52 protein-coding genes, 1 tRNA gene and 2 pseudogenes (1 of these 55 running past the window's edge) are annotated in these 57,671 nt (G+C 52.0%); 30 read left to right on the forward strand and 25 right to left on the reverse strand.

The genetic code is table 11. The features are described 5' to 3' along the window. Positions 1–98: 98 nt before the first annotated feature. Positions 99–284: a hypothetical protein gene (locus EYC87_RS08385; RefSeq protein ID WP_279252483.1), complete on the forward strand. Its 186-nt coding sequence runs from the start codon at positions 99–101 to the stop codon at positions 282–284. A gap of 1,000 nt (positions 285–1,284) precedes the next feature. Here EYC87_RS08385 and EYC87_RS08390 read toward each other — a convergent pair. The 3 genes from EYC87_RS08390 to EYC87_RS08400 all read right to left on the reverse strand — a co-directional run bounded on the left by EYC87_RS08390 (position 1,285) and on the right by EYC87_RS08400 (position 4,309). Further along, a complete protein-coding gene (locus EYC87_RS08390; RefSeq protein ID WP_279252484.1) occupies positions 1,285–2,157 on the reverse strand; it encodes a Stf0 family sulfotransferase in 873 nt (290 codons plus the stop codon). A 155-nt stretch (positions 2,158–2,312) separates the two neighbouring features. Further along, a complete protein-coding gene (locus tag EYC87_RS08395; RefSeq protein ID WP_279252485.1) occupies positions 2,313–3,038 on the reverse strand; it encodes a hypothetical protein in 726 nt (241 codons plus the stop codon). Then, positions 3,035–4,309, reverse strand: coding sequence for a glycosyltransferase (locus EYC87_RS08400; protein ID WP_279252486.1), 1,275 nt, complete (start codon positions 4,307–4,309; stop codon positions 3,035–3,037). Before EYC87_RS08400 ends, EYC87_RS08395 begins: the two co-directional genes overlap by 4 nt. Before the next feature lie 550 nt (positions 4,310–4,859). Between EYC87_RS08400 and EYC87_RS08405 the strand changes: the two genes are divergently transcribed. Continuing rightward, complete coding sequence (locus EYC87_RS08405; RefSeq protein WP_279252483.1) at positions 4,860–5,045, forward strand: hypothetical protein; 186 nt, start codon at positions 4,860–4,862, stop codon at positions 5,043–5,045. Between the two features lie 342 nt (positions 5,046–5,387). Here the strand turns inward: EYC87_RS08405 and EYC87_RS08410 are convergent, their stop codons facing one another. Beyond that, positions 5,388–6,719 carry a phenylacetate--CoA ligase family protein gene (locus EYC87_RS08410; RefSeq protein ID WP_279252487.1) on the reverse strand — a complete coding sequence of 444 codons (1,332 nt, stop codon included), beginning with the start codon at positions 6,717–6,719 and terminating at the stop codon, positions 5,388–5,390. A gap of 467 nt (positions 6,720–7,186) precedes the next feature. On the opposite strand from EYC87_RS08410, the gene EYC87_RS08415 reads away from it, so the two are divergent. Together EYC87_RS08415 and EYC87_RS08425 are read left to right on the forward strand one after the other, a co-directional pair. After that, on the forward strand, positions 7,187–8,062 hold the full coding sequence (locus EYC87_RS08415; RefSeq protein ID WP_279252488.1) for a TIGR03619 family F420-dependent LLM class oxidoreductase: 876 nt from the start codon (positions 7,187–7,189) through the stop codon (positions 8,060–8,062). Between the two features lie 162 nt (positions 8,063–8,224). Continuing rightward, positions 8,225–8,908, forward strand: a pseudogene (locus tag EYC87_RS08425) (IS6 family transposase). Positions 8,909–9,017: 109 nt separating this feature from the next. Here EYC87_RS08425 and EYC87_RS08430 read toward each other — a convergent pair. From EYC87_RS08430 to EYC87_RS08440, 3 genes and pseudogenes are all read right to left on the reverse strand, one after another. Beyond that, the gene (locus EYC87_RS08430; RefSeq protein ID WP_279252489.1) at positions 9,018–10,979 is read right to left on the reverse strand and encodes a hypothetical protein; all 1,962 of its coding nucleotides are present in this window, start codon (positions 10,977–10,979) and stop codon (positions 9,018–9,020) included. A 91-nt stretch (positions 10,980–11,070) separates the two neighbouring features. Beyond that, positions 11,071–11,622: pseudogene (locus EYC87_RS08435) on the reverse strand (IS6 family transposase); the annotation flags it as partial. A gap of 65 nt (positions 11,623–11,687) precedes the next feature. Further along, positions 11,688–11,897, reverse strand: a complete 210-nt coding sequence (locus EYC87_RS08440) for a hypothetical protein (protein WP_279252491.1) — start codon at positions 11,895–11,897, stop codon at positions 11,688–11,690. A gap of 90 nt (positions 11,898–11,987) precedes the next feature. Between EYC87_RS08440 and EYC87_RS08445 the strand changes: the two genes are divergently transcribed. Further along, positions 11,988–12,587, forward strand: a complete 600-nt coding sequence (locus tag EYC87_RS08445) for a PIN domain-containing protein (protein WP_007227489.1) — start codon at positions 11,988–11,990, stop codon at positions 12,585–12,587. A 286-nt stretch (positions 12,588–12,873) separates the two neighbouring features. Here EYC87_RS08445 and EYC87_RS08450 read toward each other — a convergent pair. The 7 genes from EYC87_RS08450 to bioB form a co-directional block, all read right to left on the reverse strand. Beyond that, positions 12,874–12,950: transfer RNA gene (locus EYC87_RS08450), tRNA-Pro, on the reverse strand. Positions 12,951–13,004: 54 nt separating this feature from the next. Beyond that, a complete protein-coding gene (locus EYC87_RS08455) occupies positions 13,005–13,217 on the reverse strand; it encodes a DUF3094 family protein (RefSeq protein ID WP_007230238.1) in 213 nt (70 codons plus the stop codon). Between the two features lie 98 nt (positions 13,218–13,315). Continuing rightward, on the reverse strand, positions 13,316–15,106 hold the full coding sequence (locus EYC87_RS08460) for an acyl-CoA dehydrogenase C-terminal domain-containing protein (protein ID WP_279252492.1): 1,791 nt from the start codon (positions 15,104–15,106) through the stop codon (positions 13,316–13,318). Positions 15,107–15,308: 202 nt separating this feature from the next. Continuing rightward, the gene (bioD, locus tag EYC87_RS08465) at positions 15,309–15,983 is read right to left on the reverse strand and encodes a dethiobiotin synthase (protein WP_279252493.1); all 675 of its coding nucleotides are present in this window, start codon (positions 15,981–15,983) and stop codon (positions 15,309–15,311) included. Beyond that, positions 15,980–17,578, reverse strand: coding sequence for a malonyl-ACP O-methyltransferase BioC (gene bioC, locus EYC87_RS08470; protein ID WP_279252494.1), 1,599 nt, complete (start codon positions 17,576–17,578; stop codon positions 15,980–15,982). Before bioC ends, bioD begins: the two co-directional genes overlap by 4 nt. Continuing rightward, the gene (gene bioF / locus EYC87_RS08475; RefSeq protein WP_279252495.1) at positions 17,557–18,726 is read right to left on the reverse strand and encodes an 8-amino-7-oxononanoate synthase; all 1,170 of its coding nucleotides are present in this window, start codon (positions 18,724–18,726) and stop codon (positions 17,557–17,559) included. The genes bioC and bioF overlap by 22 nt, the downstream gene beginning before the upstream one ends. An 8-nt stretch (positions 18,727–18,734) precedes the next feature. Continuing rightward, the gene (bioB, locus tag EYC87_RS08480; RefSeq protein ID WP_423243969.1) at positions 18,735–19,775 is read right to left on the reverse strand and encodes a biotin synthase BioB; all 1,041 of its coding nucleotides are present in this window, start codon (positions 19,773–19,775) and stop codon (positions 18,735–18,737) included. 78 nt (positions 19,776–19,853) lie between these two features. Between bioB and EYC87_RS08485 the strand changes: the two genes are divergently transcribed. From EYC87_RS08485 to EYC87_RS08505, 5 genes are read left to right on the forward strand one after another with little or no spacing between them, the layout of a single operon-like run. Then, positions 19,854–20,576 (forward strand): ComF family protein, encoded by a 723-nt coding sequence (locus EYC87_RS08485; RefSeq protein WP_279252496.1) that lies wholly within the window; start codon positions 19,854–19,856, stop codon positions 20,574–20,576. After that, entirely contained in the window at positions 20,573–21,259 is a 687-nt protein-coding gene (modA, locus tag EYC87_RS08490) for a molybdate ABC transporter substrate-binding protein (protein ID WP_279252497.1), read from the forward strand. The genes EYC87_RS08485 and modA overlap by 4 nt, the downstream gene beginning before the upstream one ends. Further along, complete coding sequence (gene modB, locus EYC87_RS08495) at positions 21,250–21,936, forward strand: molybdate ABC transporter permease subunit (protein ID WP_279252498.1); 687 nt, start codon at positions 21,250–21,252, stop codon at positions 21,934–21,936. The genes modA and modB overlap by 10 nt, the downstream gene beginning before the upstream one ends. Further along, entirely contained in the window at positions 21,933–23,018 is a 1,086-nt protein-coding gene (modC, locus tag EYC87_RS08500; RefSeq protein ID WP_279252499.1) for a molybdenum ABC transporter ATP-binding protein, read from the forward strand. The genes modB and modC overlap by 4 nt, the downstream gene beginning before the upstream one ends. Continuing rightward, positions 23,015–23,992, forward strand: a complete 978-nt coding sequence (locus tag EYC87_RS08505; RefSeq protein WP_279252500.1) for a serine/threonine protein kinase — start codon at positions 23,015–23,017, stop codon at positions 23,990–23,992. The genes modC and EYC87_RS08505 overlap by 4 nt, the downstream gene beginning before the upstream one ends. Before the next feature lie 19 nt (positions 23,993–24,011). Here EYC87_RS08505 and EYC87_RS08510 read toward each other — a convergent pair whose 3' ends face one another. After that, positions 24,012–25,430, reverse strand: a complete 1,419-nt coding sequence (locus EYC87_RS08510) for an FAD-binding oxidoreductase (RefSeq protein ID WP_279252501.1) — start codon at positions 25,428–25,430, stop codon at positions 24,012–24,014. 103 nt (positions 25,431–25,533) lie between these two features. On the opposite strand from EYC87_RS08510, the gene serA reads away from it, so the two are divergent. The 4 genes from serA to EYC87_RS08530 all read left to right on the forward strand — a co-directional run bounded on the left by serA (position 25,534) and on the right by EYC87_RS08530 (position 31,584). Beyond that, positions 25,534–26,763, forward strand: coding sequence for a phosphoglycerate dehydrogenase (serA, locus tag EYC87_RS08515; protein WP_279252502.1), 1,230 nt, complete (start codon positions 25,534–25,536; stop codon positions 26,761–26,763). Positions 26,764–26,818: 55 nt separating this feature from the next. Next, positions 26,819–27,364 carry an RNA polymerase sigma factor gene (locus EYC87_RS08520; protein WP_279252503.1) on the forward strand — a complete coding sequence of 182 codons (546 nt, stop codon included), beginning with the start codon at positions 26,819–26,821 and terminating at the stop codon, positions 27,362–27,364. Between the two features lie 142 nt (positions 27,365–27,506). Beyond that, positions 27,507–28,475, forward strand: a complete 969-nt coding sequence (locus tag EYC87_RS08525) for a FecR family protein (RefSeq protein WP_279252504.1) — start codon at positions 27,507–27,509, stop codon at positions 28,473–28,475. Between the two features lie 136 nt (positions 28,476–28,611). Next, positions 28,612–31,584, forward strand: coding sequence for a TonB-dependent receptor (locus EYC87_RS08530; RefSeq protein WP_279252505.1), 2,973 nt, complete (start codon positions 28,612–28,614; stop codon positions 31,582–31,584). A 145-nt stretch (positions 31,585–31,729) separates the two neighbouring features. Here the strand turns inward: EYC87_RS08530 and EYC87_RS08535 are convergent, their stop codons facing one another. Next, positions 31,730–32,083 (reverse strand): UrcA family protein, encoded by a 354-nt coding sequence (locus EYC87_RS08535; RefSeq protein ID WP_279252506.1) that lies wholly within the window; start codon positions 32,081–32,083, stop codon positions 31,730–31,732. 343 nt (positions 32,084–32,426) lie between these two features. Here EYC87_RS08535 and EYC87_RS08540 point away from each other — a divergent pair, with 343 nt between their 5' ends. From EYC87_RS08540 to EYC87_RS08560, 5 genes are all read left to right on the forward strand, one after another. Further along, positions 32,427–32,945: a hypothetical protein gene (locus EYC87_RS08540; protein WP_279252507.1), complete on the forward strand. Its 519-nt coding sequence runs from the start codon at positions 32,427–32,429 to the stop codon at positions 32,943–32,945. 204 nt (positions 32,946–33,149) lie between these two features. Next, positions 33,150–34,331 carry an aspartyl/asparaginyl beta-hydroxylase domain-containing protein gene (locus EYC87_RS08545; RefSeq protein ID WP_279252508.1) on the forward strand — a complete coding sequence of 394 codons (1,182 nt, stop codon included), beginning with the start codon at positions 33,150–33,152 and terminating at the stop codon, positions 34,329–34,331. A gap of 36 nt (positions 34,332–34,367) precedes the next feature. After that, on the forward strand, positions 34,368–35,072 hold the full coding sequence (locus tag EYC87_RS08550; protein ID WP_279252509.1) for a 2OG-Fe(II) oxygenase: 705 nt from the start codon (positions 34,368–34,370) through the stop codon (positions 35,070–35,072). 348 nt (positions 35,073–35,420) lie between these two features. Further along, a complete protein-coding gene (locus tag EYC87_RS08555; protein ID WP_279252510.1) occupies positions 35,421–38,270 on the forward strand; it encodes a TonB-dependent receptor plug domain-containing protein in 2,850 nt (949 codons plus the stop codon). Between the two features lie 71 nt (positions 38,271–38,341). Then, positions 38,342–40,174, forward strand: coding sequence for a tetratricopeptide repeat protein (locus EYC87_RS08560; protein ID WP_279252511.1), 1,833 nt, complete (start codon positions 38,342–38,344; stop codon positions 40,172–40,174). Here EYC87_RS08560 and EYC87_RS08565 read toward each other — a convergent pair whose 3' ends face one another. Beyond that, entirely contained in the window at positions 40,175–40,891 is a 717-nt protein-coding gene (locus tag EYC87_RS08565) for a 2OG-Fe(II) oxygenase (RefSeq protein ID WP_279252512.1), read from the reverse strand. Positions 40,892–40,955: 64 nt separating this feature from the next. Here EYC87_RS08565 and EYC87_RS08570 point away from each other — a divergent pair, with 64 nt between their 5' ends. Next, complete coding sequence (locus EYC87_RS08570; protein ID WP_279252513.1) at positions 40,956–42,815, forward strand: tetratricopeptide repeat-containing sulfotransferase family protein; 1,860 nt, start codon at positions 40,956–40,958, stop codon at positions 42,813–42,815. 55 nt (positions 42,816–42,870) lie between these two features. Here EYC87_RS08570 and EYC87_RS08575 read toward each other — a convergent pair whose 3' ends face one another. Further along, a complete protein-coding gene (locus EYC87_RS08575; RefSeq protein ID WP_007230471.1) occupies positions 42,871–43,659 on the reverse strand; it encodes a SapC family protein in 789 nt (262 codons plus the stop codon). Positions 43,660–43,746: 87 nt separating this feature from the next. Continuing rightward, the gene (locus EYC87_RS08580) at positions 43,747–44,652 is read right to left on the reverse strand and encodes a class I SAM-dependent methyltransferase (protein ID WP_279252514.1); all 906 of its coding nucleotides are present in this window, start codon (positions 44,650–44,652) and stop codon (positions 43,747–43,749) included. A 333-nt stretch (positions 44,653–44,985) separates the two neighbouring features. Here EYC87_RS08580 and EYC87_RS08585 point away from each other — a divergent pair, with 333 nt between their 5' ends. Next, on the forward strand, positions 44,986–45,591 hold the full coding sequence (locus EYC87_RS08585) for a YhgN family NAAT transporter (RefSeq protein WP_279252515.1): 606 nt from the start codon (positions 44,986–44,988) through the stop codon (positions 45,589–45,591). 145 nt (positions 45,592–45,736) lie between these two features. On the opposite strand, the gene EYC87_RS08590 is transcribed toward EYC87_RS08585, so the two are convergent. Beyond that, a complete protein-coding gene (locus EYC87_RS08590) occupies positions 45,737–46,324 on the reverse strand; it encodes a YceI family protein (RefSeq protein ID WP_279252516.1) in 588 nt (195 codons plus the stop codon). Between the two features lie 165 nt (positions 46,325–46,489). On the opposite strand from EYC87_RS08590, the gene EYC87_RS08595 reads away from it, so the two are divergent. The 3 genes from EYC87_RS08595 to arsB are packed head-to-tail and all read left to right on the forward strand — an operon-like array spanning position 46,490 to position 48,332. Further along, positions 46,490–46,846 carry a metalloregulator ArsR/SmtB family transcription factor gene (locus tag EYC87_RS08595; RefSeq protein ID WP_279252517.1) on the forward strand — a complete coding sequence of 119 codons (357 nt, stop codon included), beginning with the start codon at positions 46,490–46,492 and terminating at the stop codon, positions 46,844–46,846. Further along, positions 46,843–47,313: an arsenate reductase ArsC gene (locus EYC87_RS08600; protein WP_279252518.1), complete on the forward strand. Its 471-nt coding sequence runs from the start codon at positions 46,843–46,845 to the stop codon at positions 47,311–47,313. The genes EYC87_RS08595 and EYC87_RS08600 overlap by 4 nt, the downstream gene beginning before the upstream one ends. After that, a complete protein-coding gene (gene arsB / locus EYC87_RS08605; protein ID WP_279252519.1) occupies positions 47,313–48,332 on the forward strand; it encodes an ACR3 family arsenite efflux transporter in 1,020 nt (339 codons plus the stop codon). Before EYC87_RS08600 ends, arsB begins: the two co-directional genes overlap by 1 nt. 359 nt (positions 48,333–48,691) lie before the next feature. Here arsB and EYC87_RS08615 read toward each other — a convergent pair whose 3' ends face one another. Continuing rightward, positions 48,692–49,243 carry a DUF1415 domain-containing protein gene (locus EYC87_RS08615; protein WP_279252520.1) on the reverse strand — a complete coding sequence of 184 codons (552 nt, stop codon included), beginning with the start codon at positions 49,241–49,243 and terminating at the stop codon, positions 48,692–48,694. A 10-nt stretch (positions 49,244–49,253) separates the two neighbouring features. Then, complete coding sequence (locus EYC87_RS08620) at positions 49,254–50,624, reverse strand: FAD-dependent oxidoreductase (RefSeq protein ID WP_279252521.1); 1,371 nt, start codon at positions 50,622–50,624, stop codon at positions 49,254–49,256. Positions 50,625–50,827: 203 nt separating this feature from the next. Here EYC87_RS08620 and EYC87_RS08625 point away from each other — a divergent pair, with 203 nt between their 5' ends. Genes EYC87_RS08625 through EYC87_RS08635 form a run of 3 tightly spaced genes read left to right on the forward strand, consistent with a single transcriptional unit; the run spans position 50,828 to position 53,530 of the window. Next, positions 50,828–51,484, forward strand: coding sequence for a chorismate--pyruvate lyase family protein (locus EYC87_RS08625; protein WP_279252522.1), 657 nt, complete (start codon positions 50,828–50,830; stop codon positions 51,482–51,484). A gap of 32 nt (positions 51,485–51,516) precedes the next feature. After that, positions 51,517–52,377, forward strand: a complete 861-nt coding sequence (ubiA, locus tag EYC87_RS08630) for a 4-hydroxybenzoate octaprenyltransferase (protein ID WP_279252523.1) — start codon at positions 51,517–51,519, stop codon at positions 52,375–52,377. A gap of 13 nt (positions 52,378–52,390) precedes the next feature. Next, complete coding sequence (locus tag EYC87_RS08635) at positions 52,391–53,530, forward strand: GNAT family N-acetyltransferase (RefSeq protein ID WP_279252524.1); 1,140 nt, start codon at positions 52,391–52,393, stop codon at positions 53,528–53,530. 7 nt (positions 53,531–53,537) lie between these two features. Here EYC87_RS08635 and EYC87_RS08640 read toward each other — a convergent pair whose 3' ends face one another. Together EYC87_RS08640 and yaaA are read right to left on the reverse strand one after the other, a co-directional pair. Next, positions 53,538–54,137 carry a DUF938 domain-containing protein gene (locus EYC87_RS08640; protein ID WP_279252525.1) on the reverse strand — a complete coding sequence of 200 codons (600 nt, stop codon included), beginning with the start codon at positions 54,135–54,137 and terminating at the stop codon, positions 53,538–53,540. Positions 54,138–54,144: 7 nt separating this feature from the next. Further along, positions 54,145–54,930 carry a peroxide stress protein YaaA gene (gene yaaA, locus EYC87_RS08645; protein WP_007230479.1) on the reverse strand — a complete coding sequence of 262 codons (786 nt, stop codon included), beginning with the start codon at positions 54,928–54,930 and terminating at the stop codon, positions 54,145–54,147. 100 nt (positions 54,931–55,030) lie between these two features. On the opposite strand from yaaA, the gene EYC87_RS08650 reads away from it, so the two are divergent. Genes EYC87_RS08650 through EYC87_RS08660 form a run of 3 tightly spaced genes read left to right on the forward strand, consistent with a single transcriptional unit; the run spans position 55,031 to position 57,334 of the window. Next, on the forward strand, positions 55,031–55,543 hold the full coding sequence (locus EYC87_RS08650) for a TRAP transporter small permease subunit (protein WP_040542483.1): 513 nt from the start codon (positions 55,031–55,033) through the stop codon (positions 55,541–55,543). Positions 55,544–55,545: 2 nt separating this feature from the next. Further along, positions 55,546–56,907 carry a TRAP transporter large permease gene (locus EYC87_RS08655; RefSeq protein ID WP_279252526.1) on the forward strand — a complete coding sequence of 454 codons (1,362 nt, stop codon included), beginning with the start codon at positions 55,546–55,548 and terminating at the stop codon, positions 56,905–56,907. Positions 56,908–56,941: 34 nt separating this feature from the next. Then, on the forward strand, positions 56,942–57,334 hold the full coding sequence (locus EYC87_RS08660) for an acyl-CoA thioesterase (protein WP_007230458.1): 393 nt from the start codon (positions 56,942–56,944) through the stop codon (positions 57,332–57,334). Here EYC87_RS08660 and EYC87_RS08665 read toward each other — a convergent pair. Beyond that, positions 57,331–57,671, reverse strand: partial view of a TRAP transporter substrate-binding protein gene (locus EYC87_RS08665; RefSeq protein WP_007230462.1) — the 3' portion only. Its footprint extends 826 nt past the window's final position; the window shows 341 of its 1,167 coding nt (coding positions 827–1,167); its start codon lies beyond the right edge, outside the window — the gene reads right to left on this strand; the stop codon is at positions 57,331–57,333. The genes EYC87_RS08660 and EYC87_RS08665 overlap by 4 nt on opposite strands.

Raw genomic sequence — 57,671 nt, forward strand, 5'->3', positions numbered from 1 at the left:
GCAGGTCTCTAGGCATTGCGGAGCTAGGGAACTTGTGTGTAGTTGTGATTTCACGCCCGAAGATCGAGAGTTAAAAAAATATGAAAGAAGAATGCTTCATGAAAGCCGAGGTTGCTGCGGAAAAGTACCTGAAATTCGCGGAAAACGATTACGTAAATGCATTAGTTGCGCTTTTGCTCATCTTCACAGTATGGCAGGATGTTTTAGCCAGCTTCGGTCAAGGGCTTGAGGGCTTGAGGGCTTCAAAATCAAAGCCGAGCACGGGCTACTGTTTCTCTATTTGAACCTCTTACTTCTCTCGATTGCTCGGATCTGCAAGGCGTACGTTAGCCAGAGAAGAAAACGGTGAGGCAAGCAACCCTTGATGAAGGATTGGCATGCCAAACACAGTGAACAAGGTTTTGGGATCAATCAGCGCGAACTTCTCCAGATCAGCAACCCCAGTCAACAGAATCAGCGAGGGTGTCCGCTCTCAACAGGGCCTTTATACTTCCTATACTTAACCGCCGCTTATTTCAGGTAATTCGTAATGAAACAGGAGAACCAGCAAGATCGAAATCGCTCGAATTCCATCGATGTGAGGAAGGTAGCTTTTGATTCTTTGTTCAGTTGTGACGATGTTTCGTTGCATTGATGCCCTTTTCTTCTCCGCTTGGGTAAGTGCCCGTCAATAGAAATCATTTTAGTCGTGACATAATTCTCCCGCCCGAGCCCAGGGTGGGTCAGAAGGTCATAAATGGAGAATATGCCGAATATAGCCCTACTATCGAACGATAGTTGTTATTTTCTTTTGTATTTTGGTCTAGTGCAAGGCAGATATGGCTCCCATAATGATTTCCTGTACCCATAATAGTTACATGGGAGGGAGTTATAAGGAGCAGCGGGTCGGGGATTCCACCAAAATTGCCGGATACCTGCGTATTGTCGTCAAGGCAAGGCGTTGATTTCTTCTCAATCGAGTCCAACCGCCTGAAGGTCAAACATGAATTGCTCAACCAGAGGGAGTAATGCAGATTGGCTGTTTGACAAGCTTTTTTTCGCCTCTGCGCACCAGGGTAACAGGTAACGACTTCTCAGTTCCTCGACTAATATCGGCTCCGCCTGGTCTATGGCACAGGCATAGATTTCACAGGCGGCCCCGAGTTGATCGGGGGGCAGGTGGACATCGTCCCAACACAGCCTGGTCCGCGATAAGTGGTTGCCAGTGGGACGTTGCTTATAATGGATTGACCGAAAAGATAGCGTTAATCCCGCTTATACTTATAGCTATCCCTAAAAAAACGATCAATTAATAAGGATCGCATTCGATTCCAAAAAAGCCTTAGCATCATCATCCTGCTTTAGCTCGTTGAGAAACAATTCTCGCCAGATTGTATTCGTTTGATCTGAAGTGGTCGAGTATTTCGTGGCTCCCTCCGAAAAATTATTCGTCGTTGAGGGTATATCCCAAAATTCCAAAATTTTTTGAACTGACCCGCGGCTATTTTCAACAACGTCTTCGTAAGTCACCAGCAGGTGTGGCAAGTTGAATTCCTTATAAATCGCCAAAAAAATCGAATTCACCCTGCAGATATTCTTTATTATCGTAAGGATTCGGCTATAGCTATAGGCGCCTGATAGGTCCCTAGAGTTTCTCGCTATCCTTTCGGCCCCGTGCTCATTAGTCTTGAGGTGCCATATTTTTGTATGTTCAGCTTTCAGGAGAGATATTGCTTGCGCAACTTTGTCACGACGTATCACCTGGACCATTTTCAAGTTTTCTCTATGCGCCGTGAAAAGACCAGTTTTTGCTAAAAACAACATTGGCATTATCGCGCCTTTGGTCAGATAGGTCCCTTCATATGAGTTATCTTGCAACACTTGGGTGAGGGCACCGTTAATGTTGTTTCGTGCTCGCTCCTTGAAAGGCAAAAAATTTGGTGGATTAATATTTTCAAATTTTTGGGCGGTTAATATGCTATTGCTAGTCAGTAGTTCGAGCAAAAATGTACTGCCGGTGCGCGAGGTGAAATTCACTATGCACATCTTATCAACTACAGCACTGTCAAAAGGGCGATAGTTATCGACGTTATCGAAGTATATTTTAAGCATTTTGCTCCATGCCGCTGTACCTGCGATTGCTGTCAACCTATTAACGTCATCTTCATAAGAATTCATCAAATTAGCGATGTTCAACTCCCTCTAATTTCGGACTACTAAAATCTTAGCAGTTAAGCAGTTAAGCAGTTAAGCAGTTAAGCAGTTAAGCAGTTAAGCAGTTAAGCAGTTAAGCAAATTTTTATTCGCATCAGGGTTTTATAAATCAAGGGCCTTCATTTCGCCAAAAGCTGGGATTGATAGTCAACTGGTAAGCGATCTAGAACTTCAGAGAAATTAATAATTTCATTCTGGAGATCATTGGCAGTAGCTTTTATTGAATTTATCTTGTATTCACGGGCGGGGATTTTAAGATAATCAGTAATTCTTCGAATCGCAGTCGGGATGTCGGGGGCCAGTTCCTCATAGTTAATATTTAGTCCCGGGCACAAAGATTGAAGTCTGCGTTGATTTGCTCGATGCCGCTCGAGACGCTGGATGGAATTCACAAGCTGCTCCGGATCCACGTAAAATTCTTTTAATGGCTCCCTGCCTACAGGGATCTCCCAGCTTGGTTTGCCATACATTTTCTCTGAGTGCCGAGAATACTGCTGAGCCTTTATAGAAGACACAGCCGTCTTTACCACATTTATTCGATCCAAATAAATCACTTTTGCCGTACTTTCTTCAACGCAGGAGATGAACCAGTTGACTTCTTCAATTGAAGCAATGCTTACGTTTGCGGCAATCGCACTATTCTCCTCGCACTCCGCGGCAAATGTTTCCCACCAACGTGCCTGAGCAACAGCAATTGCCTGGGCGCCCTGACCTCTATTTCGCGTTTGAAGACCCGTAGTAGGCTCATTGTAAACACAACCATTTATGGGCTTTAGATGCTGACTTAGAATACTATTGATGAGGTTACTTCCAACGCGCCCCCATGGCATTATGATTAAAATCACTCAAATCGCCTTTGCTTAAGCCCACGCCACAGCCAGTGTATTTTCTTCGTGACACGAATGGCAAGTCGTCGATTCATAACCTCACGCTCTTCGTGTAAACAATGAATTGTTTCCCGCAAGCGCTGATTTGCCTTTTTACGTGCCTGCAGTTCGCTCTCCAAATCATCGGTGTGCATCCTTTCCTTCACCCATGACTTCAAAATGGCTTCTTTGTAACTGCGTCTTGCCATATTCCTCTCCTGAGCGGAATCCCACAAAAATAGCCATGAAGTCATCTTGTCCTGCCACGTATGGCTTTCGATACTACGCAGATTCTCCGCAGACAATTCGGCTAGCTCTTCCCTGTTTTCGCAGAGGTGGATAAGGTGTTTCTTGAGAGTTTCCGCGTTCCTTGCATCTATTATGTATCTGCTCTGCTTCGGCCCGAGAACCTCATTAACAACACCTACATTTGTTGTAATCACGGGTACGCCACAGGCCATCGCTTCCAATATAGGGTTGGGTGTCCCCTCTATTTGAGAGGCGCAAACTAGAATGTCGATAGAATTATAGTAGGCAGGCATCTCCTCTCGTGGAATCCACATAATATTCCTGTCTGCAAAGAGACCGGATATAGGATAGCCACATTCCTCAAGCTCGCTAATGACTGGCTTAACAATAGTGTTAAAGCCCTTAGAATCGATACCACTTTCGTTGGGGTTCCAAGTTGAATTTCCGACCCAGCCTACTACCATTCGTTTTTCTTGATCAGAGTCGAATCTGTTTTGATCCCACATTGTAAAAAGTTCAGTATCAACGCCATCCTGAATGACATTGGTTGGCCCAGCGCCATACCTATCTCTGTAAATATCTCGTAACTTTACAGATGACGCAGAGTAGCCATCAAAAAACGAGATTTTGCCCTGCCGATCCTCAATTTCATGAGCCTCCAAAAAAAGATGGTCATAGATTGAGGTTGTGATAACGGTGTTTGCTATACGAGTTGCAAAAACATCAACGGAAATCTCTTTCATTTTTAGAAATCCAGTGATGACCCAAGGATTCATAAAAAAGTTGAGTGCGGTTTCCCGCCAAAAAAAATGTACTATATCCGCGTTCCTTTCGAAAATTGCATCATCTATTGAGTCGAACCAATTATCATAAGTGTCCTGGTATATGATGGCGATATCATAGCGATGACTTAGGTTTTTACGGATATGGGTTGCGATGTTGCAAAATGCCCAGTTTTTTACATCAGCGACCAAAACAAGTTTTTGTCTAACTTCGTTCATTACAATCCTTCGCTCTGGGCAAACACGTCTAATTCCAGAGCCGGAGTATACTGGAAAGCTATATTACCATCCAGCAAGCACTTTGTACTCAAGTAGCAAATATAAAATTGGGCATTGATTTCCTGCAGAGAGCCGGCGTATTGCCCGAGTACCAATAAATTAGTTGGTTTATGACTTGATTCTGCAGCACTGCATATAATTCTCGTTAGTGCGTGACGCGGAATTAAGAACGAAAAAATTGTTCCGCAACGCGACGCATATACTCCCGCGGCCAGTCCAAATATTCTGAACAAATTTCAGAATATAATCGGCGCGATCGACCGCTCTAACGTATCCGAAAGAAATGACGGTATCAAATTTACGACCAGCTGTGGTCGGGCGTTTTGAGTTTTACAGATTTTACGTGGGAGCCACGGTACCCTCTAACGTACAGGAGAATCACTAAAAATAGAGCAGGTCTCTAGGCATTGCGGAGCTAGGGAACTTGTGTGTAGTTGTGATTTCACGCCCGAAGATCGAGAGTTAAAAAAATATGAAAGAAGAATGCTTCATGAAAGCCGAGGTTGCTGCGGAAAAGTACCTGAAATTCGCGGAAAACGATTACGTAAATGCATTAGTTGCGCTTTTGCTCATCTTCACAGTATGGCAGGATGTTTTAGCCAGCTTCGGTCAAGGGCTTGAGGGCTTGAGGGCTTCAAAATCAAAGCCGAGCACGGGCTACTGTTTCTCTATTTGAACCTCTTACTTCTCTCGATTGCTCGGATCTGCAAGGCGTACGTTAGCCAGAGAAGAAAACGGTGAGGCAAGCAACCCTTGATGAAGGATTGGCATGCCAAACACAGTGAACAAGGTTTTGGGATCAATCAGCGCGAACTTCTCCAGATCAGCAACCCCAGTCAACAGAATCAGCGAGGGTGTCCGCTCTCAACAGGGCCTTTATACTTCCTATACTTAAACAGACAACAAGCGAACCCGCATATTATGGCAATTGCGATACGCAGCAGCCTGGCTGCCAGGAACTTGATGTGCGCGCGCCTTTTCCATTGCACTGACCTGAAAGCATTCGATCAAGGTGCACTCAGCCGTCTTCGTTCGGTGAGAAATCCGAAGTAAAATTCTGGTATTTCCTTCCCATCCCTTTAGGGATAAAGTCCACCTGCCGGATATCAAATTTCTCATTTGAACCAGGGGCGACCGACTCTACCACCTCTTTCCAGGAATCAGAAACATAACTTGTAAACTCGGAATCAGAATCCCCAACCGAGATAAAACGAAACTCGAAAGCACCATCCTGAAACTGATGAAGCTGATATTGACGGAAGTTTTTCGAAATAGGAGCAGGAATTGATTCAATTTTATTTCGAAAGCTCTCCCAATACTGCCATGTATTACCAGGAAGATAAGCCGTTCTCCTGTAGCGGCCTGTAATTCTTTCGAACGATGGCAGGGTTCTCCCGCAAGGGCACGGACCTTCAACTACCTCTGCCATATCGTCGGTATCATATCGGATCAGGGGCATTGCCAGGTTATTCAAACCTGTAACAAGAATGCGCCCCGTTTCCCCAGGGCGACAGGCCTGACCGTGTTCATCAACAATTTCCACCAGGCAATGCTCGATATGGACATGATAACGCCCTCCTTCGGGACAGCGAGATGCTACGATTCCGATTTCGTTTAATCCGTAATTTTGATCAATTCTCAGTTCGAATGCTTCCTGAGCGCGTATGCGCATGTTCGTAGTAAGTTGCGTTGCGACTGCCTGTATTCCCTTTAGGTCTTGGCAGTGACTGAAATTTTCCTGGCCGAATGCCAAGCTCTCAAGCACCCCTGCTTCGACAGTGAGATACTCCACATGATTTTCTCTCAACCATTGCAATTGATCATCGATAGGCAACAAAATGTCGCATCCGATAGCTCGGGAAGTTTCAAACCAGTTACTCACATAAGGCCACTGATTGGAATGATAGGTTTTCGACCTATCGTCATACGATTGATGTGGGAATTCATCTGGAGGCCGTATGTACGCCATCAAACCAGTCGGAGCATAACGAAACCAACGAAGCTCTCTTTGTTTGAGCACTCCGAAAAACTGCGCATTCCTGCGGGAAAGCCTTACCTGCACAGGTTCACCAGTGGTGCCGGAACTTTTTATGCCACCAATTGCTTCATAGCCGTCAGGCACAGATTCCGCCATCAACCGATCCCTATGCTCGCGTAGCATGGTCTTGGTCAGGGGAGGAAAGATGGACAAATCTACCTGAGAGGAAAAGTCCGTCTCTCTCAAATCTAGTTTGCCTATCATCTCCCTATAATAAGGAACTTGCCGTACAGCAAATAGGAGAAACTCCTGCAACCGTTGACGGATGCGTTCCTGCATCTCCTCAAGATCGCGAAATTCATTTTCAAGCATTCGCGATAAGAGCGCCTCAACCCTCTGCCGACTAGGTACACTATTACGCAACGGCCAGCGCATCTGCTCCTCACGCTCCCGTTGTAGACTTGTTGCCTGGTTTATCTTTAGCCCCATAATGTACCGCCACCTAATCAGTTCAATGCGAGAAAAATCCTGTTAAATGCAATAATCTTGTTTACACTTGCGCTTCTTTATTTGCAACATGCGCACCCTTTTTCTGCACGACAATTTCCCCGCGCAATTTCCTCATGTCGCCACGGCTCTGGCCAAGGACAATGCCAAGGAGGTGATATATAGCACCTTGAAAAATCACGAAACGAAAAATACACAACCTGCAATTAGCAGGCTAGACTGGAGAGGTAAACGGCAGAAAAGTGTCTCTTAGAAATAGGCGCAAATGGCCCCTCAAGGTCTGACGACTTACACGTCAACCATTAAAAGAGTTTTTTGCGAAATCAAAAATTATGAAACACTGGTTATCACTGGTCGGCATTAGTAAGGTTGAGGACTACATCGAACTAGCGCAGTTCGCAGAAAAAATTGGCTTTTATGGCGTCGCCGTAGCCGATCATCTCCTGATTCCCTCACACTCTGTCTCTGTCCACTCCAATAGCAAGGACTCTACTTGGCGACCCAGAGAGGCGCAATGGCCTGACCCATGGATTATCCTTACCGCCATCGGGTTGGCAACCAGCAGTTTGCGTCTTACCACCAACATCTACCTCGCAGCTCTGCGCGACCCCTTTAGCACTGCTAAGGCGATTAGTACTGCATCTCGCTTAACTAATAATAGAGTCAGCTGCGGGCTGGCCGCGGGCTGGCAAAAAGAAGAGTTCGAATTTTCAGGGGTAGATTTCCAGTCTCGAGGCCGTCGGCTAGACGAGACGATTATGGTCATGAAGAAATTATGGAGCGGTACCGAAGTTAGCCACGAAGGTGAATTTTTTCAATTCAACGGAGCACTGCAGCAACCAACTCCGACCCAACCAATTAAAATAAGAATAGGTGGATCTAGCGCGCCAGCCCTGCGCCGCGCTGCGCGGCATGACGGCTGGATGGGTGAACCGATGTCCAAAGATAAATTAATCGAAACCGTCAAAATTTTAGAAAATCTGCGTGCTGAGCAAAAAAAGTCGGAGCCCATGGATTTATTTTTTACGCTGATGGAAATGCCCACTCGAGAAATTTATAACGAGTTGGATAGTATGGGCTTGTCAAATCGTGTAGCGATTACACCCTGGAAACGAGAAAGGTGGCTGCGGCAAGGTGAAAATCCGGAACAAATTGAAGTTAAAAAACTTGCCCTAATACGTTTTGCACAGGACGTTATCGACATATGATGGAGAACGGTGCCGGCAATCCAGTGGATTTCATCGCAAGTTTGGCTGCCCTGGTGCCTAAGCCGAGGGTCAATCTCACGCGATTCCATGGCGTTCTTGACCCCAATCACTGCCGGCGCGGGTATCGCCAAGTTAAATGCCCATCGCCGGTAGAATCACCTCATGAATACTTATAAGCGCCACCCGTTCCCACCTGATACCATTTCCTACGCCGTCTGGCTCTACTATCGGTTCAATCTCAGTCACCGCGATATTGAGTATCTTCTGGCAGAGCGGGGTATCACTGTCAGTCGAGAAACGATCCGATTATGGTGTATCAAGTTCGGCACTATCTACACAAGGCGTCTGAAGCGAAAGCACCGGGGCTACGGCGATACCTTCTTCATCGATGAAGTCTTCGTCAAGATCAACGGCAACCAGCACTGCCTTTGGCGTGCGGTGGATCAAGACGGAGAAGTGGTTGATGTTTTCCTTCAGGCTAGACGGGATGGCGCAGCAGCTAAACGCTTCTTCAGGCGGCTATTGCGAAGTCATGGCGGAGAACCCAGGAAAATCGTGACTGACAAGTTGCGAAGCTATGGAATCGCTCATCGTGAGCTCATTCCCGAGACGATACATAGCACTGAGCGGTATGAGAACAATCGGGCATAGCAATGGCACGAGGCGACTAGGGTGAGAGAGCGAGGGATGCGGCGATTCAAATCGGGCAGGCAGGCACAGCGGTTTCTTGGTGCCCACGCTGGTGTATCTAATTTGTTCAATCTTGGCAGGCATCTGATAAAAGCTAGCCACTATAGGAATCTCAGGATAAGTGCGTTTGCAGAATGGAGCAGGGCGGTTGCGTAAGGCAAGCAGATCGGAACTGTTTCGTTCGTGGCTTTTAACTTGCCGATACCCTCTGCACAGCTCGTAGATGCTGTGAAGATGGCCGATCTACAGATCGTGTTTAAGCAACTTATTTCTCGGGAATCTCGTATTGATCGAACTTCTCCCTAGATTTGGTTACCACCACTTTGCGTTTGCCGTTTTCACGTTTTAGCAGCGCATCCAATTTTTTAAACCGCGCATAAACAACGCCATCTCTTTCGCCATCGTAAAACGTTGCCTTCACTGCAACTTCTGCTTTTTCACTATTCACATAAGCTAAGGGGATGGTGGTTTTACCGTTGGATAAGTGGACTTCGGCTTCGCCGCTTAAACCCTTAACGGCCATCAAGTTGGATAAAAATTTAGGGGGGTTACTTTTATTGTCAACGAACGCAACCAGTGGCCTCGTATCGCTCACGCTGAGAGTTGCTTTGGCATCTAACGCTAACGGTTGTTCTACGGTACCTTCTGCCGATGTCAATTCGAGAGCCGCGGACCAATAATCACCTTCAAAATTTTCTTCATTACCATCGACGCGAACGTTAAATAATCGTAACGTTGAGCCGCTCAAGTTTGTTTTAAATTCACGGGGTATACCGCTAGGGATAGCAATGTCGGCGTCGATATCAGCCTCAAAGCTTTGCTCGTCGACTTGTATTTTTACCGCGGTAGAGTCGAGCTGAATGGAACCGTTCATGCTCTCTTCGCCGAAGGCTATGTCAACGTCTAATCGGGTTCTGCCACCTGCAAAGGTGTAAGGGCTTTCTGGAGGTAAGTACGTATTGAAAGTCGCCATATCAATGACCGTTGCATCATCGATTAATAAGTTGAAGGTATTCATTGCGCGTCGCTTGCGTGCGGCGTCGTCATTCCACAGCTCTTGAAAACTCTTGTCGGGGTCCGGGTAGATATAATTTGAGCCACTGTAATCTAAGCGCAAGCTATTGCCCTTGAGGAACGGTTCACTCGCGCCGACTTCTGAGGCGCGCAACGACTCGTAGCCAACACTGAGCCCCATGGGGCTGTCATTATCGGTTGGGGTGTGAATTAGCACGGTTCCTTGGCCAGAGATATCGACATCCCGAATGGTCACGCCGAGATCGTTAGCTGAGGCCTTTAGTTGTGTACCTGCACGCACATATCCGTCTCGCAGTACTAAACGGCCCTCTACTTGGCCGGCGCCTTTAATAGCAAGATCGCCAAGGCCGGTTGTAAAGATGTTGATAAAATTGAAATTCTCCATACCTATATCGAGCTGCACATCGGTATAACCAAAGCGCAGCATGCGTTTTCCTCGATGTTCGCTGCGAATCATTGGCGTGAAACCAAGAGCACCCTGCAATGTGCCGCCCTTATAGGCTTGTGCGCCCCCGTTGAGGTAAGCGGGTCCAAGGTTGAGATCAGCGTTAACGATATCCAGCCAAAATTTGCCACGCCGTGTTTCCATGTACATTTCACCGGTTGCTGAGCCGCTGGCTGTTCCTTGAATATTGAATATCCAAAAGCGGTGATTGCCCTGAGCCTGCAGCCCGTTCAGATGGATTTTCCATGGCCGTTTACTCTTGAGGGGCTGCGTTTCTACGGGGACGATTTCTCTACCGGTAATCGGCGGAAAATGTGCGAGCAATTTACTGTAGTCGCGCTCGGGTTTCAATCGCGGGCGCTGTCGGTAGTCGATGTCTGTTGCTTCAATGTCAGAGATATAAACGTCTTTTAACACCAAGGGCAATAGAGCAATCGAGCCTGAACCTGATGTTGCAAGAACTTCCCATTGTTGAGTCCGGCTTTGGCCATTGGCGACGATGCCCTCAGCATGCACGCGAAATGGATAAAAGCTCCAGGCGCGCTCCCAAGAGACTTGAAATTTCTCGGGTTTAATTTTATTCACCAAATCTTGAGTGATAGAGAGGTGCAGCGCGGTATTGATAATGAGCAGGTAAGCAAGTTGAGCGATCACAACAATGCCCACGATGCGCTTAGTCAGTGCTTTGAAATTCGTCAATGTGTAGATCTCTATTTTGATAGTGTTAGTGTGGCTCAGGCCGTACATTTTACGCTGCAGGGCACGCCGTTAGTAGTGGCTAATGGTAGGCACTGACAAATTAAAAAATTTGAATCGCGCCAATTGCGACCTCCTCGCTTCAGGCAACCGCCCTGCTCCACTCATTGAACGCACTGATCCTGAGATTCCGATAGTGCTCAGCCGGGACCAGATGCCGTTCCAAATTGAATAGATTAGAAGTGGCTGCATGGGCAATAAGGAACCTCTGAGCTTGTTTCATTGATTTGAACTTCCGCATCCCTCGCTCCCTAACCCGTGTAGCTTCATGAGATTGCTTGGCTCGATTGTTCTCATACTGTTGAGTACTATGGATCGTCTCAGGAATTAGCTCCCGATGAGCGGCTCCATAGCTACGCAGTTTGTCAGTCACAATCTTTCTGGATTCTCCACTATGAAATCGTAGCAGCCTATTGAAGAGCCGCTTGGCAGCTGCCCCATCGCGCTTGGCCAGCAGATATACGTCCACCACCTCGCCATCCTGATCAACGGCCCGCCGAAGGCAATGCTGTATGCCGTTGATTCTGACGAATACCTCATCGATGTAGAAGGTGTCACCGTAAGCTCGGTGCTTTCGCTTCAATCGGCGGGCATAAATGGCTCCGAACTTGATACCCCAAAGGCGGATCGTTTCAATGCCAATGCCGCACAATGCGCCGCCTCCCAGGTTTAGCATTCGTACCGGCAAGGGGAGCTTGTTCATACGATGCTATCCACCTCAGACAGCTTCACCACCTCGCAGGTTGGCGTCACCACCTCGCCCTCGGCGAGAAAGAAGCGCCAAAACATGAGGCCGAAGGGTTGGCCCTCTGTGTCTAACCAGTTGGCAATGCCAGGATTTTGGTGCGCCACTACCAGGCGGAAACTGCCGTCTTTCTCTGTCACCGTTTGGGCGCGGTTGATAGACACCTCGCGGCTGCGGTAATCCAGTGTTTGCTGGCGGACAAATTTCGGCGGCTCTGATACGCTCTAGGCTTCGAAGACATTGGAAATCGGCCCTTGCAAACTAATTACGTCTTAATCGACTATGAGAACGTTCAACCGAAAAATCTTGAAATTCTTGCACACCATAATTTCAGAGTTTATCTATTCGTTGGCGCAAATCAGACAAAGCTTAGCTTCGAATTGGCTAAAGCGATGCAAGAGCTAGGTGACAAAGCACGGTACATAAAAATATCAGGCAATGGACCGAACGCGCTCGATTTTCATATTGCTTATTACATTGGGGAGTTTATAAAAGATGACCCAAATGCTTACTTTCACATAATCTCCAAAGACACTGGCTTTGACCCACTAATACGCCATCTAAAGGCAAGGGGCTTCAAAGTTCAGCGAGAGAAACAGTTAGCTGAGATTCCGGTTCTAAAGGTTTCAGGCGCAGCAACTGATTCAGAAATGCTCGAAGCCATCGTTAAAAACCTTGTTTCCAGAGGGCATTCTCGCCCCAGGAAGGTTGCAACTCTAAAGAACAGCATTAATAACCTGTCTACTGAGGATCTCAGTGATTCACAACTTGACTCTCTGGTCGAGCAGTTGGAGAAACGTGGAAAAATCGTCGTCTCAGAAGGAAAAGTTTCCTACAAATTAAAGGCATCCTAGCGTCCGCTTTGAGGTGAAAGCGGACATTTAACCGAGCCAAACACGTCGCAGCTGCGCTTGAGTGACTTAAGTTCAAATTCCGCTTTTCTCAAGTGGGAGTGGTACCCCTCGCGGCGGCATATGAGTTTATGGCCCCCACCCCCTCTACATCGCAGACAATCGCTCAGAGCTGAGTTTGAGGGTAAACGGACAGTTAAATAGACAGATAAGCAGTGTCAACCTGCTTCCAATACGCTTCCCGTGACGTTGGCAGCAGGAGACAAATCCTGTAAGTCATTGATTTTATTGGTCGGTGTGAGAGGATTTGAACCTCCGACCCCTTCGTCCCGAACGAAGTGCGCTACCAGGCTGCGCTACACACCGCGAGTTGGAGGGCAGACTATATCAAAGGTTGAGGCTGACGAGGGGTAGCAGGGCTTAGTAAATGCCTGCCCAACGAGCCAGCCACTGGCTGAAAATACTCAGACCCACAACGACCACTATGAGCATGATTAACAGGCGACCGGGGCGGAATGGCTTACGCTCCACCGAGTTGACTCCCCGTTCCAGGAAGCCATCTACTTTTTCCTGATCCTCAGGATACAAATTGTTTTTGTAGCTGAGATCTTCTTGTTCGGATTTATCATTCATAGCAGCATAAAAAAAGGGGCGAATACGGATTGCGTATTCTCCCCTCGAAAGTTGGGAATGTCACCCCCATGAGAGGCAACTTCCTAGCAGCAACATGATCAAACCGCGAACAGCTCTTCCGGCATTTGCATAAGATTGTCCGCGCCGGCCAACATTGTCGTCTTCAGCGACTCAGTGCGCGGCAACAAACGCTGGAAGTAAAATTGGGCCGTCATTATTTTGGCTTCGTAAAATGACTTGTCCTCGTCGCCTTCCGCTATCTTTTGGCGAGCCACCATTGCCATATGGGCCCAGAAGTAAGCCAAAGTGACGTAGCCGGAGTACATCAGGTAATCCACCGCAGCAGCGCCGGCTTCGTCCGGGTTGCTCATTGCAGCTTCACCTATTTTCATAGAAAGGCCCAACCACTCGTCGCTATGCGCCTTCAAAGGCTCCAGGAATTGTTTGTCTTCTTCAGAACCACGAGCGATCAGTTCTTCGATCATGGCAGTAAAATTGGTCAATAACTTACCGCCTGAACCCAGCACCTTGCGACCAATCAAGTCCAGGGCCTGAATACCGGTCGTTCCTTCATACAACATGGCAATGCGGCAATCGCGAACGATTTGCTCCATGCCCCACTCCTGAATAAAGCCATGGCCACCAAATATCTGCACACCGTGGTTGGCAGCCTCATAACCGGTTTCGGTCATGAACGCCTTGGCGATAGGAGTCAGTAACGACATCAGATCGTCAGCCGCTTTCGCCTCTTCTTCAGTTCCTTTGTCTACGATGTCGCCCTGCATGGCAAGGAAGTACAAAAATGCCCTGCTACCTTCTGCGAAAGCTTTTTGGGTCAGCAACATACGACGCACGTCTGGGTGCACAATAATTGGGTCCGCTGGACCATCGGGGTTTTTCGGCCCAGTGAGGCTGCGCATGGCGAGGCGATCCTTGGCGTAGGCAAGGGCACCCTGAAAAGACAGTTCCATGTGCGCAAGGCCCTGTGCAGCAGTACCCACTCTAGCGGTATTCATAAAAGTGAACATGCAATTGAGGCCTCGGTTTTCCTCGCCGATTAAATAGGCCTTGGCGCCGTCGAAATTAAGGACTGCAGTGGCGTTACCGTGAATACCCATCTTGTGCTCGATTGACGCACAATGTACGGCATTGCGTTCGCCGAGAGTGCCGTCTTCACTAACGTTAACCTTGGGCACGATAAACAGGGATATTCCCTTAGTGCCTTCGGGTGCATCAGGCAGCCGAGCAAGAACGATATGGATGATGTTATCCGTCATGTCGTGCTCGCCGGCACTGATGAATATTTTTTGACCGGTTATGGCATAGGAGCCATCAGCCTGGGGCTCGGCTTTGCTGCGCAGGAGTCCGAGATCGGAACCACAGTGTGACTCCGTAAGGCACATGGTACCCGTCCACTCGCCGGACACCAGCCGTGTCAGGTATTGTTCTTTCTGCTCGGGGCTACCATGCTCTTCAATGGTTTTGATCGCACCGTGGCTGAGGCCGGGATACATGCCCCAGGCCCAGTTGGCAGTTCCCACCATTTCAGTGTTGATAATACCCAGGAGATTGGGCATCCCCTGGCCGCCCGCCTCGACATCCGCACTCAGCGAAGGCCATCCGTTGTCGATGTACTGCTGGTAGGCCTCTTTGAAGCCCGTCGGGGTAGCCACGCCTTCTTCGCTCCACTTGCAGCCTTCCTGGTCACCGCTCTGATATAAGGGAGCCAGCACGCCTTCAGCGAATTTGGCACCCTCCTCTGCGATTGCGTTCATGAGATCGGTAGTGGCTTCTTCGTAGCCCGGAAGCGTTTGAAATAACTGCTCTGCTTCGAGTACTTCATTGGTGACAAAGCTAATGTCGCGCAGGGGGGCCTTATACTCTGGCATAGTCTTTACCTTTTTCGATGGAACGAGCTGGCACGGCAACGGATGACTCTCGACGCCGGCCATGTAATCAGTGCATACATTTTGCTGATAATACCCCTGAAGTCAAATACCTTTTTAAAGGTAGGCCCGGCGCATATCAAAATATCCGGTTATAAGTACTAATACCTGCCGCCTGTGACGCTTCAATAATAGTGAACGCTTACTATTTAATAAGCTTTTGTATTGAAAGGTATTTTGAAGCAGAACATGGGTCCCAAGGCGCGATGTGTGGCACCTCGCCCAGCAAGGGCGCTGGCAGCAGGCGCTGCAATGTGTCCAAGTTTTCAGCGTAACAGGTCATGCGTTCACCGGGCTCGTTAGCCACCCAACCGGCAAGAGGCAGCCCGTCTCGACGCACAGCCTCGGCCGTCAGCAAGGCGTGATTAATACAGCCAAGACGCATGCCGACCACTAGAATGACGCCGACTTGCAACTGCTTTGCCAGATCGGCCAAAGTCTCTCTGAGAGAAATTGGAACGCGCCATCCCCCGGCCCCCTCCACCAGCACAAAGTCAGCACCGGACATCATCACACCCCGGCACAAGCCGGCCAATCGAGAGGCCTGAATATTTTTCCCTACCTCTGCCGCAGCGATGTGAGGAGCAATGGCGGGCGTGAGAGCAACCGGATTCACCTGGGCATATTCCAGCTCCTCGGTCATGTTCGCTATCAACTGCAAGGCATCCTCGTTGTGGCCGTGCTCATCGCAACCCGCCGCTACCGGCTTCACTGCAGCGGTGCTCAAACCTTGGTCAGCCGCCGCTTGCAGCAGTGCGCAGCTAACAGCGGTCTTGCCGACTTCGGTATCGGTACCGGTGACAAAAAAAGTATGACTCATGTTTTCTCCAAAACACCAAAATAGACCTGATAAGTAGCGGGCAAAACCTCACCCTCGCGCCAATGCTCGTAAGCACGCATCATGCCCTGCAACACCCGCCGTCCAGTCAGGCCACTAGGACGATTCCGATTCACGTTATGGGCCCCAAGGGTTTTCAACTCGTGCAGAAGCTCACTCACTCTGCCATATTCCATTCGGTAAACCTGCTCGTGCACGGCCAGCGTCAAGTTGCCATGCTGACTCGTGGCCTCAATCAATGCCGCCGCAGGCAAAAAGGTATTAACGTGCTGGTGCTGGTCTACCGCGGCCCATGAGGAACGCAGCTCCTTAAGTGTGTTGGGGCCCAGTGAAGTAAACACGCAACGACCACCCGGGCGCAGTACCCGCCCCAACTCGGAAAAAAGCAACTCGGGGCGATGGCACCATTGCAACGCGAGGCTGCTGAAAATAAGGTCTACTGACTCTGTCGCCAGCGGCAAGGTTTCCGCATCTGCCACCATCCAGGCCCTCGCACCCGGGTGCTGTTGTCTTGAGAAGCGCACCATACCTTCGGCAAGATCCAATCCAAGATAATCCGCATCGGGAAAACGACCAACAAGCTCAGGGCAGAAATAGCCGGTACCGCTGCCCAGATCTACAATAATCTCGGGCTGGCGCGGTAGTTTGCCCAACTGGGAAAGCAATGCTGTGCCCACATCTCTCTGCAAGCTGGCCACAGAATCATATTGCCGCGCGGCGCGGCTGAAAGACTGAGCAACATCAGATTTGGCCATGGGCTCGGCAGTAGTATTCGAAGCGGACAACCGCTCTGCGTTTTGCAAAAAATGAAAAAGGCTGTCAGAAATCGCCCGCCCTTGCTCCAGAGGCGCGACGTGGCTTGCGTCCTCAATAGATCCGACTACAGCTCGCGGAACACTCTCTAGTAATTTGGCCATAGACTGCGCCAAATCTGTAGCCAGTAGATCATCGTTATCGCCATAAAGGTGCAGTTGCGGCTGGGTCAACTCGCTGCAACACGAGCGTTGATCCAGGCAGGCTAACCAATCCAGGCCGGCCTCAAGATAGCCGCTGCTTTGGTCGTTTCGCAGCGCATGCAGGCTGCGCATCAACGACCGGGGACGAGCAGCACCCGCCGCCTGCAAACTATCGAAGCGACGCAACCCGGCGGGCGGATCGGCAACAAAAGCTTCGCTGAACTGCTGCAACGTCGGCGCGGGCATACCGGGCCAGCCGTCCTGTTCAAGGAAGCAAGGAGTACTGCAAAGCGTGACCAGCGCCACCACCCTGTCTGGCTGCATCGTTGCTAACTCCAGCGCCAGTTGTCCACCCAGGGACCACCCCATGTATACAGCGCGCTCGGGACTATGAGTAAATATGCCCTCCAACAAACTGTTCAGACTCACAGGGGCAGGGGCAAGGCCTGGCGCGAGGCAGGGCAAATCCAGCAAGGTAATATTGGCCCAGGAACGCAAAGCGGGGAGCAAAGGCCGCCAGACCTCTCGATTGCACCCCCAGCCGTGCAGCAATACCAACTCGCAACGCGACGAGTCGGTAGCCAGTAAATATTCTCGTCTTATATCGACTGTTTCTGGCAAAGCGCCAGTTCCTCCAGCAAGCGATCTACCTGTTGCGGGCTATGCGCTGCACTCAAGGTGATGCGTAATCTGGATGTACCTGAGGGAACCGTAGGGGGCCTGATCGCACCAATCAGCAGACCGCGCTCACGCAGCGTTTGGCTCATGGCAGTCGCCTGTGTCGCATCACCCACCTTTAAAGGCTGGATAGCACTATTGGAGGCCATCAGCGGCAGGCCAAGTTGATTCGCGCCATCCCTAAAGCGCTGGATCAAGGTAACCAGGTGGTTCCTGCGCCAGGCCTCTTCGCGCAGAATTGCCAGCGATGTTAGCGTGGCGGCAGCGAGCGCAGGTGCTAACGCAGTGGTGTAGATATAATTACGAGCCTGCTGAATCAGTCCTTCGATTAAATAGTCGTCGCCGGCCACGAAGGCACCCCCTGTTCCAAGAGCCTTGCCCAGTGTAGCCATCAGTACGGGAACTTCTTTAATGCCCATGCCCGCGGCTTGCACACTGCCGGCACCGGACTCTCCCATCACCCCAAAACCGTGAGCGTCGTCCACCATCAACCACGCATCCTGCCTGCGGCACAGCGCAGCGAGCTCACCCAGTGGCGCACTATCGCCATCCATACTGAAGACACCGTCAACCACCACCAGCCCAGACCCTTCAACAGCGGCGAGTTTAGCGTCAAGATCTGCAACATCATTGTGGGCAAAGCGGCGAAAGCGAGCGCCGCTGTGCAGCCCTCCATCGAGCAGCGAGGCGTGATTCAGTCGATCTTGAAAGACATTATCACCGGGCTGCAACAGGCTGGTCAGAGTGCCCGTATTGGCTGCGTAGCCAGAGGAGAAAAGCAGGGCGCGAGGCCTGCCAGTCATTTCAGCCAGCGCTTCCTCCAACTCATGGTGCGGGCGGCTATGGCCGCAGACCAGGTGAGAGGCTCCACTGCCAACACCGTATTGGGCGGCCGCCCGCTGGAAACTTTCCACCAGGCGCGGGTGAGCCGCCAGGCCAAGATAGTCATTGCTACAAAAGTTGAGATAGTCCCGACCCTGCATTCGCACAACTGGGCCCTGAGCGGAATCCAGGGTCAGGCGTTGACGATAAAGCCCTTGCTCTTGGCGCTGTGTAAGGCTCGCGCGCAGCCGCTGTTCGAAGCCCACCACGTCACGAATCAGACAGACGCAGCATCGTAAAAATGAGGGCTTGGATCCTTCGGCGCCTCAGTCAATTCCCGCTGTTCTGGATTGATACCCAGCCGGGCAAACAATGCCAGGTCTTCATTGGCCCGAGGGTTGGGCGTGGTAAGCAGTTTTTCACCATAAAATATCGAATTCGCGCCAGCGAAATACGCCAGGGCATGCATTTGCTCATTCATCTCTTCACGCCCTGCTGACAGACGCACGTGTGACGCGGGCATCATGATCCTGGCCACCGCAATTGTGCGAATGAATTCGATAGGATCCAGGTCTTCCTGGCCCGCAAGGGGAGTTCCCTCTACTCTCACCAACATGTTGATGGGCACACTCTCGGGGTGCTGGGGGAGATTTGCCAGTTGTTGCAGCATACCGGCCCGGTCAGTCTGTTGCTCACCCATGCCCACAATGCCGCCACTGCAAACTTTCATGCCCGAACTGCGCACGTGATCCAGCGTATCAAGACGATCCTGATAGGTGCGCGTGGTGATGATATCGCCATAAAACTCGGGCGAGGTATCGAGGTTATGGTTGTAGTAGTCCAGACCAGCATCCGCCAACTGCTTTGCCTGCTCTTCACTCAACATTCCGAGCGTCATGCAGGTTTCCATACCCATTTTGCGAACACCTTCCACCATGGCAACCACGTGAGGCATGTCCCTTGGCTTGGGACAACGCCAGGCCGCGCCCATGCAGAAGCGGGTCGATCCGGCATTTTTGGCAGCACGAGCCTGCTCTAGCACCTTGTCTACTTCCATTAACTTTTCGACTTCCAAACCTGTGTCGTAGCGCGTGCTCTGGGGGCAGTAAGCGCAATCCTCGGGGCAGGCGCCGGTTTTGATGGAAAGCAATGTGCTCACCTGAACCTGGTTTGGGTCAAAATACTGACGATGCAAGCTTTGAGCCTCGAACAACAAATCGTTAAAAGGCAGCTTAAACAATGCCGCTATCTCGGCGCTGGTCCAGTCGTGGCGAATGTGCTGCTCGTTATGCACTGTTCGGGCGGTGGCTGTGCTCATATCAGACCTGCTAAACATCGAAATAGAAGGCCGCAATGATAACCGCGAGCAGCTTGCTGTCAACCTACACTAAAGCGCATGGTTAACAGCGCGATTCAGGCGCTGGGAGGTGCCCTATTTCCTACCCGCTGCTGCCTGTGCCAGTGGTCTTGCGCGGGAACACTGCCCCTGTGCGACGATTGCCGGGCGGAACTGGTCTCCAACCAGCAATGCTGTCAGCAATGCGCGGTGCCTCTGGCCACAGGTGCCGCGGTTTGCGGCAACTGCCTGAGCCAACCACCGCACTACGATCGGGTTATCGCCCCCTGGCTTTACGGCGAGTACCTGGCCTACATTATCGGGCGCTGGAAATTTCATGGGGACCGAGCTCTGACACCGCTATTGGCTAATCTCTGGCACTGCGGACTGCCGTCTTCCCTGCCCACAGTAGACCTGCTCGTTCCTGTGCCGCTGCACTGGCGCCGACAGTGGCACAGGGGCTACAACCAGGCCGACCTTCTGGCCACACAATTGCTAAACATGTATCCATGGCTGATGGCGAACAGACAACTGCTGCGCAGGCGACACGCCACCAAAGCCCAGGCAGGCATGGATGCACAGCAGCGTTCGAGCAATCTCAGTGGCGCCTTTACTGTGTCCGGTGGCTGTGACAATCTCCGCGTGGCCTTGATAGATGATGTGCTGACCACGGGCGCAACGGCTGGTGCAGCTGCTGGAGCCCTGAAACAGGCCGGCGCAGCCAGGGTGGAAATTTGGTGCCTGGCAAGAACTCCTCCTCCGGAGAAATACTATTTAGAATGATTCGTTCACTTACATTTTTGCTGGTTTTACTTGTAAATCCAGCCCAGGCCCTGGAGCCTCTGCGAATCGCCGTGGCAGCCAACTTCCGTGGCGTTCTGGAGCAGATTAACGAGCGCTATCTGGCCCAGTCAGGCCAACACATTCAACTATCCAGTGCCTCCACCGGAGTATTGGCAAACCAGATCATGCATGGTGCACCCTTTGATCTCTTCTTTTCAGCAGACACCGACACCCCGAACAAGCTGCAAGCGGCAAACAAAGGGCTGAGCAGCTCTTGCTATGCCATGGGCCAAATGTCGCTGGTGGGAGGAGATCTTGCTGCACTGCAAAAGCCAGAGCTGAGTGTTGCCATCGCCAATCCAAAAACCGCTCCCTATGGCAGGGCCGCGATAGACATTCTGTCGCTGCCTGAGTTTAGCGCTATTGACCGCGATCAACTGGTACGCGGGACCAATGTCCTGCAAGCCTTCCAGTTTTGGCGAGCAGGGGCAGTAGATCTTGCGCTGGTAGCCCGCTCCCTCGCGCCCGAAGGCTACCCAATAGCAACCAGTTGGCACCGTCCACTGCAGCAAAACCTGCTGGTGCTGCAGCGCTCAACGGCAGTGACCGCCTACCTCGAATGGCTGGGAAGTGGTACCGTTCGCCAGATGATAATCGATGCCGGCTACTTACCTTGCTCCTGAGCCCTACTGAACTGGACGTCATTGGGCTCACCGCCGCGCTGGCCGCTACCACCACGCTCATCTTGCTGGTGCTGGGCACACCACTAGCCTGGTGGCTGGCTCACAGGCGCGGCAGCGCATCCGCAATGGTAGAAGCTGTTGTTGCCCTACCCCTGGTATTACCGCCTACCGTGTTGGGCTTTTACTTGCTGCTGCTGCTGGCACCCAGCACCCCATTAGGGCAGTTTTGGGAGCAACTCACCGGGACTCGTCTCGCTTTCAGCTTCAGCGCACTGGTTATTGGCTCAGTCATTTATTCTCTACCGTTTGTGGTACAGCCATTGCAATCGGCATTCCAGAATTTACCCAGGGGACTGCTGCAGGCTGGCGCTACTCTTGGGGCCACGCGCTGGGACCAGTTTCGCTCTCTGGTGCTGCCACTCACACGCCGCAGCTTTATTGCCGCCGCCAGCCTGGGCTTCGCCCATACGGTAGGGGAGTTTGGCGTGGTACTGATGATTGGCGGCAATATCCCCGGTGAAACCCAGGTGCTTTCAATTGCCTTGTACGACCAGGTGGAAACCCTTCGTTTCGCTGAAGCGCACCGATTGGCTGGCGGCCTCGTGGTGTTTTCGCTGGCGCTATTATTTCTTATCTACCGCAACAACGGTCCCGCGGCGTGGCGGGTGCGCATATGAGCCTGACAATGGCAGTGACGTGTCAGGGCCATGGTGATTTTTGCTTGGATCTGGCCTGTGAAATTCCGGCAACGGGGGTTACCGCGATTTATGGACGCAGCGGCAGTGGCAAAAGCACCCTGCTTGATTGTGTTGCTGGCCTTCGCCACCCGGATACAGGGGAAATCAGCTTCGGCAAGGATCATTGGTTTGCTGCTGGCCAAGCAATGCCTCCGTGGGAGCGGCGCATTGGCTATGTATTCCAGGATACTCGGCTGTTTCCCCACCTGACAGTTGAAGGCAACCTGGACTATGCCAGCAAGCGGGCGACGAAAGCTGGACCTATGCCCAGGGACACGCTGGTTTCAATACTGGGGCTCACCCATTTGTTGTCGCAAACACCTGACACTCTGTCGGCCGGACAAAAGCAGCGAGTTGCTATTGGGCGCGCGCTGCTGAGCGCACCCCAGTTACTGTTACTGGACGAGCCGCTCGCCAACCTCGACCAACAAGCCAGCCGCGAGTGCCTGGCGCTATTGCAGCAACTGGCGCAGGGCTTGAACCTGCCCATGCTTTATGTGAGCCACGATATAGAAGAAGTAAGCCAGCTGGCTGACCACCTGCTATTGCTGGAGCGTGGAAAACTGTTAGATCAGGGCTCTATGCTGGAAATGTCCACCAGGTTAGATAGTCGCCTAGCTCGCGAGGAGCAGGCTGCAGCCATCCTGCTGGGCGAAATAGAAGCACAGGACAACGCGTTTTCTCTCACCCAGATCAGCGTGGAAGGCGAAACCCTGTTCGTTAATCACCTCGACCAGCCTTTGGGATCGCAGCGGCGCTTGCGAATACCCGCGCGGGACGTGAGTATCTGCCTGGCAAGACCACAAGACAGCAGTATTCTCAATATCTTGCCAGTGACTATTCAGGAAATCGAAACCTGTCACAGCGCCCGGTTACTGCTGCGACTGACCCTGAAAGAGCAACACCTATTGGCTAGAATTACTCGTAAATCTGCCCAAAAACTGGGGCTGCAGGTGGGAGACAGTGTGTTCGCCCAGATTAAAAGCGTTGCCCTGCTAAGTGAGGCAGAGGACCAGCAATGAACAGCCATCCCTATGATCCGCTCACCCCCGATACGGTAATAGACGCTGTAGAATCCACCGGCCGGTTGTCTGACGCCCGTCTGCTGGCACTCAACAGTTATGAAAATCGCGTCTATCAGGTAGGTATCGAAGATGGGCAACCGCTTATTGCCAAATTCTATCGCCCCGAGCGCTGGTCATTGGCGCAAATTGAAGAAGAGCACAGCTTCAGCCTGGAACTGCAGGACGCCGACATATCTGTGGTCGCTCCAATGGTGGACGACAAGGGTTGCTCCCTGCACGAATACCAGGGTTTTCTATTCGCACTATTTGTCCGTCGCGGTGGCTATCCACCGGAGCTGGACAACCTGGAGAACCTGCTCGTGCTGGGGCGTACCCTGGGCCGTATTCACTCGGTGGGTAAGGCCTCGCGTTTCGAGCATCGTCAGCGCATCTGTGTACAGCGCATGCTGGCTGATAATCGCGAGTTCCTCTTACAGGAATTCATACCGGCCGAGCTTCGGCCCGCCTATGAGACTCTCACCGCAGATCTTTTAAAAGCGGTACTGGACACCTATACGCCGGCTGCTGAAGATGAAATTCGGGTTCACGGCGATTGCCATGTCGGTAATATCCTGTGGCGAGATGACGTTGCCCACTTTGTCGATCTGGACGACTGCGCAATGGCTCCGGCGATGCAGGACCTGTGGATGTTTCTCAACGGCGAGCGTCATGACCGGGAAATACAGCTGTCTGAACTCATAGAAGGCTATTCTGAATTTTGTGACTTTGACCCCAGGCAATTACGCTGGGTTGAACCGTTGCGCACCTTGCGGCTAATTAATTACGCCGCCTGGGTCGCCAGGCGCTGGGAAGATCCGGCTTTCCCAAGATCATTTACCTGGTTCAACACAGAGCGCTACTGGGCAGAGCATATCTTGGAACTGCGAGAACAACTGGCGACATTGCAGGAAGAACCCCTAAGGTTACTTTAGTCGCTACGCTCTAAAAAACTCAGAGATCAAAAATTTTCCCGGGGTTCATAATCCCCTGCGGGTCAAACACCTTCTTAATCTGCTTCATGATCTCTATTTCTAGCGGCGACCGGGAATAATGCAGGTAATCTTTCTTTAGCAAGCCCACCCCGTGCTCTGCCGAAACTGATCCGCCATAGCGCTGCACAATTTCAAATACCCACTGGGAAACCTCGCCGCACTGTGCCCGAAACTCATCGACAGATAACGCATCGGGCTTGAGGATATTCAAGTGCACATTGCCATCGCCAATATGACCAAACCAGACAATCTCAAAATCCGGGTAGCTCTTTTTAACGGCCGCATCCACCTCCGCCAAAAAGGCGGGCACCTTGGAAATCACCGTTGATATATCATTTTTGTAAGGCGTCCATGGCGTGATCGTCTCAGAAATATCCTCGCGCAAACGCCACAGATTCTTAGCCTGGGTTTCACTCTGGCTCACCGTGCCGTCCAGCACCCAGCCCCGTTCCACGCACTGCTCAAATAAAACCATAGCCTGGTCCAGAACAGATTCGTCAGCCTGCTCGAATTCCAGCAGGGCATAATATTCACAAGGCGTCTCAAACGGGCGTTGCAAACCCTGATGCTCCACCACCTTCTGTAAAGCGAGCTCGGAAAAAAACTCAAAGGCAGAGAGCTCTATTGCTGCTTGAAAGGCAGTCAGCACCTCCATGATGGCTGACATATCGGACACGCCCAATACCATCACCGCGAGGTCACGAGGCGCTCGGTCCAATTGCATGGTCGCCTCAACTACAATACCCAGAGTGCCCTCCGCCCCAATCGCCAGCTGCCTGAGATCGTAGCCTGCATTGTTCTTGATCAAGCCCTGATTAAGGTCTAGCAACTCACCTGTGCCGGTCACTAATTTCAGACCAGCCACCCAATCTCGAGTCATTCCGTGGCGAATAACCTTGATGCCGCCAGCGTTGGTAGAAATATTGCCGCCTATCTGACTGGACCCTGCCGATGCAAAATCTACCGGGTAATAAAGGCCCTGATTTGCAGCGAACTGTTGTAACTGTTCTGTAATTACGCCCGCGCCGCAGCGCACGGTGCGGTCCATTGGATTAAAGTCTGAAATACTGTTCATTCGATCCAGGGCCAGCACTATCTCGCCGTTGCAGGCGACACTACCAGCACTGAGTCCAGTGCGGCCTCCTGAGGGGACCAGGGCCAGTTTTTGGTCTGCGGCCAAGCGCACAATAGCCTGTACTTCATCAACACTTCCAGGCAACACGATTGCGCTGGGAGCAGGCTGGTAAAAGCGAGTCCAATCACGCCCGTAATGGCGCAGGCTGTCATCGTCAGTGAGCACCCGGTTTTCCCCGACAATAGCTTGCAGGGCATTGAGAGTAGCGGTTTCAAGCAGCACCAAAGAAGGTTCCTCCAGCATTTATAACAGTGGGCAATTTCAGGCGGCGCGTATGGTACCATACGCGCCTTTTTTCCAGCCCGGCCCATTTCCCCGGCCATTTACTACACAGGATTTACCGGTCATGACCGTACAATCACTGCCCAAGGGCAAGATCAAATTTCTAATGCTGGAAGGGGTTCACCCTTCTGCAATTGAGACTCTGCAAAGAGACGGCTACACCAATATCGAGGTGCACAAAAAGGCGCTTCCTCCTGAAGAACTGAAACAAGCCATTGCCGGTGCCCACTTTGTTGGGATTCGTTCCCGTACTCAACTGAACGAAGAAATTTTCGCCTCAGCAAAGAAACTGGCCGCCGTAGGTTGTTTCTGCATTGGCACCAACCAGGTTGACCTGGAAGCGGCAACGCGCAGAGGCATAGCAGTTTTCAACGCGCCATTTTCCAACACCCGAAGCGTCGCCGAACTGGTTATCGCGGAGGCCATATTGCTGTTGCGAGGCGTGGCAGAGAAGAACGCGGCAGCCCACCGGGGGCAATGGATGAAGACCGCGATTAATTCTTTTGAAATTCGCGGTAAAAAGCTGGGCATCGTTGGCTACGGCAACATCGGTATGCAACTGGGCATTATCGCGGAAAGCCTGGGTATGCAGGTACAGTTTTACGATGTCATTAATAAGTTGCCACTGGGTAATGCTCGCCAGGTTCCCAGTCTCAATCAATTGCTCGCCAACGCTGACGTAATCAGCCTGCATGTGCCAGAAACTGGGACCACTCAGAACATGATAGGGGCTAATGAGCTCGCACAGATGCAGGCAGGGGCTATTTTAATTAACGCGTCTCGTGGCACCGTAGTGGACATAGACGCTTTGGCCAATACGCTGGCGCAGGGCAAACTGGGCGGCGCCGGGATCGATGTATTCCCGGTGGAGCCGCGCTCCAACGACGATGAATTTATCTCGCCGCTTCGCCAATATGACAACACTTTCCTGACGCCTCACATTGGTGGCAGCACTGTTGAAGCACAGGAGAACATAGGTATGGAAGTCGCCGAAAAGCTGGCGAAGTACTCCGACAACGGCACCACTATTTCCTCAGTCAACTTTCCCGAAGTGGCTCTACCCGAACATGCTGGCAGCCACCGTTTACTGCACATACACCGCAACGTTCCTGGGATAATGAGCGCCATCAATAACGTATTCTCTGAAACAGGTGTCAACGTTTCCGCCCAGTACCTGCAAACCACTGCATCAGTGGGCTATGTGGTGATAGACGTAGATGCCGAATACAGTGATATCGCACTGGAAAAACTCGCAGCAATTGACGGCACTATCCGTTCACGTGTGCTGTTCTAGGGAGCCTACTATTTGAGGCTGGCCACAGGCTAGCTTCAAGTGGCATGATTTGATCGTGGCTAATGACAAAGACAAGTTTATCGCCGACCTGGTTGCAGAGCACGGGGTGCCGCTAGAAAAATATCTGGCACGCAAACTCGACAACTCAGAGGACGCCGCAGAACTGGCTCAGGAAGCTTACATGCGGTTACACCGGCTGGAGCAACCTGAAAACCTGAATAACGCTCGTGCCTTCCTGTTCCAGGTAGCCACCAATCTGGCCTTAGATCAACTGCGTCGGCGCCAGTTACATTTCAAGTTCCTGAAGTCAGAAAAAAGTCAGTCTGTGGACGGCGAACCTATGGATTACAATGCTGCCGGCGCCTCTCCAGAACAAATTCTTGATGCCAGGGAAAAGCTGGATACCATCAACCGGGCGACAGAAGAATTACCTTTCAAAGTGAAGCAGGCTTTTTTACTGCACCGCCAAAGCGGTCTATCCTATAGCGCGATTGCCCGGCAAATGGGTGTATCGGTCTCCAGCGTAGAAAAGTACATACTGCACGCACTGAAACATTTTCGCACTGCGCTTAATACAGGCCAACCGCCGGATAAATCCTGATAAGAAGATTCACACTTTTCGATAATCATCTATTGAGGGAACTTTTAGTTCGCTCGTCTCATCTATATAGCAACTAAACTTATTTAGCTCCCCGGGAGGGGGGCTGCAGGAACTCAAGCGGCAGGATGCTGCGGTAGATACCATGAACGAGGAAACTAACAAACAATACGAGCAAGTATGTGAAGCAGCCTTAAATTGGGTTGCATGCTTGCGTTCGGATGCCGTTTCAGAGGGAGACAGGCAAGCCTTCTCGCTTTGGCTCGGTGAACACAATTCGCATCGTCGCGCCATGGATGAAGCGCAGGCGTTATGGGACGATCTTGCGGTCGTGCGTCATATCCCCGTAAACATCGACAAAGCAGCCAACCGTTCGCGCTGGCTGGCCACCGCCATGGTTGCCGCTGCTTGCCTGGTTTTGGCTGTGTTCTTGTGGCCGCAGTTGCCATCAGACCCGGTCAGCACCCAGTACCGCAGCGCCATGGGCGAGCGTCGTACCGTAGACCTCCCTGACGGCTCGGTCGTCCACTTAAATACCAATTCCACTATTTCTGTCACCTACACGGATGACCAGCGCCACGTTGATCTAGAGCGGGGCGAAGTTTGGTTTCAGGTCAGTCCAAATAAACAGCGCCCATTCCATGTCGATGCGGGCGAAGCCAGAATTACAGCTGTTGGCACGGCGTTTAACATTTATCTCGACGACAACAGCACCGATGTCACGGTAACAGAAGGCGTTGTTGAAGTCAGCGACATCGGGCAAACAGGCCGTCGCTTGCACGCGGCAGAGTTGTTACTTGAGAATCAGCGGCTGATTACCGGGATCGACGGTTGGGAACTCTCGTCATCGGACGATGTTTCGAAGCAGATGGCCTGGCAGCGGGGCGAACTGGTTGCTGAAGAAATGCCACTGCCTGCATTGATCGAGCAATTGGAGCGCTATCAACAAACCAGAATCATAATCGCCGATCCCAACGTGGCGGCACTCACCGTATCCGGTGTTTTACAGCTCGACCAGCCCGAAGCCTCTCTCAGCGCTATCGCGGTCAGCCTGGACCTTCAAATCACCCCCCTGAGCGACACATCCGTTCTGTTGCTCAAAGCCGAGCAGTAAGATATAAAGATATTGCACGGAATCAGCCTCAGCAGTCTATAGAGGCTTCGTTCCCTTTAGGTAACATATAAAAATCAAAGAGTTGTGGCGATTCGCTGCTCTCAGGGTGATAGCAATAGCTGCTCATGGACACAGCTTGGCAAGACCGCCTGGCGCGCGCCCAAAGTGGCGCGGCGTCTTCCTTGCTGCTCTATTTTCCCTGCTCACTGTAAATGTGGTTTTAAGTGAGCAAGAAGAAACTGTTCACTTCACCATTAAGGCCCCGAGGCTCTCCAGCGCACTCATTCAGCTGAGTCAGCAAAGCGGTCAGCCCATTGTTTTTTCAGATCGCCTCATCAGAGACCTTCCCGCTAACGAGTTGGTGGGCACGGCAACTACAGCAGAAGCCCTGGATGTGTTGCTCTCGGGTAACAACCTGGAGTGGACGCTGGTCGACGAGCGCGTCATAACGGTGTACGCGAAAACCTGTGGACCAAAAAGTAGCGCGTGCATTACGCCAGAGCAAATGGTGGCGGAATATCCGATCTACACCCCCGGGCTGGAAGAAACCTGGGTCTACGGTGCACCCGTCACAGGCTCCAGGATACGCCGAAACGGCTATACCGGAGGCGCTCCTGTCGATATTCTCTCATCGCCTGATATTGAGTTAAGCGGCGCTCAAACGCTTGGCGACTTACTCAAATTTGTGCCCGCGGTATCAGGCAACGCGCTTAGCACCGCAATTTCAAACGGAGGGAATGGCACAGCCACAGTCACACTCCGTGGCCTTCCTGCCACCAACACTCTGGTTTTAGTTAATGGCCGAAGGGTCGCTAACGACGGGCTCGCCGGAAGCTCGGTAGACCTCAATAGCATCGCACCGGCGGCGGTAGAGCGTATCGAAATCCTCAAGGATGGCGCCAGTGCCATCTACGGCTCGGACGCGATCGCCGGCGTGGTCAACATTATCATGAAGCGCGACTTCCACGGCTTTCTCGCCGAAGCGTTCTATGGTGAAACTGGCAAGGGCGACCTGGATACCAGGAACTATACGCTTCAATACGGGACAGGATTGCGCGAAGGCTCTTTTTTCATTAGCGCATCGCACTACGAACAGGGCGCGATCAACAGCAGGGATCGCAATGTTTCACGCAATGCGGACACTCGGTCGCAAGGTGGCACCGATAGACGCTCCAGCGCTACGCCCAATGCTCGCGTTGGTTTGCCTGACGGCCAGACCGTAATCGCCGAGCGACAGAGAAACTATCGACCGGCTACAAACGAAGACTTGTTCAACTACCAGGACTTCACTACGGCAGTGGTGCCGCTGCGGCGGAGTAGCATTTATACCAACGCCAGCTACGATTTCAGCGAGCGCGTCACCGGCTTTTTGGAGGCGAGCTACTTGGAGACTGATGCGCAAGCAACGCTTGCTCCAACGCCTATCTTCACGGCGTTTGAACAAGAGCCTCTCTTTGTCGCCGCTGACAGTGCTTACAATACCTTTGGTGCTCAGCTCAGCGATGTGCGCAGACGGCTAGTTGAACTGCCTGATCGGCGGCAGCGCAATGAATCGCAGGTTTCGCGGTTTAGCGCCGTCATTGAGGGTTTGTTTAAAGACTGGAACTGGGATATTGGCTATAGCTATAGCCGCAGCGACGCCAGTGAAACTCGCTACAATTTAGTCAATGCTGACCGCTTGAGGCGAGCGATCGGGCCATCTTCGCAGTGCCAGGGCTCGGCGATTGATGGCTGCACGCCGGTTAACCTGATTGGTCCGGCAGGGAGCATTTCCCAAGATCAAATCAATTATATCTCCGCCCGGGGAGACGTGAGCGGTTACTCTCGCCTGTCTACTGTCAGCCTGAATTTCAGCAGCGCGATCGCTTCACTTGAGGCCGGTAACGTTGAAATTGCTTTTGGTCTAGAAGGTCGGGACGAGTCCACCAAAAAAAAACCCTCGGCATTGCTGGAGAACACCAGCACCATAGGTGCTACCAACTTCGAAGCAACAAAGGGAGAGCGAACGGTTTATGAACTTTATCTCGAGACGCTGCTGCCGCTGTGGCAAAGCTCCAATGGGCTATCCAGAATAGACCTTGAAGCAGCTTTGCGCTTCTCTCACTACAGTGATTTTGGTGGCACCTCCAATCCTAAAACCAGCGTTCGCTGGCAGGTAAACCCTGAGTTTCTCTTGCGTGCCAACTATGCCCAGGGCTTTAGAGCTCCCAGCCTGAATGAGCTTTATGCGGGGGACACAGAAAGCCAGGACCTACTCGAAGACCCCTGCACCCAGGCTGCGAATATTGGCGTGCTTCAGGGCTGTAGCCTGCTTGCTGACGCGACTCGCAACCAATTTCTCACCGTCAAAGGTGGCAACGAACTACTCGAGCCCGAAACCTCAGACAGCTATAGCGCCGGGGTCGTGTGGACGCCGACGGCAGCACCTGGCCTGGCTTTTTCTCTGGACTACTTTCAGATTGATCAGGAAGATGTGGTTGCTTCCAGCGCGCAATTTATCCTCAACCAAAATGCGAGGGCCGGCGCGTTTGATGACAATATTGAAAGAGATGAGTTGGGCAATCTGACGCTAGTGCAAGCCAATAATATTAACATTGGCGAGCGCTCAATTTCCGGCGCAGATCTAGCACTGACTTATCATTACCCGCGCAAAAGCTGGGGACAGATCAGCGTGGTAGGAGGCGCTACCTGGATAGAAAGTTATCAAACAAGGTTAGATAGCGACGCGCCGCGTCGAGACCTCGCAGGCACCTTCAGGGACGAAGCCTCTGAAGGCCCCGGAAGCATTCCAGAATGGAAGGCCCAGCTGGGCCTTCGGTGGAGCCAAGAGCGATGGCGAGGGAGCTGGCAGTTACATTACGTCGATGCAATCACAGAATTGGTGCCGGGCACCCAGCGCACGCGGGGTATCAATAGCTGGGTATTGCATGACTTGCAGCTGAGCCACACTTTTGACGTGTTGGACGGGCTGCGCCTCACGTTGGGAATTGACAATCTACTCGATGAAGAAGCGCCACTGGCAGTATCAGCTTTCAACGACAATATCGATGGCAGGACCCACGAGCTGAAGGGGCGATTCTGGTATACCCGCTTGAGCCAACGTTTCTAGTTAAGCTGTCCAATTCGAAACCGATATTTTCTACCTTGCGCTGCAGTGCCTGCGGCCTCACTAAGCGGCCTAAGCCGGGATAGTGAGGCAATTGAAGATCCAGACGCAGCGCATTCATGCCGCCGCTTCTGGCTTGCTACATCGCTCAGTTACTGATTGTGACAACCTGCGATGTTGAGGTTTGTGCAAGGCCCTGGCCCATAGCGCGCTTGAAACAGGCCTTATTTTGAGAGACCTGGCGAGCTCCGCCAGCTTTGCTGGGATTACGTGATCCACAAACTGTATCTGCCGCCCGGGCCATCCGGTAATAAAGTGTTTCCTGGCCGCGATCAGTTTTCAGATCCAGGTCAGCATAGGACACGGTAACCTGACGCAGGCCTTCCGCGCTCGTTGTAACGTAAGTTTCATCGTATGACGCGGCGCTCACGCTCGTTACGGTACCTACGACAACCGCGATCACTGCGGCAGAAAACAGCTTATTCACTCTAGCGTTTTTCATAATGGTTCTCCCTACTCTTAAGTCGACGGCATAATTGCCTTTTTTAAAACAGGCGGCTTCCTACGACGCCTGCCCTTGAGAAAGAAGATAGGGTAAGAATTACACTGAAAATAGTCAGTTTCGCTCAACCGAAGACCTATAGGGATAAGTTGAGGCTTTTTGTCGATGAGCTGTTTCAATCTCATCGTTAATAAGCAGGAGACATCGAGAAAATAGGGTTGAGCACCCGGACGGATGGAGGCGAAACGGCTACTGATCTCAAGTCAAACCGAACGGGTTCGCCGCTAAGGCACTCTCGCTGGTATACTCCTTGGCTTGTTCTGAGCAAGGTTCTATAAACATAATGCGATCAATTACTACGCTTCTTTGCCTTCTGTTCTCCGTCAGCTTTACTGCCGACATAGCGGCCGAAAATTCCGATTCAATCGTCGCAGAGTTGAAACACTGTGCAGGGATCGAAAATCGCGAAGACCGCGTTGAATGCTACGAGTCATTAGGCCGGCGGGTAACCCATGCCGAGCAAGGAAGTACTGCTGAAGTTGCTTCTGCGACCGCCTCCAGTGCCGAGGTGAAGAGCAGCAATGACAAGGATACGATGGGCGGGTACGAATTCGAGACAAAGTCAGCCGCGGAACAAGAAGCCGAGCAACAGATGAAGACTCGCGTTGTTCTCTGCCAAAAAGACATAGATGGGATTTGGTACTTCAAGCTCGAGAATGGCCAGGTTTGGAAGCAGGTTGACCGACAGCGCTTGGCTTTTCAGGGGTGTGATTTTGGGGCGATAGTGACTAACGACGGCATCGGCTATATTTTGCGTATCGACGGAAGAGAAGGAAAAATCCGGATTAGACGACGCAAATAACAGTAAACCGTCCTGAGGCCACCTCGCCTAAAACTTAAAGTGGCGTTTTTATACTCAAAATAAGCCAAAAAAACGATCAATGTGTAAATAAAATCTCTTTTTAAGGCCTTATATCGTCCAATATGTTGTGAAAATCCAGATATACAAATTTTCGGAAAGTGACCTGTGACCAGCCGCATGCTCAACAGCAATCAAAGATAACCCGTGTCGTTGAATGGGAAAAAAGCTCAGCAAGAGTCGCTGGAGGCGCAATTAGAGAGCGCAATCGCTCACAGTGACGATGAGCAATGTCTCGAATTGATGAGAAACCTGGGCAGGCTATGCCCGGATGACGCCGAGATCCAGCACCGACTGGGCTCGGTTGAAGAGCAGCTGGGTACTGCGGAAAAGGCGCTGGCTGCGCACCTTTGCTCCATTAGTCTGGCACCCCAAAACCCTCTGACCTATTTATACTCGGGGTTTTGCTTGCAGCAGATGGGCCGACGGGATGAGGCGATCGAGGTGTGGTCATTGGGTTCAGACCTCGAACCCGCGCTGCTAAACCCACCGCATCGCAATGACCCCACGGGGGAGCGACTCGTCGCCGCTGCAACGGCCCTCAGAAAACATTTTTCCCAACTACACCGTGATTCGAGCAACACCACAACGCCATCTCACAAAATAACAGGAGCCATCTGGCCTCAAACTACCGACACGCCCTTCAATTACCAAGCTGACCAGCAACGCCCCTCTCTTTTTTACATTCCCGAATTAACCGCCCGCCCCTGGCATGACCTTCAAGGCCTTCGCTGGGTTGAGCACCTCGAAGCACTCAGTAGCGACATAGTAAAAGAGTTTAGCGATGCACAGAACAGCTTGCATGCCTTCTGCAGGCCTTATTTGGGTGTCGAAATGAAGCTGGGGCGGCAATTTGCCGAGTTGCAAGGCTCGCTCAATTGGACCGCACTTGACTTGTACCGAGAGGGAAAGTTGCAGAGTAAGGTTGCTCAATATTTTCCAGTCACACTCGCTGCACTCGAGCAGGTGCCGCTTTATGGCATGGACAGTCTTCCTTATGAGGTTTTTTTCTCCGTTTTGAAGCCCGGGCAGCACATTAAGCCCCACTTTGGCCTTTCTAATCACAGCCTGACGATCCACCTTCCTCTTATTGTCCCGCCCGGGTGCTCATTAACCGTGGCCGGCCAACGACGGCAATGGGTACCAGGGCGCATATTGGCGTTTGACGACAGTTATATCCATGAGGCGATAAACCCTGGCGGGGAGCAACGGGTGGTACTCATCTTTTCAATATGGCACCCTGACCTCAGCAAAGGGGAATGTGATGCCATTCAGCGCAGCTTTACCGCCAGGGCCCGCTGGTTGGCGGCGCGACAGCTGCCACTGTGATAGTGTGTTTCATCAACCCAATGACCAAGAAAAAAAATGCTTTCATCTTCTCTAAATACTGAAGAACTGGCGCAAAAGTATAGCGCCGATCAGCGAATTCGAATTCCCGATGTCTTACAGCCAGAGCTTGCACAGCAATTGCAGGGTCTTTACTACAGCTTGATACCGTTTGAACAGCTGATGTCTGTGCAGGGTCAGAACCGTACGTTTACCGCCAGCGAAATGGCAGCAATGAGCGACACTGTGAAACGGCAATTGCAAGAACAACTGGTGCGCCAGGCAGGCGAGGGAGTTGGGTTCCTCTACGGAGGCTATCGGTTGACAGATGGACGCGCAAAAAACATCCCCGCGCTTGAACCGCTGCAAACGCTATTTGATTACCTCAATAGCGATGACATGCTAAATTTCGTGCGATCAGTCACCGGCGAGGCTGGCTTGGTCGGCGCCGATGGTCATGCTACCCAATACACACCGGGAAATTTCCTTACCCGGCACAGAGATGATCCCGCTGGCGAGCAAAGGCGTGTTGCCTACGTGTTTAACTTCAGCAAAAGTTGGCACCCGGACTGGGGGGGCTTATTGCAGTTTTTTGAGGAAGACGGCACTCCACGTGACGCCTGGGCGCCTCAATTCAATAGCTTGGCGCTGTTCGATGTCCGTCATATCCATTCGGTGACCTACGTAACGCCCTTTGCTAGAGAACCCAGGCTATCGATGACTGGCTGGTTTCACACCGGTTAAAGGGCCCAATTCTCAGTAATCCGGTAAAAAATTAGTCATTTGCTGTTTTTGAGGCTCCCGGACTGTGAATATGCCACAATATGCCACAACAGGGTGCGTTTAAACTTATCTTTCGACCCTCGTTTCGGTAGTCTCTGGGTCGGGAAAAAAGGTGCAGAGACACCGAATCCCCCAGGAAGTGCAGACCGTGCGCGAAAAGTGTGAATTTTCACACTTTTGCCTTTGAGGGCACACACTCGCCAAACGTCTCATATCCGACACATCCAGATTAAATAAGGCCGCAGTCAGGCTGGGTCTGGTCATCAACTTTTAAATTACATAATGTTCGCAATTACTACAGGGGTAATTATGAAGACTAATAAGCTGACTTCCGCGGTCAGACTCGCTATTGGTGCTGGTGCAGTAACTGCAGCCATGCCCGTAGCGCAGCTGGCAACGGCACAAGAGGAAATGATCGAAGAAGTGGTCATTACCGGTTCCCGGATCAAGCGTCCGGATCTAGAAGCGGTAAGCCCTTACACGACCATTGGCGCCGAAGAATTTGCACTTTCAGGCACCATTAACGTCGAACAGAAATTGGCAGAGCTGCCCTCCACGCTCCCCAGTTTCGGACCCAGCTCTAACAACCCCGGTGACGGCACGGCACGTGTCGACCTTCGCGGCTTGGGTACGTCCCGCACACTGGTGCTGGTTAACGGCCGTCGCTGGATTCCAGCAACTCAGTCTGGCGTTGTTGACCTTAACACCATCCCCGGCACGCTCATCAAACGCGTTGACGTGGTTACTGGTGGTGCGTCTGCCGTATACGGTTCCGATGCGATTGCAGGTGTTGTTAACTTCAACATGATCGACGATTTCGAAGGTGTTGAAATCACCGGTCTGTATGACATGACCTCTGACAGCGACGCTGAGAAATACAACATCGATATCACGATGGGCGGTAACTTCGCCGAAGGTCGTGGTAACGCTGTTATCTACGCTTCTTACAGTAAGCGTGAAGCATTGTTCCAGGGCGATCGCAAGTTCTCTAACGTAGCCCTTACAGAGAACACCGATGCCAACGGCAGACCAATCCTGTCGCCTGGTGGCTCTTCAGGTGTTCCGGGCACTCGTTTGTTCGACAACCCCACTGATCCAGTTACCGGTAATTCGCTGGGTACATTCGGACCCAATGGCGAAGCGCTTCCCTGGGTTGAGCCAGATAGCCGCTTTAACTACGCGCCAGACAACTTCTTGCAGTTGCCGCAGGAACGCTACCTGATCAGCGCCTTCTCTCACTACGACGTGAACGAAAAAGTACGCGCCTACGGTGAGTTCGCTTATTCCTACAACAAAGTTCCTCAGGAATTGGCACCTACTCCAGCGTTTACTACGGTTGAAATCAACCCAGACAGCGCCTTCTTCTCAACTGAAGCACAGCGCGCGCTCGACACCATCCGCACCGATACTAACGGTGACGGTGTAGTTAATGGTGACGACAATGCCCTGGGCTTTATTGGTCGTCGTATGGTTGAGAACGGCTCACGCCAGTCTATTGACGTGCGGGATGCATTCCGCGTTCTGGTCGGTGCTGATGGCGACATCAGCGACAATTGGTCGTACGATGCTTACTACAGCTACTCAAACCTGGACCAGTCCAACTCGTTGAACAATGACGTGTCAGCCTCGCGATTCATTCAAGCGGTTGCCACCAACGATGCTGGTACAGCGTGTCAGGATCCTTCTGGCGGTTGTGTTCCCATGAACATTTTCGGTGCAGGCAACATCAGTCAAGCGGCTGTTGACTTCGTCAACATCGGCGCGACCAACGTAACCAGCATCAGCCAAGAGGTTCTTTCAGCCAGTGTATTCGGTGACCTTTGGACTATTCCTTCTGCCGATTACCCTGTGGCTGTTGTATTGGGCTACGAGCATCGCTCAGACGAGTCTTCTTACCGCCCGGATACTTTCCTGGCCTCTGGCGACGTACTGGGCTTTAACGCCGGTGAAGCGACAGCAGGACGCTACAAAGCTTCTGAGTTCTTCGCTGAAGTCTCTATCCCTCTACTGTCAGACAAGCCTTTCGCTGAGGACCTCACACTGTGGGGTGCTGCTCGTACTTCCGACTACAGCAACCTTGACGATCGTGTGAATTCGTTCGCCACGGCAGTTAACTGGTCGCCATTGGAAAGCTTCAAGTTGCGCTTTGGTTATCAGGAAGCGGTTCGTGCACCAAACGTATCTGAATTGTTCCTGGGCCAGTCAAATGGCTTCCCGGGTGCAGACGACCCTTGTAGTGTTGGTGGTTTCCAACCCGGTGTTACCGATGTCGGCCTTTGTGTCGCCAGCGGCGTGAATCCTGCTGATGTTGGTAAATTCACCCAGGCAAACAGCCAGATTGAAGGACGCTTCGGCGGTAACCCCGATCTGGAAGAAGAGACTTCAAACACCTACACAGTAGGATTTGTTTGGCAGCCTCTGGACAGCCTGGATATCACGGTTGACTACTACGACATCGAAGTTGAAGACGCGATCTCCGTTCTTGGTGGCAGCGTAACTAACGTTTTGGACCTTTGTTACAACGTGGTTCAGAACGCTGGCTCCGACTTCTGCACAGCGATTAATCGCCGCGCGGATGGCAACGTGGATCGAGTTGACGTTCTTAACGCCAACATCGGTAAAATCGAGACTTCTGGTGTCGACTTTAACCTTTACTACTCCACCGACTTCGGCTTCGGCTTCGGCGGCAACGGTTCTACACTGGGCATCAACTTCAACAGCACCTGGCTGGACGAGTTCGATGTTACTCCGGTTGCAGAACTGGGTGATCGTGTAGACGTTTGTGCCGGCAACTTCGGTAACACCTGTGGCTCACCACTGCCTGAAATCCAGTGGAACACCCGTGCCACTTGGCAGTCTGGTGGCTGGACGTTCTCTGGTCTGCTGCGTTACATCGGTGAGACCGATGATGACCAGATCGAGAATGGCGGCGTTGCTAAAGGCGAGCTTGCTGCTCCGACTATCGGCGACGAGTACTACCTGGACCTGACTGTTGCCTACGCTTTCGAGCGGGGCCTCAACCTCAGCTTCGGTGCTGAAAACGTCCTCGATACTGAGCCTACTAAGCTCGGAGACTCGCAGGAGCAAGCAAACACGTTCCCATCAACTTATTCGTTGTTTGGACCGCGTTACTTCGTTAGTGCAGCTTACAAGTTCTAATCAGCGCTTAAACTGCTAAACTAAAACGGCGGGCTCAGGCCCGCCGTTTTTTTTGTCCCGGATTCAGGCTAATGCCAACTGACCCTCGTGTACGCTACCAGGCACTGCTTCAACAGCTTTCCAAGCTAGTTCAAAGTAATCCAAAGCTTGCTCTGAAAAAAATTCAGGAACACTTGCGACAGCGACCAGCCGATGCAAATTTTCTTCACTTGAAGGGACTCGCAAAGGCGGATATGGAATTACATGATGCAGCGATAGAGGCAATGCGAGCATCACTGAAGGCCCACCGTCAACAGCCTGAAGTACACAATAACCTCGCTAACAGCTACAAAGCCATTGGGCAAACCGAGCGTGCAGAGCAGCACTATCGCGACGCGATCACACTCAATCCAAATTATCTCGACGCCTTTAAAAACCTTGGATTATTGCTGCAATCAACTGGTGACCTGTCAAACGCCATAACTTTTTTACAGCGCGCAGTTGACCTGTCTACTCAAAAGGCGCCCATGCTCACCGCGTTAGGTAATGTCTATCGCGAACAGGAGCTGTTCCAGAAGGCAGTACCCTGTTACCAGGCCGCATTACAAATTAATCCAAGTTACGTCAATGCGATTCACAATCTGGGACTTTGTTACAAGCTTACTGAAGAACTGGAACAGGCACGCATCTGTTTCGAAAGGGCAGCCGCAATTGCGCCTGATGTTGCTGAGATAGATGTCAGTTTGGGCAATGTTGCATTCGAACTTAAGGATTACCAGACAGCAGAAAACTGCTTTGAAAACGCGATTCACAAGGAATCGGGCTATGTACTGGCGCACGAGACCCTGAGTGAACTTAAGTGGCAGTTGGGAAAAACAGACAGCTATTTAAGCTCCTATGAAATCGCTTTGAAAGAGCGACCCCAGGACATGGCTCTTCGTCATTCCCTAGTGCGGCTCTTAATCAATAGTCGGCGCTATGATGAAGCGCGGGACCTTGTTGATCGAACAATGCACACCACACAAACGCCTGAGCTATTGCGTGCCTCTGGCGAGCTATATGCCAACGACGGTGACTATGTACAGGCAAGGCAAAACTTTGAGGCGTCTCTAAAGCTGGCCCCATCCACCGAGGTCACTCAAGACCTTGTTAAGTTAATGCTGATCAAAGCCGACTATGACGCAGCTTTGCCTCTGCTGGATTCGCTGCTAGTCATTCAACCAAACAATCAGCTTAACTGGGCATTAACTGGAACAGCCTGGCGGCTTCTCGGAGATGAGCGCTACCAGTGGCTGATTGATTACAATAGAGATGTTCAGGTAAGCACCCTGCCAACGCCATCAGGTTACCGCTCGCTGACTGACTTTTTACAGCACTTACAAAGCGTATTGTTAAACATGCATAGCACTCAAGCCGCGCCTATGCGACAGACCCTGGTTGAAGGCACCCAAACACCTGGACGGCTGCTGCACAAATCGGATCCAGTGATTCAGCTCTATCGCTCTGCGTTGTCAGAGGCGGTGAAGGACTACATAAGTCGGATGCCCAATGATACTGATCACCCTTTATTTTCGCGGAAGTCATCGGCGTTTGAATTTTCTGGTTCTTGGTCAGTAAAGCTGCGCAGCAATGGCTATCATGTCAATCATGTTCACCCTGAGGGCTGGATCAGCTCCGCTTGTTATATTCATTTGCCCTCCAGTATGGGCAATCAAGACAGTACGGCCGGCTGTATTAAGTTTGGTGAAAGCCCTCTGGATTTAGGAAACAGAGAGATCGTCGAAAGAGTGATCCATCCACTGCCGGGTCAACTTGCGCTATTTCCCTCCTACGCCTGGCACGGCACATTCGACTTCGATTGCGCGGAAGACGACTTCAGACTGACGGCACCGTTTGACGTAATACCGATAAAAAAACAGCCTTAATCAACTTCGGGGATCTTTACCGGTTCGAAACCATCCTGTGATTGACAGGCGCGGGCCCGATGCGAAAGGCGTTACAAACTCTACGGCATGACTCTGTGGTATTTGAAACACGTTCAAGGTGTTAAATGCGGGTAAAAAACCCTCTTCGATATTACCTTGCTCATTAAAAAACTGCAGGGCACCACCCCAATTCGGGTTCCAGTTTTTAGTCATACTTATGACATAGGCAGCTACTCGGTTTTTACCACCGATATCGTCATCATGAGTGGTGAGGAAGTGACCGGCCTCAAAGCAAGTCGCCTGAGCATCACAGAAACCTATCTCCGGTCGACCCAGTAGCTGGCGACCAAAATTAAGAAATGCATCGCTATTAAGAAACTCAAACAAGGTATTAAAGAAATGCCCTGGCAAAGAACCATCATGGTAAACGTCGTAAATCGGCACGGCCTTGTAACGGTACTGAAATCCTTCTTTAGCACCGGCATAAATCATTTCTTCAAATTGCCGGCTCTGAGCTTCGGTCCAAATGGATACACTGTCTGAACCGATATCCACATGCTCTCCACGGCGATTGAAGGCTAGGTTCCATTGATCTTGATTGACCAGACAGCGATGGAGCTGTTCGGCACTGGCATCATCAAAGAGACCAGGCACCTGAATTCTTCCACGCTGGGAAAATCGCCCAGCCCAATTCACGGCATTGGCTGCAAGCCTCATTGAGCCTCCTTTTTAGCTGTATTTGCGATGTCTGCTATCGATTCCTAATGTATCATCTTCTCCCATGTCTTCCGACCTGTTACAAAAGGCCGAGTCTGCACATAGACGCGGTGATCTGTTGAATGCGGAACAGTTGTATCGACAACTACTTCGCGAAGAATCAACCAACGCAAGTGCCCTGTTTGGACTGGGGACGCTTGCAATGCAGCGCGGGAAACACACGCACGCTGCAGACCTACTGCTGCAAGCGGCGAAAATAGAGCCTGATGCCGCAGACATAAGCCTGAACCTAGCTCTGGCCCTGCAGCGAAGCGGTCAGTTACAAGCTGCAACCGTACATGCCCTGCACAGCGCTAAACTAGCATCCGGGGATGAGCATTTTGCCAATGTTATCGGCAAGTTACTGCTGGATCTGAGACAGCCTCGCGCAGCCCTGGACTTACTGCGTAGTTGCACACCATCTCAGTTATCAACAACGATTCTAATTGGTAGAGCGATGGGGGCACTGGGTGACTGGGATCGCGCTGTCGCGCTTTTACGAACTTTAGCCGAGTCAAACAACGATAATCCCGACATCGCCGTGGAGCTATCGCTTGCTGCAGGCAAGCTGCGCGATTATCCCCTGGCAATTGCCAGCTATCAGCAATACATGACCCTCATTGAACCGACGGCGCAGGATTATCTGCGCTTTGCCGATCTTTACCTGATTGCCCGTGATACCAGTAACAGCGATAGACAACTGCGCTTGGCGAGGGAAGCAGGGATTACAGGCGCTGACTATCACGTGCTGCGTGGACGCCTGGATCGGCTCAGTGGGGACATGCAAAGCGCTCAAGTGAACGCTGTGGCTGCTCTTGGCTATCAACCCGACCACGGCCAGGCCTGGTCACTGCGAATTGAGTCTGCTAATGACACTGACCTTGAAGATTCCGTGGCAGCATTATCCCTAGAGCTCGCCGACGAAACGAGCGCAGCCACACCTTACTATCGCACATTAATGCTCTACGCTGTTGCCGCAGGGCAGGATCGCCTGGGTGATCTTACCGCCGCCGCGCAGGCATTCAACCAAGCGAATGCGCTACAAATGCGCGCTCTTGCTGACAGTAGCAGAACTTACGACATTGACGCTGAATCGACTCGAACTGAAAGGCTTAAGCGGCAGCATAGAACGCAGCTTAAAGAAGCGTGCGTCTCTCAATATCGCCCTATTTTTATTGTTGGCATGCCACGCTCTGGTACTACGCTCATCGAAAAAGTGATTTCCAGGCTTGCAGGCGTCACTCCTGGAGGTGAGAACGAGGCGCTCACATTTATCGCAGCACAATATCAACGAGATGTAATGACTGGTCGTTTGCCCGAACCCGAGGGCCTGTCGCCGTCACAATGGCAAGACTTGGCCTCGCGTTACATTGCACTTTCTCCTGGAGCCAACAACATATTCACCGACAAAATGCCTCATAATTTTCAGCACGTCGGGCTCATTCTGGGAATGTTTCCACACGCTCGTGTCATTCAAATGCGGCGTGAGCCACGTGACAACTGCCTTTCGATATACCAACGCCCCTTTCCGGAAGGGCATAACTATGCCTGTGACGCAATCACCTTGGGTCATGCCTGGTGTCAGGCTCAAGGTCTTATGGATTATTGGGTGGAGCTTGACCCTACTAAAGTCAAAGACCAGAACTTTGCAGATTTTGTCGACAATCCTGAGGAGGCCAGCAAAGCCTTAGCTGATTTTTGTCAGCTGCCCTGGCATCCTGAGTGCCTCATTTCAGACCTTCAAGATAACCCCAGTTTTACTTTCAGCGAATTGCAGGTCAGAAGCTCTATATCCAACACTGCAGTCGGGCGATGGCAACGTTACGCAGAAGTTATGCCCGAGTTTTTTGCTGCGCTAGCCGAACAGGGTTGCCTTGAGCGCTGATGTTTCAACGCTGAATGAGCAGTCTGGAGCAACCCCTAAATTTTCAAAGAATAAACTAAAGCCCTGCGCGTGCGTCAGCCTCAGCAATCAGTTTGACACGTCGGTTCAATAATCGACTCCAGTTTTCCAATGAGAATACGTGAGCAAAAATGAAGGACAGGTATCCCTTCTGATGCAAATCGCTCAAATCAGATGCAGACAACAGATTGAGCTTGTCTACGTCTACCGCGAAATAACTACCGATCGATTGAGATTCCTCATTTCCGCCGGCCCTGGCCTGTTGCTCTGATAGCAGGCCCAGCTCCGACAGCGTGTCGCTGAACTCTTTGGTTCTGCGACGCTCGGCCTCAAACTGGCCGCAAAATTCGACCATTTGTTGGGTTTGTGCCGATAAGCCATCGCTATCAAAGAAAGGGGTCTCAAAATCCTCGACGATGGCTTTGGCGGCGCGATCAATCACAATAGCAAACTGGTCATCAGGACCCATCGCCGTAGCGAACGGATGCCGCCTCAGATAAGAAGGAATATAAGCGCCTGCTTCCCACTGCCCGTTTTCATCTGTAAACATGTTTCGATCTTTCATGAGCGACAATACCGCCAAAGGCACTCCATTTTCCTTGCTGGAAAAAACCACAGGGTAAAACTTTTGTGCAGAACTTATCTCAGAAGCCACCAGCGGCACCGACCGTATTCCGGCAGCGAACTCAAACGGCTTATCGATGCCTCGCCAGCCCAGCTTTCCGTGATCCTCCCTGTTCAGAAACTCTGGCTGCTCATAGAGAAACATTGTTCCCTTGGGCGCTCTAATGCCCGCTGTTGCGCCTGCTTGCGAAGAGTCTGTCATGTCTGCTTATTCCCGAGATTAATTAAGCTAAATGATACCCTCTCGCGTCTTCGGTGGCATCTGTTCAATCGCATCTGGTGATGACTGCTATAAGCGCAGTGCATGCAACGCCCAACCCACTAGCGCGGGATCCTGGTCTCCTACAAACTGCTCATCGATACTAACACTACCAAACCCCGCTTCGATGGCTGCCATCTGCAATAATGAAGCGCTGGCTTCATCTAAAGCTGCACTGCGCAATTGAGAAAGGCGAACTGACTCGGCAACCAAACGCTGCTCCATGCCGGAAGCCAGAGCCAGGGCCCGCTCAGGAAACGACTGGCGATCATCTATAACCCGACTTATGCCCGCCATAATCTGCCCCGAAATGTGCTTCGATTTGCCCGCCGGATCATCTAGATAATCGCGACCCGCAGCCTCTAAATCTCTCAGCTCACCCTGCTCTCGCACAAACCGCTTAAGATGTTCAATCAATCCATCAGGGCGTGTTAACGCTTCTATTTCTGCGATCACCGTCTCCGCCGGGCGCACGATTCCACTTTCGTTATGATGCAGCAACAGGCGCATGGGTGCGCCGGGTTTCAAGACCCTTGCAGCTTCGCGTAAGGCCAGAGACTGTGGGGCATACTCTAGCCCGAATTGACTGGTTACCCCGTCAAACCGGGCATCGTCGAACGGTAAATCGCAGATATCTGTTTCCGGGAAAAACTGTACTTCACCCAAGGTGTCGAATTTTTCTGCCAGTCTTTCAGGCGCAATATCTGCCAGATCGACAGCGCTGATAGACAAACTTGTGTTAGCTGCCAGAAGAGCAACTGGCACTGCACCGTTGCCGCTCGCGAGGTCTAACAGCTGTGCACCTTGAGCCATACCCTTGGCAAATTCCGCCCAGAACTCATCAATATATGTCTGGTCTTTTGCATCCTGCGACGCGATGCAGCTGTATAAATTTCCGCTCTGCCAATAAAGAGTCCACGGGTTTTCCGAGGTCATACCTGATCCTGCACGCTAATAAAGTTCATCTAAAAAAAGTCATCGATTAAAGCACGGTTGTATTAAGTCGATACCGCTTCAGTGGGCCACAGATTAACCCAATTCATGCACCAGAGTAGAGCATCAATGCACTTGTTTAAGCTCCCAGAGAACTGGCCGAATGTTATTGCCCGACCTACACACTGCACCGCCGACCCTGCAGTGAACAAGAGACAGCACCACGGCAGTTTAATCTGTGCGATGTAGACAAGCGGGGGCGAGACAACTTACCCTCTATTGGTTTCAACATCCGTCACGTCGCCTCTCCCTACAGACTCGAAAAAGGAATGAGCTTTGGACACACTCACCGCATTTGTGACGCTGCTTTTCGTCATGGACCCACTGGGCAACATTCCCGTGTTTCTATCCATCCTCAAGGATGTTGATGAAAAGCGCCGCCAATGGATTTTAGCCAGAGAATTGTTAATAGCACTAGTGGTGCTGCTTGTCTTCTTGTGGGGCGGAGAAGCAGTGCTCAATTTGCTGGGTTTGCGTCAAGAGTCCATTAGTATTGCGGGCGCAATCATCTTGTTCCTGATCGCCATACGCATGATCTTCCCCAGCCCCTATGGCCTGATGGGTGAGCAACCAGAGGGTGAGCCCTTTATCGTGCCGTTAGCCATTCCCATGGTTGCCGGGCCATCTGCCCTCGCCATCTCGATGTTGATGGTAACCTCCGACCCCAATCGCATGTTTGACTGGACGCTGGCACTGGTTGGCGCCTGGGCAGCGTCTGCGGTTATTTTGATGAGCGCGCCAATATTACTCAAAGCACTGGGCAATCGAGGCCTGATCGCTGTTGAGCGACTCATGGGCATGTTATTGGTCATTATCTCGGTACAAATGTTCTTCGAAGGAGTTGAAAGCTTTCTGCATCTTCAGGCCGGTGGAGCTGGTTAACGGCCGACACCAAATGCCGGCTGCAAGTCATTAAACAGCCTTAACTGCTGCTGCGACTATAGCTGCGCATGTCCATAGCCCTTCACCCAGATCGGTTAGATGTAAGAAGACACCATAAGCTTGCAGCTACAGGTGTTTTATTGCGCTAGGGAGCATGCCGAAAATGCAGGTTCAATGTCACTGGGATGGCAGTACTGATCGTTTTAAGCCCAGCTATCTCTCTCAGTGCCTCAATACCGTCCGCAAGACCAAAATCAGCCGCACGCAGCAGCAGTGGCCTGGAACTGATAACGCGCAGGCTGCCGCCGTCACTAAACACGGTGACAGCAACTGCAAGTTCTTGCTCCAGCCCGTGCAAACTCAGCGTAACGGGAATTTCAGTGCCCACTGTTCCACCCTCGATGACCGCCGCCAAAACCGCCGGATCTACATCCGCTGATATTCTGGCACTGGGAAACTCTGCCGTTTCAAATAGCAGCTTTTGCATACGCTCGTTGCGAATAGGAACCTGGGTTTCTACGCTGTTCAGGTCTATGTTCAACTGCACATTGCCGGTCTTGCCAATATAGCCAACCAGCGAAGTGAAGCTGTGGGTTTCAGCGATGGCCGCGTTTTTCATCGAGATAAAATTGATGCTGGACCTTTCGCCATCGAGCTCCCACTGCGCCGCAGCCTGCGCAGCTGTAAGCAAACCAATTAACAGCAACCCCATGTTCCAAATGACGCTTTTCATTTTAACCCTCTTGTCAGTGATTACCGCCACGATGCAGGCGCTACCAGCCCCTATCCTAGCCCTCGCAACAGCATCAACCAAGTATTACCCGGCCAATTGTTATATTCGAATTTACATATATATGTTAATTCGTATATGATGCGCAGCCGTTTTAGAGGAGCCTTCATGAGCCCACTGTCACTATTTAAATGCCTGGCGGACGAAACCCGGCTAAAAACTGTATTGCTGGTTCACTCCGAGGGCGAGCTCTGTGTGTGTGAGCTCACCGCTGCGCTCAATACCAGCCAGCCAAAGGTATCTCGCCACCTGGCGCAGCTACGCGACAGCGGCCTGCTTAACACCAGACGGGAGGGACAATGGATCTATTACGCTATTGATGAGTCGCTACCCGAATGGGCCAGAGCCATTATCACCGCCACTGCTAATGACAATCTCGAACTGACTGCCAGTGGCTGCACGCGGCTCAAGGATATGGGCTCCCGGCCTCAACGCAACAGCAAGCTATGTTGTGACGCCGCATGAAGCTTTTATTTATTTGCACCCATAACCGCTGCCGCAGCATTATTGCTGAGGCGGTGACCAATCAATACGGACAAGGCGCACTTGAGGCCCGATCTGCAGGTAGCCAGCCATCGGGGCAAGTCCATCCTCTTTCGATCAAGTACCTGCAACAAGCTGCAATAGACACATCGGGCCTGCAGAGCCAGTCCTGGGATGAACATGAGGCGTGGCAGCCCGATGCAGTGATCACTGTCTGTGATCAAGCAGCTGCAGAGCACTGCCCGCTATGGTTTGGCAATTCACTGAAGGCGCACTGGGGGCTGGCCGACCCCTCGCGTCTAGACGGCAACGAGGAAGAACTCGCCTGCGCGTTTAAGCAAACTATTTCAACACTGCGCGTGCGCATTGAGACACTGCTGTCCTCCAACCTACAGTCTATGGACAACGCTAAGCGGCTTGCACTACTAAACGCTTTAGGAACAGACTAATGGGAATTTTTGAACGCTACCTCAGCCTCTGGGTCGGCCTTTGCATTGTCGCCGGGGTAGTATTAGGGAACCTCTCCCCCTCTACTTTCGCCCAGATTGCCCGCTGGGAATACGCCCACGTTAATTTGCTGGTGGCCGTACTAATCTGGTTAATGATCTACCCGATGATGATTCAGGTGGACTTCTCGGCAATCAAAGATATCGGCAAAAAGCCGAAAGGGCTGGCACTAACCCTGACGATCAACTGGCTGGTTAAACCCTTCACCATGGCGGCTATCGGTTGGTTATTCTTCAAGGTATTTTTCGCCAGCTGGGTCGACCCGCAAACTGCCAACGAGTACATCGCCGGCATGATTTTGTTGGGAGTAGCGCCCTGCACAGCCATGGTCTTTGTTTGGAGCCAGCTCACTCAGGGCGACCCCAACTACACATTGGTACAGGTGTCGGTTAACGACATCATCATGATTTTCGCATTCGCACCGATTACGGCATTTTTGCTGGGGGTCACTGACATCACCGTGCCCTGGGAAACACTGCTGCTGTCTGTGGGTCTTTATGTTGTGCTGCCTCTTCTAGCGGGCTACCTGACCCGGCGCTTTCTGCACAATCAGGTTTCCGTGCTTGTGCAACGGCTGAAGCCATTGTCCGTCATGGGCTTACTCGCCACAGTGGTGCTGCTATTTGGCTTTCAGGCACAGACCATTATTGCCAATCCAGAAAGCATCGTAATGATCGCTATACCACTGCTGATTCAAACCTATGGCATCTTCTTTATTGCCTACCTGGCTGCAAAGCGCATGCAGTTGCCCCACAACGTGGCGGCGCCTGCGGCGATGATTGGCACCAGTAATTTCTTTGAGCTGGCGGTAGCGGTCGCGATCTCGCTGTTTGGCCTGCACTCTGGCGCTGCGCTGGCCACCGTTGTTGGCGTGCTGGTGGAAGTTCCCGTTATGTTATCGCTGGTGAAGTTCGCCAATAACACCCGACACTGGTTTCCTTCTGCAGCCAGCCAGTCCTGACGCCTTACTCTTTAAATGAAAAAATGAAATCCCATGCAAAACTTACCTAACATTGTCGCCGAACAAACGGTTACTCCTACGCAAGGTAATCTGACACCCAGGACACATTCAACTCACCCTCCGTGAATATTGCTTCTGTACGGATCATTGCGCGAGCGCTCCTTCAGTCGGCTGGTAGTGGAAGAAAGCGCCCGGCTATTGGAAGAGCTGGTGAAGTTTACTTTGTTGACTCGGGATAATGCCGAGTTTCTGGTGGACAGGTATTCCGAGCGCAAGGAGTCAGCGGAAAAAGTGACAAGGTGCTGTTAATCGGCCGGTTATGTAAGCTTACTCCGAATCCGGCCTCGACTTTTGTTTACCTAACGCTTTATCGCTTCCCAGCGAGCCTGTAACTCAGTCGCTCCCAATGCATCCAGGGTTGCTATATTTCGCTCCGGTATGCCTGCTGGGTCGGGGAAATCTGCTAACGCCCTCTCCAGCATATCTTCTCTAATAAGATGAATAGTCGGCCAGGGTGAACGGTTGCTGAAATGGCTGGCGGCGTCTTGCGGCTCGCCTTCGAACTGATAATTTGGGTGAAAGCTTGCCAACTGCACAATGCCCGTCAGGCCAGACTGGTATACGAGCTCCTGAACATGATCCAGAAACGCCAAGTAGTCATCGAAATCAGCCAATGCGCCGGTGAATACCAGCAAGCTGGTCGCTGTTTCAGTTTCGGGCGTCGACTGCAGTCGATCCAGTTCAGTAAGAACGAAGGCTTGCAGAGGCTGATCGTTCGCGTCCTCGCACACGGCAACACGCAGTTGTTCGGAGCCCAGCAGCGGCTTGGCAAAGGGGCAAAGGTTCAGCCCCACCACAAACTCTTCGAGCCAGCGGCGGGTCTGTTGCTCTGCGCGCCTTGAATCAGGCATTGGGCCTGTCTCAGGCCATAATGGCCGGCAGTTCCTTTTGCAGTGCCATTTTCTGTTTGGTGGCCTCGCCGGTAAGGGCAAAACCAAGCAAGGCTCCGCTAGCGTCGCGGAACTCAGCTTTCACGTTGCAGCCATCGGCCTCAACCGCCCATTCGCCCTCAGCACCCTGAGCGGGTGGCGCAACGGACACTGGACAGGCGGGAACCTTGATTGTCACCGGCATGGCTGGATAGCTCACCTGGGTAGGTTCGCCACTTAAGGTCTTGGCCAAAGCGCGAGCCTGAGCCATCAAAGGTGCAACATATACCAGGACGTGGCCATCCACTTCAGCACAGTCACCCATGGCATAAACGTTGGGAGCGCTAGTCTCCAGCAAACGATTTGTCACAACACCTCGGTTGATGTCGATGCCTGATTCCTGGGCCAGTGCAGTTTGCGGGCGTACGCCCACCGCTGAAACCACCAGGTCAGCGCTAATAATCTCACCATTGTTGAGGCTGACGCTAACACCGTTCTCCGCATTGTTAACGGCGGTGACCAGTGGCCCGAAATGGAACTTGGCGCCCTTTTCTTCCAGTGCGGTTTGCACGGCCCTGCCCGCAGGCTCTGGCAGTAATGTCGGCAAACAGTACCCCAGGGGATCGACGGTTTCAGTTTCGAAACCACCATTAATCAGGTCATTGGTGTACTCACAGCCAATCAAGCCGCCGCCAATCAGGCAAACTTTCCTGACGTCGTTTTTCTTCATTGCTGCGCGGAAATCATCGTAGTCCAGCAAATCATTGACGGAGTAGACCTTGTCCAGCGCATCTCCTTCGATGGGCGGACGAATCACGTCGGCTCCCAATGCCAACACCAATTTACTGTAGTGCACAGCGGTTTCTGCGTCTCCCACTTTAATCAGCTGATTGACCGTGTCTATACCGCTGACTTTCGTCATGGTCCAGACGCTGGCCTTGAGCATGCGGCCCATACTGCCCGCGTCCATCTGCGCCAGGTCGTCGGTAGACATGTCCTTGGTATAGCCTGTCGACAACATCGGCTTGGAATAGGAGCGGCCATCGTCGGATGTAATCAGGATCAGGGGGGTGTCCTGATCGTGCTTGCGGAACTCTTTGGCCAGACCATAACCTGCAAGACCGGTACCGATAATCACCACCGGCGCATGAACCTCATCAACAACTGGTTCCTCGTGGTGTGGTGTGGCGTCTACCGGAGACTCCTCCAGCAACTCAAAGTCTTCCTTGCCGACACCGCAATCAGGGCAGAGCCAATCTTCGGGTACGTCTTCCCACTTGGTTCCCGGCGCAATGCCGTCATCAGGCCAGCCTTCTTTTTCGTCATAAATAAGGCCACAGACAATACATTCCCATCTACTCATCGTCGTTCTCGCTTGCTCTCTCTAATTCTGGAAAGTCCTTCCCCACCGGTCACTTAAAGGCTCAGGGAAAAACAAAAATTGGGGAGGCAACACTATAGGGTTGTGTGAAAATTGTGCAAGGGCAATCTGTACTCTCCGGGATGGCAAATTAAGCCAGCTTGCGCCTTGCAAGGGGCACTCCGATAACGCATCCTCGCCTTGCCATGACTCAACACCACCCCCCTGCCAATGCCCACCCCCTTCGCGCTAGCCACCGTGTCGGTGTTGAACCCCTTTGGCGTCCGGTAAAACAGCTGACAACGGGTGCACTGGACCCAAACGTTCGCCGCTGGCTATTGGATGATGGCTCGCTCACCGGCAGGCTAATTGATCAGCAACGCGGACGCTTTCAGGTACTGCGGCTCTACCAGGGCTGGGAGGTGCCGCTAGCCTCCGAGCGCCGGTTGCTTCAGATTGGGCATCGACAGCTGGCTATTATTCGCGAAGTTGCGCTTCGGCAGGGGGACAACGCTGTGGTGTTCGCTCGCAGCGTTTTGCCGATCTCCAGCCTGACCGGTAGTTTGGCTCACCTGCGACGGTTGCAGAACAGACCGCTGGGGGCCATTTTGTTCAAAAATGCCGCTATGCGCCGCAGCCCTTTTGAAGTGGCACGCATTGGAGGGGACTGCGACTACATACCTGCACCGCTGCACCAGCAGGATGACGCCTGGGCCCGCCGTTCACGGTTCTCGATACGGGACGCCAACCTCATGGTGAGCGAGGTGTTCCTGAAAGATTTTAGCCCCTGGTCGGCGGTACTGCCCGTGCACCGCACCCAGCGAGGAAAAGTCAGCGCTGCAATTGTTGGCCCGAAACAGTAAGCTTAGGTCTTGATCCCCCAGACGCACCAAAAATGTTGGCTCAACCCAAATTCCAGGCACTACTGCAACTGATTCGCTTTGACAAGCCGATTGGAACTTTGCTGCTGCTATGGCCCACGCTATGGGCGCTATGGATTGCCGCAGATGGAATGCCAGACTGGGATTTGCTGATTATATTCACCCTGGGCACCTTCCTGATGCGGTCTGCCGGGTGTGTGATCAACGACCTGGCAGACCGCCACTGGGACGGCGATGTTGGCCGCACCTCGCAGCGACCGCTGGTCACAGGCGCTGTTTCGGCGACAGAGGCGAGATTGCTGTTCATCGGCTTGCTTGCAGCTGCCTTTGTGCTGGTCCTGTTCACCAACCCATTGACGGTTAAGCTGTCTTTCATCGCCGTAGCACTGGCGTCTACTTATCCCTTTATGAAACGGTATACGAACCTGCCGCAGGTAGTATTGGGGGCAGCGTTCTCCTGGAGTATCCCCATGGCTTTCGCCGCCCAAACGGGAGATCTGCCGGCTAATTTATGGTTACTTTATTTAGCCAATTTGCTTTGGACGATGGCCTATGACACCAAATACGCCATGGTCGACAGGGAAGACGACCTGACAGTGGGTATTAAATCTACCGCCATCTTGTTTGGCCAACATGACCGACTCATTATTGGTTTATTGCAAACCACCTTTCTCATCCTGATGGTGATCGCAGGTGATCGCTTCAGTCTGCACATGCCTTATTACGCTGCATTGGTCGGAGCGGCTGCCTTGTGCGTATATCATCAATACCTGATACGCGAACGTGAACGCGACGCCTGCTTCAAGGCCTTCCTGCACAACAACTGGGTGGGCGCTGTCATTTTTGCAGGTCTGGTCCTTAACTTCGCCCTCTAACCCCGGAACCGCGGTGCCATTAAACGCTGAATTTATTACCAGCATGTCTCAAGTCGACCCAGATGAATGGGAGCGGCTGTGTGGCATCGACTATCCGTTTCTGCGCCACCAGTTTTTGCTGGGCATGGAAGAGTCTGGCTGCACTACCGCAGAGAACGGCTGGCAACCCTGCCATATGCTTCTGCGGGATGACCAGCGCGCCGTTGCCGCCATGCCCCTTTATCTCAAGTCCCATTCCTACGGAGAGTACGTATTCGACTGGTCCTGGTCACAGGCATGGGAGCAAAACGGCCTGCGCTACTATCCGAAGTTGGTCAGTGCAATACCCTTCACGCCAGCCACCGGCCCCAGGCTTTGCCATTTGCCAGAACTCAGTTCTGAAGAAGCATGGTCCATCAGCATTCGCGCTCTGGAACAGTTCTCCCGGCAGCAGGAGTTATCCAGCTGGCACCTGCTATTTCCACAGGAAGCTGTGTCTGAGGATTTGCTGGAGCTCGGGATACATCAAAGGCGAGCGACCCAGTTTCATTGGTTCAATAACGGCTACGAGACATTCGATGATTTCCTCGCAGAGTTCAGCAGTCGTAAGCGGAAATCGCTTAAGCGCGAGCGCAGGAGAGTACAGGAACAAGGTCTACAACTGATAACACTGGTCGGCGATGACATTGGCGAGCAAAACTGGGAACGCTTTCATCACTTCTATCAATACACTTATGCGAAACGCAGTGGTCACGGCGGTTACCTGACCCGGGAGTTCTTCACCCAAGTGGCTGCAGCCATGGGCGACCAGGTAATCATGGTATTGGCGCAAAAGGACGGTGAGCCGGTCGCTGGCGCTCTCTATTTCCGCTCGGCTGACACGCTTTACGGCCGTTACTGGGGGTGTGAACAGGAATTTGACTGTTTGCACTTCGAGGCGTGCTATTACCAGGGCATTGAATTTTGTATCGAGCACGGCATAAAGCGGTTCGATCCGGGCGCTCAGGGCGAACACAAAATTCAACGCGGGTTTCGTCCTGTCGCAACGTTTTCAAATCACTGGATCGCAGACTCCAAACTGTCTGCTGCAGTAGGGGACTTCACTCGCAGGGAAAAGCCGCACAATGAAGCCTATCTCAAGGACGCTGCCACACTATTACCTTTCAAACAGTAGCCGGCGATCAGTCTTTGCGCCAAACCAGCAGGCGATTGTTGGCCGGCATCTCAATATCCTCTCTCAATTCAAAGCCGGCATTGCTGGCCAGTGCGTCCACCTTTTCAAAATCCCGAATTGCGCTGACAGGTGATTGCTGCGCCAGTCGCTGGTCAAACCGGGCATTGCTTGGAGCAGTGTATTGCCCGCCATAATTGAACGGTCCGTAGATGACCAACAAGGTGTTGGCACGAGCCCGGTCACCCAGCTCCCCAAACAAGGCCTCTACCGAGCTCCAGGGCATGATATGCAAACTATTGGCGCTGAACAGTGCGTCGGGGATTGCCTCCACAGGCCAGGGCCTGTCGCTGACATCCAACGCTTTAGGTGGAAGAAGATTAGCGCCCGAGTATTGCGAGCAGCGGGGTTTCAGGATTTCAATGTGCTGCGCCATTTCTGTGGGCTGCCATTGCAGAAACGGCATCTGGGCGCTGAACCAGGTGGCGTGCTGACCCGTGCCCGAGGCCATTTCCAGCACGTCCCTGCAAGAGACAAAAACTCGCGAAAGAACGTCGAGAATAGGCCCCTTGTTATTCTCGCAGGCCTGGGAATACGGCAGTGAACACATCAGCGGTCTACTTGCCGCCGGGTGCCTCGTCGCGGGTAAACACCCAATCCCTGGCGGTGGATTCAGCCTTATTAAACCGATAGCCGTCGACTCGGAATTTCTTTATTCCGTCTGGCTCGTTTAATTCCTTATCGATAATGAAGCGAGCCATCTGTCCCCGGGCTTTCTTGGCATAAAAGCTGATGATTTTATATTTACCATTCTTCAGGTCCTTGAACACAGGCGTAATAATCTCACCTTCTAACTGTTTTGCTTTCACTGACTTGAAGTATTCATTGGACGCCAGGTTGACCAGCACTGCAGAGCCCGACTTTTTCAACTGCTTGTTGACCGCATGGGATATGTCATCGCCCCAATACTCATAGAGGTTCTTGCCGCCGCGGTTGGCAAACTTCAGGCCCATTTCCAATCGATAGGGCTGCATCAGATCCAGGGGTCGCAGCAGGCCATAAAGCCCTGACAGGATACTCAGGTGCTTTTGGGCAAAGCCCAATTGAGCCGTATTCAATGTTTCTGCTTCCAGGCCCGTGTAAACATCTCCCTTAAATGCCAGGATCGACTGCTTGGCATTATCGAGACTGAATGGCGCTGACCAATTCATAAATCTGGCGTGGTTTAGTTCAGCAATATTTTCGCTCACGCCCATCAGCCCGCGTATATCGTCCGGGCTCATTTCCCGGGCGTCGGCCACCAGCTCACCGGCACGCTCCAGAAATAAAGGCTGGGTCGTTTTGCGGGTTGTAGGTGGTGTATCAAAATCCAGCGTTTTAGCTGGAGAAATCACAGTCAGCATAGCATTTCGCCTGTCTTGAGTCGCTGGGCTATGGGGTGTCCCCATTCCCAAAGAGGCTATGATACTCTGCACACCGACTAATAAAAAAGACCTGATTATCATGTCGTTTGTGCACAAGCTGGTGCAAACCATAGACGCATTCACAGATCGCTCCGGCCGCGTGCTGGCCTGGTTGGCGCTGGCCATGGCATTACTGATCACCGCGATCGTAATAATGCGCTATGGATTCAATACCGGCTCCATTTTTTCCCAGGAGCTGGTTACCTACATGCACGCAACGCTATTCATGTTGGGTACCGCCTACGCGCTCAAGCACGGCGCCCATGTTCGAGTCGATATTTTCTATCGTCAGTTCTCCGCCAGGGGCAAATCATGGATAAACGCGCTGGGTGGCGTAGTTTTCCTGATTCCGCTTTGCCTGTTTATCGTCGGTGTTAGCTGGAACTTCGTCAATGAATCGTGGGCCATGCGAGAAACCTCCTCTGAGCTGGGCGGCATCGCTGCCGTATATTTATTAAAGGCACTGATACCCCTGATGGGCATTAATCTGCTACTCCAGGCCCTGGCAGAAACCCTGCGCAGCACCTTAGAGCTGGTCGAGGGTAATACCTGACTATGGAATATCTTTCCCTCTACCTATTCCTGGGTGTCTGCCTGCTATTAATGCTGGGTTACCCTGTGGCCTTCACCTTGGCAGGCACTGCCCTGGTCTTCGCTGTAGGGGGCATTCTCAGCGGTGTTTTTGATGCTAGCTTTTTAGCGGCATTTCCAGGCCGTGTCTTTGGCACTATTAACAACACCACCTTAATCGCCGTACCCCTCTTCATTCTTATGGGAACGATTCTGGAAAAATCCCGCATCGCCGAAGAGCTGCTCGACAGCATGTCCAAGTTGTTCGGGGCCATGAGAGGCGGCCTGGGTATATCGGTCGTTGTGGTGGGTATGTTTCTTGCTGCCAGTACCGGGATTGTTGGCGCCACTGTCGTCACAATGGGCTTGTTATCACTGCCCAGCATGCTCCGCGCAGGCTACAGCCCCTCACTTGCCACGGGCACGATATGTGCCACTGGAACGCTGGGACAAATTATTCCCCCATCCATTGCCCTGGTACTGCTGGGAGACATTCTCGCCAATGCTTATCAGCAAGCGCAGTTAAAAATGAATGTGTTCTCGCCAAAAACGGTTTCTGTAGGCGACTTGTTCATGGGGGCACTAATTCCAGGCCTGGTGCTGGTTGCGCTATATATTCTCTACCTTGTGGTCTATGCCAAACTCAACCCCGAAGCAGCACCCCCGGCAGAACAGGGAGAGGTGTCTGTCGGCGATATCGTCCGCGGCTTAGTGCCTCCATTACTGCTTATTGCTTCGGTATTGGGTTCCATATTGCTGGGGGCAGCCACGCCAACAGAAGCGGCGGGCTTTGGTGCCGCAGGCGCTTTGTTGTTAGCACTGATCAGGGGTCAAATGAACGTGCAGCGATTGCGCGAAGCGGTAATAAGCACCATGGAAGTCACCTGCATGGTATTTATGATCCTGATTGGTGCGGCAATATTTTCGCTGGTCTTTCGTGGCTTTGGCGGAGAAGAACTGATCCACAGCTTCTTTGTGGCAATGCCCGGTGGTGTCATGGGGGCAACGCTGGTGGTGATGTTGGTGATTTTCCTGTTGGGATTCATCCTCGACTTCATCGAAATTACCTTCGTGGTTGTCCCCATCGTGGGCCCCATCCTGCTAGCCATGGGCCTGGATCCGGTTTGGCTGGGCATTATGATTGCCCTCAACCTGCAAACTTCATTCCTCACGCCACCGTTTGGTTTTGCCCTGTTTTACCTGCGCGGGGTGGCTCCGGAGTCGGTACCCACCGGGGCTATCTACCGCGGGGTAGTACCCTTTATACTCATTCAGTTATCGCTGATGGCAGCGCTATGGATCTGGCCGCAAATGGCTACCTGGCTGCCCTCACTAATGCAGCGCTAGCAAAGCTCACTTTAATCCTGATCAGGTCAACGAAATGAACGACATCGATAGCACACCAGTACCGCATGGAGACCTGGCACTGCAAACAGTGGCCATGCCCAAAGATACCAATCCAAACGGGGATATTTTTGGTGGCTGGTTGATGTCACAGATGGATATTGCTGGCATGGTGACTGCCGCTGAAGTAGCCGGCGGCCGAGTAGCCACGGTTGCTATTGATGCAATGGCATTTCTTACGCCTGTGCACGTGGGCGCAGTCGTCACCTGCTACTGTGATGTACTGGAAATTGGCCGTAGTTCAATTCGAATTATTGTAGAGGTTTGGATCAACTCAAAACACGATGGTGAACCGATTAAAGTCACAGAGGGCGAGTTCGTCTTTGTGGCCATTGATGACAACGGTCGCACCCGGGCCATCAGGGCTTAGTAATCCTCATCTTCGAGCACCACGTCGCGCATGTTAATGTAAGCCTGCTCTGAAATGTGATGATAGTTGCGCACGCCTTTATAAAACGCTGAGTAAGACGCATAAACCTTGGCTGCCATCGGATCCTGAGCTACCAGCTTTTGCATCGCCTCCTGGGTACCCATCCACAACGCCTTAAGCACATCATCCGGGAACCGGCGGATCTCGACACCGTGATCCTCAATCAACTCACGCAATGATTCGTTATTGCGACCGGTGTACTCGTCCAGCATGTCCTGGCTGGAGGCCCTGGCAGCCTGGCGTACAATGGCCTGCAAATCCAGAGGCAGCGCCGCTA

Source organism: Candidatus Seongchinamella marina, assembly GCF_026262685.1.
GTDB lineage: Bacteria > Pseudomonadota > Gammaproteobacteria > Pseudomonadales > Halieaceae > Halioglobus > Halioglobus marinus.

Coding starts and splice junctions, on each gene's coding strand:
- EYC87_RS08385 (WP_279252483.1), top strand. CDS start 99: ATGAAAGCCGAGGTTGCTGCGGAAAAGTACCTGAAATTCGCGGAAAAC.
- EYC87_RS08390 (WP_279252484.1), bottom strand. CDS start 2,157: ATGAATTCTTATGAAGATGACGTTAATAGGTTGACAGCAATCGCAGGT.
- EYC87_RS08400 (WP_279252486.1), bottom strand. CDS start 4,309: ATGAACGAAGTTAGACAAAAACTTGTTTTGGTCGCTGATGTAAAAAAC.
- EYC87_RS08405 (WP_279252483.1), top strand. CDS start 4,860: ATGAAAGCCGAGGTTGCTGCGGAAAAGTACCTGAAATTCGCGGAAAAC.
- EYC87_RS08410 (WP_279252487.1), bottom strand. CDS start 6,719: ATGCTTGAAAATGAATTTCGCGATCTTGAGGAGATGCAGGAACGCATC.
- EYC87_RS08415 (WP_279252488.1), top strand. CDS start 7,187: ATGAAACACTGGTTATCACTGGTCGGCATTAGTAAGGTTGAGGACTAC.
- EYC87_RS08430 (WP_279252489.1), bottom strand. CDS start 10,979: ATGTACGGCCTGAGCCACACTAACACTATCAAAATAGAGATCTACACA.
- EYC87_RS08455 (WP_007230238.1), bottom strand. CDS start 13,217: ATGAATGATAAATCCGAACAAGAAGATCTCAGCTACAAAAACAATTTG.
- EYC87_RS08460 (WP_279252492.1), bottom strand. CDS start 15,106: ATGCCAGAGTATAAGGCCCCCCTGCGCGACATTAGCTTTGTCACCAAT.
- bioD (WP_279252493.1), bottom strand. CDS start 15,983: ATGAGTCATACTTTTTTTGTCACCGGTACCGATACCGAAGTCGGCAAG.
- bioB (WP_423243969.1), bottom strand. CDS start 19,775: ATGAGCACAGCCACCGCCCGAACAGTGCATAACGAGCAGCACATTCGC.
- EYC87_RS08485 (WP_279252496.1), top strand. CDS start 19,854: ATGGTTAACAGCGCGATTCAGGCGCTGGGAGGTGCCCTATTTCCTACC.
- modA (WP_279252497.1), top strand. CDS start 20,573: ATGATTCGTTCACTTACATTTTTGCTGGTTTTACTTGTAAATCCAGCC.
- modC (WP_279252499.1), top strand. CDS start 21,933: ATGAGCCTGACAATGGCAGTGACGTGTCAGGGCCATGGTGATTTTTGC.
- EYC87_RS08505 (WP_279252500.1), top strand. CDS start 23,015: ATGAACAGCCATCCCTATGATCCGCTCACCCCCGATACGGTAATAGAC.
- EYC87_RS08510 (WP_279252501.1), bottom strand. CDS start 25,430: ATGCTGGAGGAACCTTCTTTGGTGCTGCTTGAAACCGCTACTCTCAAT.
- serA (WP_279252502.1), top strand. CDS start 25,534: ATGACCGTACAATCACTGCCCAAGGGCAAGATCAAATTTCTAATGCTG.
- EYC87_RS08525 (WP_279252504.1), top strand. CDS start 27,507: ATGAACGAGGAAACTAACAAACAATACGAGCAAGTATGTGAAGCAGCC.
- EYC87_RS08535 (WP_279252506.1), bottom strand. CDS start 32,083: ATGAAAAACGCTAGAGTGAATAAGCTGTTTTCTGCCGCAGTGATCGCG.
- EYC87_RS08540 (WP_279252507.1), top strand. CDS start 32,427: ATGCGATCAATTACTACGCTTCTTTGCCTTCTGTTCTCCGTCAGCTTT.
- EYC87_RS08550 (WP_279252509.1), top strand. CDS start 34,368: ATGCTTTCATCTTCTCTAAATACTGAAGAACTGGCGCAAAAGTATAGC.
- EYC87_RS08555 (WP_279252510.1), top strand. CDS start 35,421: ATGAAGACTAATAAGCTGACTTCCGCGGTCAGACTCGCTATTGGTGCT.
- EYC87_RS08560 (WP_279252511.1), top strand. CDS start 38,342: ATGCCAACTGACCCTCGTGTACGCTACCAGGCACTGCTTCAACAGCTT.
- EYC87_RS08565 (WP_279252512.1), bottom strand. CDS start 40,891: ATGAGGCTTGCAGCCAATGCCGTGAATTGGGCTGGGCGATTTTCCCAG.
- EYC87_RS08570 (WP_279252513.1), top strand. CDS start 40,956: ATGTCTTCCGACCTGTTACAAAAGGCCGAGTCTGCACATAGACGCGGT.
- EYC87_RS08575 (WP_007230471.1), bottom strand. CDS start 43,659: ATGACAGACTCTTCGCAAGCAGGCGCAACAGCGGGCATTAGAGCGCCC.
- EYC87_RS08580 (WP_279252514.1), bottom strand. CDS start 44,652: ATGACCTCGGAAAACCCGTGGACTCTTTATTGGCAGAGCGGAAATTTA.
- EYC87_RS08590 (WP_279252516.1), bottom strand. CDS start 46,324: ATGAAAAGCGTCATTTGGAACATGGGGTTGCTGTTAATTGGTTTGCTT.
- EYC87_RS08595 (WP_279252517.1), top strand. CDS start 46,490: ATGAGCCCACTGTCACTATTTAAATGCCTGGCGGACGAAACCCGGCTA.
- EYC87_RS08600 (WP_279252518.1), top strand. CDS start 46,843: ATGAAGCTTTTATTTATTTGCACCCATAACCGCTGCCGCAGCATTATT.
- arsB (WP_279252519.1), top strand. CDS start 47,313: ATGGGAATTTTTGAACGCTACCTCAGCCTCTGGGTCGGCCTTTGCATT.
- EYC87_RS08615 (WP_279252520.1), bottom strand. CDS start 49,243: ATGCCTGATTCAAGGCGCGCAGAGCAACAGACCCGCCGCTGGCTCGAA.
- EYC87_RS08620 (WP_279252521.1), bottom strand. CDS start 50,624: ATGAGTAGATGGGAATGTATTGTCTGTGGCCTTATTTATGACGAAAAA.
- EYC87_RS08625 (WP_279252522.1), top strand. CDS start 50,828: ATGACTCAACACCACCCCCCTGCCAATGCCCACCCCCTTCGCGCTAGC.
- ubiA (WP_279252523.1), top strand. CDS start 51,517: ATGTTGGCTCAACCCAAATTCCAGGCACTACTGCAACTGATTCGCTTT.
- EYC87_RS08640 (WP_279252525.1), bottom strand. CDS start 54,137: ATGTGTTCACTGCCGTATTCCCAGGCCTGCGAGAATAACAAGGGGCCT.
- yaaA (WP_007230479.1), bottom strand. CDS start 54,930: ATGCTGACTGTGATTTCTCCAGCTAAAACGCTGGATTTTGATACACCA.
- EYC87_RS08650 (WP_040542483.1), top strand. CDS start 55,031: ATGTCGTTTGTGCACAAGCTGGTGCAAACCATAGACGCATTCACAGAT.
- EYC87_RS08655 (WP_279252526.1), top strand. CDS start 55,546: ATGGAATATCTTTCCCTCTACCTATTCCTGGGTGTCTGCCTGCTATTA.
- EYC87_RS08660 (WP_007230458.1), top strand. CDS start 56,942: ATGAACGACATCGATAGCACACCAGTACCGCATGGAGACCTGGCACTG.